The following is a 57671-nucleotide window of genomic DNA, read 5'->3' as shown; positions in this document are numbered from 1 at the left end:
GGGTGCTGCGGTACGGCGGTACGGGTCAGTCGCCGGGGCGGTCGGCCTTGTCGACGCCGTCCCAGACGTTGGAGTACCAGGGGCGGTCGGAGCCGGCGTGGCCGGTCCGGTGCGGTTCGGGGGGCTGGGCCCCGGGGTCGCTCATGATGTAGCTGATCTCTCCCGGGCGCAGGAAGTGCAGGTGCTTGCGCGCCTGCTGCTCCGCATAGGCGTCGTCCTGCCAGCGGGCCTTCTCGTCGCGGAGCCGCTCCAGGCGGTCCCGCGCGGCCGCGGCCGCCCGCTGCTGCTGCGCGATCTCCGAGCGCTGGGAGACGTACTGGCGCATCGGGTACGCGAGGGCGACGACCAGCGTACAGAGGACGAGCACCAGGAGCGCGGCGCGGCCGGTGAGCCGGCTGCGGCGGACCTGACGCCGCGACTGCGACCGGTAGACGTGGGCGGCGGTCCGCTCGCCGAGCTGCTTGAGCCTGGTCGCGGTGGAGAAGGTGGAGAACCGATCCCGGTTCCCGGCCATTGGTCCGCCTCCCCTAGGTACGCACTACGCAATACGTCCCCGCACACGGTACGGGACCGAGTGCGGGGACGTACGGAGGCCAGCCCCTCAGGGGGGTGATTAGCCCTTGAAGCGCGGGAAGGCGCTGCGGCCCGCGTACACGGCGGCGTCGTCGAGGATCTCCTCGATGCGCAGCAGCTGGTTGTACTTGGCGACACGGTCCGAGCGGGCCGGGGCGCCGGTCTTGATCTGACCGCAGTTCACGGCGACGGCGAGGTCGGCGATGGTGACGTCCTCGGTCTCACCGGAGCGGTGGGACATCATGCACTTGAAGCCGTTGCGCTGGGCCATCTCGACGGCGTCCAGGGTCTCGGTCAGCGAACCGATCTGGTTCACCTTCACGAGCAGGGCGTTCGCGGAGCCCTCCTCGATACCGCGGGCCAGACGCTCCGGGTTGGTGACGAACAGGTCGTCACCGACGATCTGGACCTTGGTGCCCAGCTTGTCGGTGAGGGTCTTCCAGCCGGCCCAGTCGTCCTCGTACAGCGGGTCCTCGATGGAGACCATCGGGTACGCGGAGACGAGCTCCTCGTAGTACTCGGTCATCTCGGCGGCCGAGCGGGACTGGCCCTCGAACTCGTACTTGCCGTCCTTGTAGAACTCGGACGCGGCGACGTCGAGCGCGAGCGCGATGTCCTTGCCCGGGGTGTAGCCGGCCTGCTTGATGGCCTCGACGATGAGGTCGAGCGCGGCGCGGTTGGACTCCAGGTTCGGGGCGAAGCCGCCCTCGTCGCCCAGGCCGGTGGAGAGGCCCTTGGTGTGCAGGACCTTCTTGAGGGTGTGGTAGACCTCGGCACCCCAACGCAGCGCCTCGGAGAAGGACTCCGCGCCGATGGGGGCGATCATGAACTCCTGGATGTCCACGTTGGAGTCGGCGTGCGACCCACCGTTGAGGATGTTCATCATCGGAACGGGCAGCAGGTGCGCGTTCGGACCGCCGAGGTAGCGGAAGAGCGGAAGGTCCGAGGCCTCGGACGCGGCGTGCGCGACGGCCAGGGACACGCCGAGGATGGCGTTGGCGCCGAGCGAGCCCTTGTTGTCGGTGGCGTCCAGGTCGAACATGGCCTGGTCGATCAGGCGCTGCTCGGTGGCGTCGTAGCCGACGAGCTCCGGGCCGATCTGCTCGATGACGGCGAGGACGGCCTTCTCGACACCCTTGCCGAAGTAACGGTTGGGGTCACCGTCACGGAGCTCGATGGCCTCGAAGGCACCGGTGGAGGCGCCGGACGGAACTGCAGCACGGCCGGTGCTGCCATCGTCGAGGCCCACCTCGACCTCGACCGTGGGGTTGCCTCGGGAGTCCAGGATTTCCCGGGCTACGACGACGTCGATGGACGGCACGAGCATCTCCTTCTGGGATGTGACGCTGGGTGTGCGGTGGCGTGTCAGGCCGTGGGATGGCCTTGCCGCCTAGAGCCTAACCGGCTCCGGGCACTCGACCGGCCGACCGCCCGGACCCTGGGACGAAAAAGGGCCCGAATACCCTTCTTCCGGGACATAGGTCTCTTGATCATCGGCATTTCGGGGCCGCACACGGCACCGCCCGACGCGTGGGGCACGCGCCGGGCGGTGGACATCCTGCACACAGTCAGCGGACCGCGGGTGCAGGGTTTTGCGGCATTTGCCGCACTGTTCAGCTGAGCTTCAGCTTCTGACCCGGGAAGATCAGGTCGGCGTCCGAGACGATGTCCTTGTTCAGCTCGAAGAGCTTCTCCCAGCCACCCTTGACGCCGTTGGCCTCGGCGATGGTGCCCAGGGTGTCGCCCGGCTTGACCTCGTACGAGCCGTTGCCGGTCTTCGGCGCGGCCGGAGTCTCGGTGCGCTCGGAGCGGGTGACCGGGGCCTCTGCGCGCTTGGTCTTCGGCGCGACCTTGGTCTCGGTCTTCTTCGTCTCGGTCTTCGGCTTCGACTGGGGCTTGTTCTGCGCCGGGGTCTCGGCACCGCCACCGTTGTAGGCGGAGCCCGACAGGCCCTTGCCGCAGGACGGCCAGGCACCCTTGCCCTGGCTCTTGAGGACCTTCTCCGCGACGGCTATCTGCTGCGCCTTGCTGGCCTGGTTGGCCTGCGGGGCGTACGACTTGCCGCCGAAGCCGGCCCACGTGGAGGACGAGAACTGCAGGCCGCCGTAGTAGCCGTTGCCCGTGTTGATGGCCCAGTTGCCGCCGGACTCGCACTGCGCGACCTTGTCCCACTCGGAAGCGGTGGCGGCGCTGGCGGTGCCCGCGGCCATCAGAGGCGCGGCCACGGCCACACCGGCGACACCGGCGAGCGTGACGATCCGGACAGACCGCTCGATTGCAGTACCGCGACGGTGCTTGCCCTTGCCGGAAAGCAGCATGGAGTTCTCCTCACCGACGCCTACGAGGTGAGCTGTCGGGTTCGGGCGAGTGAGTTGCCCGGCCGTGCGACCTAGCGCACGTCTTAACCCCAAGCCGGTGGCGTGACCGTCTCTCAACGGCCGCTCCCGGCACCTACCTTGGTTCCCCCGCTCCTGCCTTCGGCGCTTGACGCGACGACTGTTCCCCCCGTCCGCCGGCAGGATTCGGCGATGCGGTCGAAGGAGCCCGCGGTGGCGAGCGATTCAGAAGGTAGACAGGTCTCTCCCCGATGTTCAACGAGCAACATCGGGGAGAAACGGCCCCTACTTGCGCTCCCCGGAGGGATGTTTGCGCAGGTGAGGACGGGGTTTGCGGAAGCCCCGCGGCGAGACACGCCAGTTGACCGGAAGAGATGCATGTCTCACTTGCAGAAAAGCGACATTCAACTCTTTCCGGATAACTGAACTGCCCTTATTGCGTGGTTAGATCCAGGTTCTGGCCGGGCTTGATCAGATCGGCGTCCCCGCCGATGACCTGCTCATTGGCCTCGTAGAGACCGTTCCAGCCGCCCTTTACGCCCTTGGCGACCGCGATGGTCGCCAGGCTGTCGCCCACCTGGACCGTGTACGTGGGGCCCGACGCGGCGTCAGAGGGGGCCGTCGGCTCGGTCGCCGGGGCACCGCGGTGCTTGCCGCCGCCCCCTGCGGGAGTGGCGCCCAGCGTCTGCGGGGTCGCGGGGGACCCGGGGGTCGCAGGGGCCGACGGGTCGACCGGAGGCAGTCCGGGCGTGGCCGGCGGGGTCGTCGGCGCGGTCGGGTCCACCGGCAGCGTGGGCGCCGTCGGGTCGACGGGGGCCGGCGTGGTGGTCGGGTCGCCCGGCAGGGTCGGGGCCGTCGGGTCCACGGGAGGCGTCGTCGGGACGTCCGGCGCGGGCATGACGGGCAGTCCGACGGACGGGGCGTCGGGAATGAGGAAGGGGGTGCCGGACGGGGTCGGGGCCGGGGTCGGCGCGCCGTAGTCCGTGGACCGCACACCGCCGCCGGTGGACGGGACCACGTCGTCCGGGCGGGACGGGGCGGGGGCGAGAGGGCCCTTACCGCCGGGCAGACCGGGGTCGACCTGGGCGGCGGGGCTCTCCCGGTCCAGGCCGGCCGAGGCCGCGCACAGCGGCCACGCCTGCGGACCGGTGGACTTCAGCACCCGCTCGGCCACCGCGATCTGCTGGGACCGGCTCGCAAGGTCGGGGCGCTCGGCGAATTCGAGACCGCCGGCACCCTGCCACTCCTCCTGGGTGAACTGGAGTCCGCCGTAGGCGCCGCTGCCGGAGTTGGCACTCCAGGAGCCACCGCTCTCGCACTCGGCGACCTTGTCCCATGTGGACGTGTCGGCAGCGGTGGCGCTGGTGGCCGCGAGCAGCGGCATGGCCAGTGCGGAGCCAGTGACTCCGGCTGTGACGACCAGCGCGGGGACCTGGCGGGGGCGTCTGTGACGGCCGTTCCCGGAACGCATGTAGGTGCACCTTTCGCATAACAGCTCGGTAACGGCAGAACCTAGCGGCCTTCGAACGATTGTCACAAGTTCAAGCTGGATCTGACTTTTAATCAGACTCCGCTTAAGTGTTTTGAGCCGTGAAGCGAACGGGAAGAGTGCGCAGTCCCCGCATGATCAACCCCCCACGCCAGCGCAGGTCTTGGGACGGAACAGCAAGTTCCAGATCGGGCAGGCGTGTCAGCAGGGTGGCGAGCGCGGTCTGCCCTTCGAGCCGGGCGAGCGGGGCGCCGAGGCAGTAGTGGATGCCGTGGCCGTACCCGAGGTGCTGATTGTCGGTGCGGGAGAGGTCGAGGGTGTCCGGGTCCGCGAACCGCTCGGGGTCCCGGTCGGCGGCCGCGAGGACGACCAGCACCGGATCGCCGGCGGCGACGGACATGCCGCCGAGAGTCAGCGGCTCGGTGGCGAACCGCCAGGTCGCCAGCTCCACGGGGCCGTCGTAGCGCAGCAGTTCCTCGACCCCGGTGGCCAGCAGCGCGCTCTCGCCGGCCGCGAGGGAGGCCTGCAGGCGCTCGCGCTGGTCGGGGTTCACGAAGAGGGAGTGGACCCCGTTGCCGATGAGGTTCACGGTGGTCTCGAAGCCGGCGAAGAGCAGGATGAAGGCCATCGCAGTGGCCTCGCCCTCCGTCAGATGGTCGCCGTGGTCGCTGGCCCGGATCAGGTCGGAGATCAGATCGTCGCCCAGATCATCCCTTTTGCGGTGAATGAGTTCACCGAGATAGGTCCGCATCTGCTTGACCGACCGGGCGACCCCGCCGCGCGGACCGCCACCGTGGCGGATCATCATGCCGGCCCAGTCCCGGAAGTCGTCCTGGTCCTCGCGCGGCACCCCGAGCATCTCGCAGATGGCGTAGATGGGGAGCGGGAAGGCGAACTCGTGGATGAGGTCCGCCTCCCCCCTGGCCGCGAAGGCGTCGATCAGATGGTCGGTGAGCGCCTGCACCCGCGGGGCGAACTCGGCGACCCTGCGCGGGGTGAACGCCTTCGACACCAGCCGCCGCAGCCGGGTGTGGTCCGGCGGATCGATGTTGAGCAGGTGCGTCATCAGCTCCGCCTTGCGCTCCCCCGGGATCCCGGTCTTGCCCTTGGCGTGCGCGGGCTCCGCGTGGTGCGCCGGATTCTTGCTGAGCCGCTGGTCGGCGAGGGCCTGGCGGGCGTCGGCGTACCGGGTGACGAGCCAGGCCTCGACCCCGCTGGGCAGCTTGGTGCGGTGCACCGGGGAGTGCTCGCGCAACCACGCGTAGGCCGGGTAGGGGTCGGTCGCGAACTCCCAGTCGAAGAGGGTGGGGCCCTCGGCGGGAGGGGTGTCGGCCGGGTTCGCGGAGGTCTGCTCGTGCACCCCAAGACCGTATCCCGGCACCGAGCCCCCATCCGATATGGGCGGTTCGCCGCGGCTGTCCGTAGATCGGCCATCCCTTGACGTGACCTTCTCCGACATTCCTACTTTCGGTTTTGTGGATGTGAAGATCTTGAAAAGCAGTTTCGCGGTGGTGGAGAGACGAGCCGAGCACGCCGTCAAGTTCTTCTACTCCCACCTCTTCTGGCACAACCCCGGCGTTCGTGCCCTCTTCCCGGACTCCCTCCACGACATGGAGCGCCAGCGGGACCGGCTCTTCGCCGCGCTCACCCACGTCATCGCCCACCTCGACGACGGGACGCTCCGCCCCTACCTGCACGACCTGGGACGCGACCACCGCAAGTTCCTGGTCCGCCCCGAGCACTACGCGGCCGTCGGCGCCAGCCTGCTCGCCGCGCTCGCCGAGACCTCCGGCGCGGCCTGGACCCCGCCGGTCGAGAAGGCCTGGGCCGAGGCCTACCAGGTGATCGCCGACGCGATGACGGCCGGTGCCGAAGGGAACGAGGACCCGCCCTGGTGGGACGCGGAGGTCGTGCGCCACCTCCAGTACGGGCCGGACATCGGCGTCCTGACCCTGCGGCCGCACCTGCCCTTCCCCTATCTCCCGGGCCAGTACACGAGCGTGAGCAGCGATCGGGTCCCGACGACCTGGCGCACGTACTCCATCGGCAACGCCCCCCGCCCCGACGGCACCGTAGACCTGCACGTCAGCCGGATCGACCGGGGGCGCCTGAGCACCGCCCTGGTCCGCGAGACCCGGCCGGGGGACGTACTGCGCCTCGGCGCCGCCGGCGGGCAGCTGGTCTTCCGCCGCGAGGACCGCCCGGTCAGCCTCATCGCCGCCGGCACCGGCTGGGCACCGATCCGGGCCATGCTGGAGGACCTCGCGGAGCATCCGCCCGACCAGGACGTACGGCTCTTCGTGGTGGCCCGGGACGGCGCGCACCTCTACGACCGCCCGCTCATCGACGCGTACGCCGCCCGCTGCGGCTGGCTCGCCGTCACCTACATCACGCCCGCCCCCGGCCGGCACCGCAACCAGGCCACCGACCGGCTCGCGACGGCGCTGGGCCACCGGGCCATGTGGCCGGACCAGGACGTCTACCTCAGCGGCCCGCCGCAGTTCGTCGACGAGACCGCCCACCTCCTCCAGGAGCTGGGCGCCCGCCCCGGACGCCTCTTCCACGACGCCGTCCCGGCCCGGGGCCCCGCACCCGGGGACCGCCCGCTGGGCTTCGGCGAGTGGTTCCTGAACCCGCCGACGCCCCACTGGCACAACCCCTCGGCCCGCGCGCCGAGGACGTACTAGGAGGACGTACCAGGGGGCCGCCCGGGGCTACTCGCCCGGCGCCGCGAGGCCCTCGGCCGCCCGGATCGCGTCCCGGTAGGCACGGGCCGCCGCGCGCAGCGCGGTCTCGGGGTCGATCCCCTCCGCCTCGGCGCGGGCCGCGAGTTCCAGCAGCTCGTACCCGATGCCCTCGCCGCGGGGCAGCTCCACGGCCACACCGCCCGTCCGGGCCCGGCCCGCGAGCTTGGCCGCGAGCGCCAGACCGGGCTGGCCCACCGGGATCCCGTCGGTGACCGACTCCCGCCGCTTCTCCACCGCCTTGGTGCGCTGCCAGTGCGCGCTGACGTCCTCCGGGGTCTCGGCCTGCGCGTCGCCGAAGACGTGCGGATGCCGGTGGATCAGCTTCGTCACGAGGGCGCCGGCCACGTCGTCGATGGAGAAGGCCGCCGCCGCGTCATCGCCGCCCTCGCCGCCCTCGCCCTCCTCGCCCTCCTCGCCGTCCTCGCCGTCCTCTCCGTTCCCGCCGGCCTCCTCGGCGATCCGCGCGTGGAAGACCACCTGGAGCAGCACGTCCCCGAGCTCCTCGCGCAGCTCGTCCCGGTCCCCGTCCTCGATGGCCTCGACCAGCTCGTACGCCTCCTCGATCGCGTACTTGGCCAGTCCCCGGTGGGTCTGCCGGGAGGTCCACGGGCACTCGCGCCGGACCCGGTCCATCACCTGGACCAGGTCGAGCAGGCGCGCGCCGGGCAGGTCGTAGGAGCCGGGCAGGAGTTCCAGGTCGGGCATGGAGACCCGGCCCGAGCCGGCCAGCCGGGCCAGGCCGTCGGTGAGCCGCTGATCGCCCTCGCCGCCCGGGAGCACCACGACCGTACGGCCGCCCGCGCAGGCCTCGACCAGCGCGTGCGCGTCCGGGCTCTCGAAGGCGACCTCGATGCCCGCCTCCCGCAGGTACGGCAGCTGCGGGTGGCCCGGGTCGGCGCAGAGCACCCGGTCCGCGGCGTGCAGGATCTGCCACGCCGGCCAGGACAGCACGCCGGGGGCGACCCGGTGGCTGGTGGTCAGCAGGACGATACGGCCCGTGGGCTCGTCGGCGTCGGTGGCGGTGGTGTCGGCAGCGGGTCCGGAGTGGTCGGTCACCCTCCGAACCTACCTCCGATCCACCGGTCCACGGCCCGGGGCCCCCGGGGCCCCCGGGGCTCCGGGCCCTCGGGGTCTCAGGCTCCGGCGGGGGGCTGCTCGGGCCGGGTCCGCTGGGTGATCCAGGGCGTCTCGCCGTTCCCGAGCTTGATCTCCTTGGCGTCCCAGGCGCCGTAGCGCGGGTTCACCTCGATGTGCAGCGCCTTGACGGCGGCCCGTGCGGGCTCCTCCAGCTTCCCGGCCCCGTACTTGGCCGTGAGCTTGGTGAGGAGCACCCGGTCCCGGAGGAAGCGGTCGACCTGGGCGGGGGCCATGGCCCCCTTCTGCAGGAGCAGCGCCTCGAACTGCGCGTTCCCGCCGTTCTCGTCGGCGTAGGTCTTGCGTTCGTCCTCGACGTCCTTCTGGGTGGCCGCGAGCCCGGCGGTGTCGGCCATCTTGTCGATGATCCGGCTCTGGAGGATCGCGTCGAGCCTCTGGCGCTCCAGGTGGGGAGTGCTCGCGATGAGTTCGGCGGCGGCCTGCCCGGAACGGTTCTGCGCCGCGCGGACGTCATTCACCTGGGCCTGGAGCGCGGAGGTGGTGATCCGTTCGCCGCCCACGACGGCCGCGGTGCCGGGACGCGGCTCGCCCGAGCAGGCGGACAGCAGGGGCGCCGCCACGAGCAGGGCGGCGGAGACGGAGAGCGCTGTGCGACGGTGCAAAGGAGCCTCCAGGGCCGGGAGATTGTGCGTCGATGCACAAAGGGCCGTGCGGTGATCGATGTTATGAGGTCACGGTGATCCGGACCACCGGTTCGACCAACGATTCACACGCGGACCGAACACGCACCGTTCATAAGCGAGTCGGCCGGCATCGGCGCACCCGCCGCGCCACCCGTCACCCATCCTGGGGACCCCGGCCCCCGGGCGACGACCGGATCGGCCTCCGGCAACCCTGAGGCCACCCTTCGGTCACCCGGCGCTGCCAAGGTCGGCCCACCATGTCGACAACGCACCCCTCGCCGCGCCGCCGCAGTCTGCTCGGCTCGGCGCTCGCCGCCCTCCTCACGGCGGTGGCCGTGTGTGCCGGGGACGCCGCCGCGCGCGTCTTCCCGTACGGATCGCGCCACCGCAGCATCAATGACCTCGGCAACCAGTTCGTCCCCTTCCACGCGCACCTGTGGGACCTCCTGCACGGCCGCGCGGAGGGCGGACTGCTGTTCAACTGGCGGTCCGGATACGGCATGAGCTTCCTGCCGGACCTGGGCACCTACCTGACCAGCCCCTTCGCGGTCCTGGTCGGGCTCTTCCCGCGCGCGGACATAGACCTCGCCGTGTACGTCGTCACCGTGCTCAAGATGTCGGCCGCGGCGGCGGCGATGTGCTGGCTGCTGCGCACGCAGCGCCGCGGGCGCTGGTGGGCGGCCGGGCTGCTGGGGGCCTCGTACGCGCTGTGCGGCTGGTCGGTGATCGAGGCCTCCTACAACCCGATGTGGCTGGACGGTCTGATCGCCTTCCCCCTGCTGTGCCTGACCGGCGAATGGGCCCTGCGCGGGCGGCGGATCCTGCTCGCGCCCCTGGTCGTCGCGGTCTGCTGGACGGCCAACTTCTACACCGCCTACATGGCGACGCTGGGTGCCGCGCTGGTCCTGCTGGTACGGGTGGTGCTCACCCGGGAGGGCGCCCCGCACCGGCTGCCGGTGATCGGGCGGGCGGCCGGGACGACCGTGCTCGGGATCGCGCTCTCGGCGCCCGTGCTCCTGCCCCTCTTCCTCAGCTCCGGGCAGGCCTACCCGGGGTGGGTCAAGGAGTTCCTGCCGGTGTCCTGGGCGGACCTGTTCGCCCGGCTGCTGCCGGGGACGTACTCCTTCTCCTCCCCCGCCGTCTTCGTGGGCACCGGGACACTGCTGCTGGTGGCCGCGCTGCCGTTCCACCGGGCGGTCCCGCTGCGCACCCGGCTGTGGTGGTCGGGGCTGACCGTGGCCGTGGCGCTCTCCCTCCAGTGGGCGCCCACCCACCTGGCCTGGCACCTGTTCGCCACGCCGAACGGAAGCCCGTACCGGCAGACCTTCGTGCTGGCCGGGATCGCCGTGATCGCCGCCTGGACCGGGCTGGCGGCGGGCCCGCCGCGGCTGCCGGCGCTGGCGGCGGGTGCGGGCGTACTGGCGGCCGCCGTGCTGTGGGCGCACGACAGCACCCTGGTGACGGCGGCGGGCTACGCGCTGTTCGGCGGAGGGCTGGCGCTGGCGGGCGCGGCCTGGTGGGCGCTGCGCCACCGCCGGCTCGCTTGGCCGGCGGCCGGGCTGCTGGCCCTGGTCCTGCTGGCGCAGGCCGCCGCGACCACCGCCTACGGGCACAAGGGCAAGCTGGGCGGCCTGGACGACTACCCGTCCTGGGGGCGGGCGCACACCGCGCGCGCCGAGGCGCTGGCCGGCGCCGAGGGCTGGCCCGCGTACCGCACCGACCCGAGCCGGCCCGCGCTGTCGGGCAACGACCCGCTGCTGCTCGGCGGCGAGGGCGGCGCGTACTACAGCAGCCACACCCCGGACGTGTTCACCCGCACGATGGTCGCGCTCGGCGCCGGCTGGACCTCCCGCGGACGCAACGTCCAGAGCATCGACAACCCGGTGACGGACGCCGTCTTCGCGGTCGGCGCGCGCCTGCGGCCCGACGGCACGGTCCTGCGCGCCCAGGTGCCCCCGCTGGTGACGGTCCGCCCGCCCGGCGCCCCCCTCGCGTACGCGGACGACTCCCCCTTCGCCAACCAGGAGGCGCTGCTGGGCACCCGGGTCTACGAGGACCCGCTCGCGCCCGGTGTCTGCCGCGCGGGCACGGAGGCCTACCTGTGGGCCCCGGAGTACAACGCGACGGCCCGACTCGCGGACGGCCCCGCCTTCCGGCTGAACGGAAACGCCCCCCGCAACCGGGCGGCCCTCCAGCCGATGGGCCTCTCCCGCGGGGACTCCTCGGCCCTGGTCTTCGACGCGGCCCCGCCCGCGCGGTGGACCCTGTCCTGCCTGGACCGGGCGCGGCTCGACGGGGCGGTGGCCCACCTGCGGGCCACGGCGGCCACCTCGGTCCGGGTCGGCTCCTCCGGGGTCCACGCGACGCTCCCGCCGGGCACGACCGGCACGGCGGTCCTCTCGGTGCCCGCGATCGCCGGCTGGACCTGCAACGACCGCCCGGCCGCCGCCCATTTGGGGCTGGTGGCGATTCCGCTCTCCCCCGGCACCACCCGGGTGAGCTGCGCGTTCCGGCCGCCGGGTCTGGTCCCGGGGGCCGCCGTGGCCGGGGCGGCGGCTCTGGTCCTGGTCCTGCTGTTCGTGAGGGGGCGGCGGCGCCGGCCGGGCCTCAGCGGACCTGGCTGAGCCACTGCAGGGTGCGGCGGATCTCGGCCGGGAAGGGGTGGGCCGGGCCGTGCAGCCGTTCCGCGTCGAACAGCAGGCGGGCCAGGTTCTCGTGGGCCGCCTGGCGGTCGCCGAGGGAGAGCAGCAGGTGGGCTATCCGGCGGCGGACCTCCAGCGGCAGACCCGGGTCCGGGTTGGCGTAGTGGTTCTCGAAGAACGGGAGCAGTGAGCGGTACTCGGCCAGGGCGGCGGCCGGCTCGCCCAGTTGCTCCAGGCACTGGGCCCCGTCGTAGCGGAAGCGCAGGGACTGCGGGTCGCCGGCCGGGAACTCGTCGGCGAGGCGGCGCAGTTCCGGCAGGGCGCGGCGGTACTGGCCGTCGTCCATCAGCGTGGCCGCGTACTGCTTGCGCAGGGAGCGGACCACCGGGGAGTGCTCCCCGTGCTCGGCGGCCGCCGCCGGGAGGATCCCGCCGAGGATGTCCACGGCCTGGGTGAGCCGCCCCTGGTCCAGGAGCTTGCGGGCCTCGTCCACGGCGCCGGGGACATCGGCCTTCGGCGGCGCGGGCGGGGTGCTCGGCCGCGGCGGGACGGCCGTGGCCCGGTCCGGCCAGGGTGCCTGCGGGCGCAGGAAGGGCCGGGTCGGGTCGAGCGGGCCGACCGGGGTGCGGCCGTCGCGGGCGGGGAGCAGCGGGGCCAGGGCCTCGTAGACCTCCTGGGCGGAGGCGGGCCGGTCCTGCGGGTCCTTGGCGAGGAGGTGGAGCAGGATCTTCTCCAGCTCCTGCGGGATCTCCGGGCGCAGTTGGCGGACCGGGACCGGGGGCTCGTACAGGTGGCGGTGCAGGACCCCGAGGGCGGTGGAACCGACGAAGGGGACGTTGCCGCTGAGGAGTTCGTAGAGCAGCACACCGAGGGCGTAGAGGTCGGTGTACGGGCCCACGGCGCCGCTTATGGCCTGCTCGGGTGCCATGTACGCGGGGCTGCCGATGGGTGAGCCGGTGCTGGTGAGGCGGGTGGTGTCGGTGTCCATCACCGAGGCCACGCCGAGGTCCAGGACGAGCACGGTGCCGTCCGGCCGGACCATCACATTGCGCGGCTTCAGGTCCCGGTGCACGATCGGCACCGCGTGCACGGCCGACAGGACCGAGCACAACTGCGCGACGACGGAGACCGCCCACTGCCAGGGGTACGGGGTGTGCTCGGCGAGGTGGTCGGCGAGGTCGGCGCCCTCCACGTAGCCCATGACGAGGAAGAGTTCGTCGCCGTCACTGCCCGCGTCGTGCACGGTGACCAGGCCGGGGTGGTCGACCTGCGCGGTGACCCGGCACTCGCGCACGAAGCGGCGGCGCAGCTCCTCGGCGACGGTGCCGGGGCCGGCGACCTTGTCCGGACGCAGCAGTTTGACGGCGACGCGGCGGTCGAGCCGCTGGTCGTACGCCGTCCAGACCTGGCCCATGCCGCCCTGTCCGAGGATGCTCGCGAGCCGGTAGCGGTCGCCGATGAGGCGTTCGGTCACCGGTTCGGGTCCTGGAACGGGGTCTGATGGGGATCGTGACGCGGGCCCCCGGCCGGCGGGGTCTGCTTGCGCAGCAGCTCACTGAGCTCGTCGAGCTCGGCGCGGACCTGCCCGATGCGCGGGGGCGTGGTCGCCTGCGGGGGCACCTGCGGGGGCGCCGGGTTGGGCGTCGACGTCGGGGTGGAGGGCACGGTGGTCGCCGTGGCGGGCGGGTACCCGTAGGCGGGCCCGTGCTGCTGCGGGTGCACGTACGGAGCCTGCTGCGGGTACCACTGGGCGGTCGGCGCGTTCCGCAGGGCCTCGTGGTGCTTGATGTCCGCGACGAGGAAGTACACACAGATCGCGAAACCGGTGAGGATCGAGCCACCGGCGCCCAGGTTGCCCTGCCAGCCGTTGACATTGGGCGTGGGGTCGATCTGGATCAGCGTCATCCACACGACGGCGAGGATGCCGCTGACCACCATCAGCGCCCAGTCACGGGACTTGCGGGTGACCAGGGCGAGCCGCAGCATCGACCCCCAGGCGAGGAAGCCGCAGCTGAGGATGGGCAGCAGCATGAACACCACGCGCAATGCCGTCACACCCCCGGAATTGGACTGGGGGCCGTGCTGCGGCTGAAGGCCGGGGCCGTGCATCGCTGCTCCTGACGGGCCGTGCGGAAGAAGTTTCGGCTCTGAGGGTATACAGCGTTCCCGGCCATGAGTGAGGGGATGCGCGCAACCGTTGCACGCTCGCTGCACGGCGGTTCGCTCCACCGTGACCACACCGCCGCGCCGGTCCCGGCCGGGGACGTACGAGGTCCCCGGCCGCGGCCGCGGCCGTCGTCGGCGCTACGAGCCGAGGATCGTGGTGAGGAACTCGCCGGTCCAGGCGAGGAGCTCGCGGCCGACCACCGGCTTGCCGCCGATCTTCCCCGCCTTCGGGCGCGGGACCAGGACCTGCGAGGTGGCAGGCTTGAGTACGGTCCCCGGGTAGAGCCGCTTGAGGCGCAGTTCCTGCGACTCGCGCAGCTCCACCGGCCCGAACCGGACGTTGTTGCCCTGGAGGGTGATGTCCCCGACCCCGCAGGCCCGGGCCAGCATCCGCAGTCCGGCCACCAGCAGCAGGTTCTCCACCGGCTCCGGCAGCTTGCCGTAGCGGTCGGTGAGTTCCTCCCGGACCGCCTTGATGTCGGCCTCGGAGTTGGCGGAGGCGATGGACCGGTACGCCTGCAGGCGCAGCCGCTCGCCGGGCGCGTAGTCGTGCGGGACGTGCGCGTCGACCGGCAGCTCGATCTTGACCTCCAGCGGCGGCTCCTCCTCCACCTGGCCCTCGACCGCGGCCCGGTAGTCGGCCACCGCCTCGCCGACCATGCGGATGTAGAGGTCGAAGCCGACGCCCGCGATGTGCCCGGACTGCTCGCCGCCGAGCAGGTTGCCCGCGCCGCGGATCTCCAGGTCCTTCATCGCCACGTACATGCCCGCGCCCATCTCGGTGTGCTGGGCGATCGTCGCGAGCCGCTCGTGCGCGGTCTCCGTGAGCGGCTTCTCCGGCGGGTACAGGAAGTACGCGTACCCGCGCTCGCGGCCGCGGCCCACCCGGCCGCGAAGCTGGTGCAGCTGGCTCAGGCCGAAGTTGTCGCCACGCTCCACGATCAGGGTGTTGGCGTTGGAGATGTCGATGCCCGACTCGACGATCGTGGTCGACACCAGCACGTCGAACTTCTTCTCCCAGAAGTCCACGACGACCTGCTCCAGGGCCTGCTCCGACATCTGGCCGTGGGCCGTCGCGATCCGCGCCTCGGGCACGATCTCGCGCAGCTTGGCCGCCGCCCGGTCGATGGACTCGACCCGGTTGTGGATGTAGAAGCACTGGCCCTCGCGCAGCAGTTCGCGCCGGATGGCCGCGCCGATCTGCTTCTCCTCGTAGGGGCCGACGAAGGTGAGCACCGGGTGCCGCTCCTCCGGCGGGGTGGTGATCGTCGACATCTCGCGGATGCCGGTCACCGCCATCTCCAGGGTGCGCGGGATCGGGGTCGCGGACATCGTGAGCACGTCGACGTTGGCACGGAGCTTCTTCAGCTGCTCCTTGTGCTCCACGCCGAACCGCTGCTCCTCGTCGACGATGACCAGGCCCAGGTCCTTGAACTTCGTCTCCTGCGAGAAGAGCCGGTGCGTGCCGATCACGAGGTCGACAGAGCCCTCCTTCAGCCCCTCCAGGGTGGCCTTCGACTCCGTCTCGCTCTGGAAGCGCGACAGGGCCTTCACGTTGACCGGGAACTGCGCGTACCGCTCGGAGAAGGTGCCGAAGTGCTGCTGCACGAGGAGGGTCGTGGGCACGAGGACGGCGACCTGCTTGCCGTCCTGGACCGCCTTGAAGGCGGCGCGCACCGCGATCTCGGTCTTGCCGTAGCCGACGTCGCCGCAGATCAGCCGGTCCATCGGAACCGACTTCTCCATGTCCTCCTTGACCTCGGCGATGGTGGTGAGCTGGTCGGGCGTCTCCGCGTACGGGAAGGCGTCCTCCAGTTCGCGCTGCCAGGGGGTGTCCGGCCCGAAGGTGTGGCCGGGGGCCGCCATGCGCGCGCTGTAGAGCTTGATGAGGTCGGCGGCGATCTCCTTGACCGCCTTCTTCGCGCGCGCCTTGGTCTTGGTCCAGTCGGCGCCGCCGAGCCGGTGCAGGGTCGGGGCCTCGCCGCCCACGTACTTGGTGACCTGCTCCAGCTGGTCGGTGGGGATGTAGAGACGGTCGCCGGGCTGCCCGCGCTTGGCCGGCGCGTACTCCACGAGCAGGTACTCGCGGGTGGCGCCCTGGACCGTCCGCTGCACCATCTCGACGTAGCGGCCCACGCCGTGCTGCTCGTGGACGATGTAGTCGCCGGCCTCCAGGGTCAGCGGGTCGATGGTCTTGCGGCGCCGGGTCGGCATCCGGCCGAGGTCCTTGGTGGCGGTGCGCTGGCCGGTCAGGTCGGTCTCGGTCAGCACGGCCAGGCGCAGCACCGGGTCGACGAAGCCGTTGTCGATCGAGCCGCAGGCGACGTGGACCAGGCTCGGCTCCAGGGCGCGCAGTTCCGGCTCCAGGCGGGCCGCGATGCCCTCGCCGCCGAGCACCTCGACGGTACGGGCGGCCGGGCCGTGGCCCTCGGTGAGGTAGACGGTGTGCCAGCCGTCGGCGATCCAGCCCTTGGTGTCGGCCAGCGCCCGGGCGGTGTCGCCGCGGTAGGCCTCCGGGGCGTGCATCCCGAGCTTCAGGGTGTCGCTGCCGCCCGCGGTCTCGTCGGCGGCGAAGGGGGACACGGACCACCACATCATGCCGAGCTCGCGGGCCCGGTCGCGGACGTCGGCGATCCCGCGGAGCGAGGCCGCGCCCACGTCGATGGGTGCCTCGCCGCCGCCCGCGGTGGCCGCCCAGGAGGCCATCAGGAACTCCTGGCTGGTGGCCACGAGGTCGGCGGCCCGGGTCCGGACCCGCTCGGGGTCGCAGACCACGGCCATCGACCCGGCGGGCAGCACGTCGATCAGCAGTTCCATCTCGTCCACGAGGACCGGGGCGAGGGACTCCATGCCCTCCACGGCGATCCCCTCGGCGATCTTGTGCAGCAGCTCGCCGAGCTCGGGATGGGCCTCGGCGAGGGCCGCGGCCCGCTCCCGTACCGCGTCGGTCAGCAGCAGCTCGCGGCAGGGCGGGGCCCACAGTCCGTGCTCGGCGATCTCCAGGGAGCGCTGGTCGGCGACCTTGAAGTAGCGGATCTCCTCGACCTCGTCGCCCCAGAACTCGATGCGCAGCGGGTGTTCCTCGGTGGGCGGGAACACGTCGAGGATGCCGCCGCGCACGGCGAACTCCCCGCGCTTCTCGACGAGCTCGACCCGCGCGTACGCGGCGGCGGCCAGCGCCTCGGTGATCTCCCCGAGGTCGGCGCCGCCGCCCTGCCGCAGGCTGACCGGGACCAGCTCCCCGAGTCCCTTGACCTGCGGCTGGAGCACGGACCGGATGGGCGCGACGAGCACGCTCACCGGCCCCGCGGCCGGGTCGTCCTTGCTCGGGTGCACCAGGCGGCGCAGTACGGCGAGCCGGCGGCCCATGGTGTCGCTGCGCGGGCTGAGGCGCTCGTGCGGGAGGGTCTCCCAGGACGGGTAGTCCACCACTTCGTCCGGCGGCAGCAGGGAGCGCAGCGCGGCGGCCAGGTCCTCGGCCTCGCGCCCGGTGGCGGTGACCGCCAGCACGGTCCGTCCGGTCTGCCGGGCCAGCGCGGCGATCGCGAAGGGACGTGCGGCGGCGGGGCCGACCAGGTCCACGTGCATGCGCTTGCCGTCCCCGGCCGCGGATACCGCCTCGGTGAGGGCGGCATCACGGGTGACGGCGTCGAGCAGTCCGTGCAGGCTCATGAAGAGGCTTTCCGTCCGGTGAAGGTCTGGGGGTGTGAAGGTGCGGGGTGCGGGGCGGGCAACGCGAAGGACCCGACACGTCGCACGGGCCGGGGGTTCCCACCCTACGACGACGCCCCTCGCGCCGCTTTACGATGTTCGTGTTGTGACTGTCCGAGCTCGCCGCGTCGTCTTCCGCCGGGGAGACGACTTCCCCGGAGGAGCACGAGTCCGTGACGAGCGATGCGATAGCCCGCCCGGCGCCGGTGGTACCGGCATCCGAGAAGCCGGACCGGTACGCGTGGGCACCGCCCTGGCTGGTGGCAGCCGGCCTGTTCGTCGTCTACCTCGCCCTGTCCGTCGGGCGGTTCCGGCGGATGGACTGGGCCTCCTGGGACCTGGGGATCTTCGAGCAGGCGATCCGCGCCTACGCGCACCTCCAGGAGCCCGTCGTCGACCTGAAGGGGCCGGGGGCCAACATCCTCGGGGACCACTTCAGCCCGATCATCGCGCTCGTCGCCCCCGTCTACCGGGTCTTCCCGGGGCCCCTGACCCTGCTGGTCGTACAGGCCGCGCTGTTCGCGCTGTCCGCCGTGCCCGTGACCCGGGCGGCCGTGCGGTTCCTCGGCCGGCCCCGCGGGCTCGCCGTCGGCATCGCGTACGGGCTGTCCTGGGGCATCCAGCGGGCCGTGGAGTTCGACTTCCACGAGATCGCCTTCGCCGTGCCCCTGCTGGCCTTCGCCCTGGAGGCGGTGCTCGCCCGGCGCTGGCGGGCCGCGCTGCTGTGGGGGGTGCCCCTGATCCTCGTCAAGGAGGACCTCGGCTTCACCCTCGCCGCACTGGCCGTCGTGGTGGCCTGGCGGGCCAGGGCCACCGACCGGCGGATCACCGTGATCGCGCTCGGCGCCGCCGCCGCGGCCTGCGTCTTCGCCGTCCTTGTGTTCACCGTCGTCATACCGGCCTTCGCCACCGCGGGCTACGGCTACTGGGACAAGATCGACGGCGCGGGTCCGCTCGGCGGCATCGGCACCAAGCTGACCACCCTGGCCTGGGTGCTGATCCCCACCTCCGGGCTGCTCGCCCTGCGCTCGCCGCTGCTCCTGGTCGCCGCGCCCACCCTCGGCTGGCGGTTCCTGTCGGGGGACGACCACTACTGGTCCACCGACTGGCACTACAGCGCCGTGCTGATGCCGGTCGTGACGCTCGCCCTCGTCGATGCCATCGACACCGTCCGGCGCAGCGAGCGGCCCTGGCTGCGCTCGTACGCCCTCCAGCTGCCGACCGCCGTGCTCGCCGCCGCCCTCGCCCTGAGCGCGACCGCCATGCCGACGGCCAAGCTCGCGGAGGCCCGTACGTACGAGAAGCCCGAGCGGGTCACGGCCATCGAGGAGCTCCTGGACCGGATCCCCGACGGGGCGACCGTGGAGGCGGACACCACCCCGCTGACCCGGCTGACCTCCCGCTGCCGTGTCCTGTGGATCGGCGGCAGCAAGGGCGTGGTCCCCGACTGGATCACCATCGACAACTCCTCCAAGTGGGCCGGCGAGGACCCGACCGGGTACGCCCGCCAGCTCCACCCCGGTGAGCAGTTCACCCTGGTGGGTGAGGCGGCCGGCATCGTCCTGATGCAGCGGGGGTGAACCGCCCTCCGGAGCGCGCCCGGAGCGCCTCCGGAACGCCCTCGGAAACGACGCCGGAAACGACGCCGGTCCGGAACCCGAAGGTCCCGGACCGGCGTTCCCCCGAACGATCGTGAGCGGTTACTCGCTCGCGATCGCGTTCAGAACGTTCATCCGCCCTGCCCGGAAGGCCGGGACCAGTGCGGCGAACAGGCCCACGAAGGCCGAGGCGGCGAACACCCCGAGGATCGTCGGCCACGGGATCTCCAGCACCTTCAGGCCCTGGAGCGCCAGCAGCTGCTGTGCGCCGATCCCCCAGCCCATGCCCAGCCCGAGGCCGAGCAGGGCGCCGAAGAGGGCGATGACCACCGACTCCAGGCGGATCATGCGGCGCAGCTGGCGGCGGGAGAGGCCGATGGCGCGCATCAGGCCGATCTCGCGGGTCCGCTCGACCACCGACAGGGCCAGGGTGTTCACGACGCCCAGGACCGCGACGATGATCGCGAGGCCGAGGAGCCCGTAGACCATGTTCAGCAGCTGGCCGACCTGGTCCTTGAGGGACTGCTTGTAGTCGGCCTGGTTGAGCACCTTGTACTGCGGGGATTCGGCCAGGGCCGCCTTGACCGCCTGGTACGCGGCGGCGTCGGACTGCCCGTCCTGCGCGCTGGCCAGCAGCATGAAGGGGAGCGGCAGCTTGTCGGCCGGGACGTTCGCCCGGGCGACCTCGGTGCTGATGTACTTCGCGCCCTTGTCGAGGTTGCCGTCGTCGTTGGTGATGGCGGCGACCTTCAGGCTGACGGTGTTGCCGCCGACGAAGGCGACCTTCATCGTGTCGCCGACCTTCACACCGTGCTCGGTGGCGTAGAGCGAGCCGACCGACATGGCCCCGGAGGCGTAGGCCTCCTTGTGCTCGCCGGCGATCATCTTGCGCCGCACGTCGTCGGCGTACGTCGGGTCGGTGACGCTCAGTGCGAAGGTGTCCGCCGAGCCGTCCGGGGCGGTGACCGCGGCCTCGACCTGCCGGTAGGCGGTGACGTGGTCCAGGCCCCCGGTGGAGCGCAGCGCCTGCTCGGCCTGCGGCATCACCGGCTGGCCGGTCTGCGACTGGACGATGAAGTCCGCGCCGACCGACTTGTCGAGCTCCTCGGTCGCGGAGGCCACCATCGAGGAGCCGACCACCGACAGGCAGGCGACCAGCGCGAGGCCGATCATCAGCGCGGCGGCGGTGGCACCGGTGCGGCGCGGGTTGCGCAGGGCGTTGCGCTCGGCGAGCCGGCCGACGGACCCGAAGGGCCGCAGCACCACGCCGGAGAGCACCCGGACCACGCCCGCGGCGAGCAGCGGGCCGATCACGATGAAGCCGATGAGGGTGAGGACGACGCCCAGGCCCAGCCAGAGCGATCCGGGTCCGGCCTTCTCGGCGGCCGTGGCGAGGTAGAGCGCGGCGCCGCCGATGCCGGTGAGGACCAGGCCGAGGACGGCGCGGACGACGCCGGCCTTCTTGTCGCCCGGGGTACCGGACTCGCGCAGCGCGGCCATCGGGGAGACCTTGCCGGCCCGGCGGGCCGGGACGAAGGCGGAGATGACGGTCACGATGACGCCGAGGACGATGCCGATGACCGGGGTGGTCCAGGCGATGGTCAGGTCGTCGGTGGACAGGTGCATGCCCATGGAGCCCATGAGCTTCATCAGGCCGATCGCCAGGCCCACGCCGGCGCCGACACCCAGGACCGAGCCGACGATCCCGAGAAGGAAGGCCTCCAGGACCACGGACTTCAGGACCTGCCCGCTGTCGGCGCCGATGGCGCGCATCAGGCCGATCTCGCGGGTGCGCTGGGCGACCAGCATCGAGAAGGTGTTGAAGATCAGGAAGATGCCGACGAGGAAGGCGATCCCGGCGAAGCCGAGCATCACGTACTTCATGACGTCGAGGAAGGAGCCGACGTCCTTGCGGTTGGCGTCCGCGGCTTCCTTGGCGGTCTGCAGCTTGTACGTGTCCGCGCCGACGGCCGTGGCGATGTTCTGCTTGAGCTGCTCGTCGCTCACCCCGTCCTTGGCGGTGACGTTGACGTGCGTGAAGGAGCCGGGGGCGCCGAGCAGCGCCTGCTGCGAGGTGGCGGTGTCGAAGTAGACGATCGCCGCACCCGGGTTGGTCACGGTGAAGGTGGCGATACCGCTGATCCTGGCGCGGATGTCGCCGGTGATGGCGATGGTGCGCAGTTCGTCACCGAGCTTCAGGTGGTGCTTCTCGGCGGTGTCGGCGTCGACCATCACCTCGGTCGGACCGCGCGGTGCGTTGCCCGAGGTGATCTTCATGGACTTGAGCTCGTTGTCGCTCCAGTTGCCCGCGATGGTCGGGGCGCCGGTGGTCGAGCCCATGTTCTCGTTCTTGGAGTTGACCACCGTGACGGACATCGACACGACGCCGCCCTCGGCGCTCTTGACGCCCTCGGCCTTGCGGACCTGCTCGACGGCCGAGCCGGACAGGATCTCGGGGCGGCCGCGTTCGGGGGTCTCGTCCCCTTCCGCGGCCTCCTTCGGGCTGACGGTCACGTCGGAGCTGGTGACGGCGAACAGCTTGTCGAAGGTGGTGTTCATGGTGTCGGTGAACACCAGGGTGCCGCAGACGAAGGCGACGGAGAGCAGGACGGCGACGGCGGAGAGCGCCATCCGCCCCTTGTGGGCGACGAAGTTGCGCCGCGAGGTCTTCAGGACGGTGCTCATGAGGTCCGCCCGCGCGCGTCGAAGTCCTTCATGCGGTCCAGGACCTGGTCGGCGGTGGGCCCGTACATCTCGTCGACGATCCGGCCGTCGGCGAGGAAGATGACGCGGTCCGCGTAGGAGGCGGCCACCGGGTCGTGCGTGACCATGACAATCGTCTGGCCGAGCTCGTCCACCGAGCGGCGCAGGAAGCCGAGGACCTCGGCGCCCGCCCTGGAGTCCAGGTTTCCGGTCGGCTCGTCGCCGAAGATGATCTGCGGGCGGGCGGCGAGGGCGCGGGCGACCGCCACGCGCTGCTGCTGGCCGCCGGACAGCTCGGTCGGGCGGTGCTTGAGGCGGCCGGCGAGACCGACCGTCTCCACGACCCGGTTCAGCCACTCCGCGTCGGGCTTGCGGCCCGCGATGTCCATGGGGAGCGTGATGTTCTCCAGGGCGTTGAGCGTGGGCAGCAGGTTGAAGGCCTGGAAGATGAAGCCGATCCGGTCGCGGCGCAGCTGCGTGAGCTTCTTGTCCTTCAGCCCGGTGATCTCGGTGTCGTCCAGGTGGATCTGGCCGCTGGTCACCGTGTCGAGACCGGCGAGGCAGTGCATCAGCGTGGACTTGCCGGAGCCGGAGGGTCCCATGATCGCGGTGAACTGGCCGCTCATGATGTCGACGTCCACGTCGTCGAGGGCGACGACACGCGTCTCCCCGGAGCCGTAGGCCTTGACGACCTTGCGTGCCCGGGCCGCGACGGCTGCATGCCCTCCAGTGCCCCCGTGCCTGGTTTCGGTCATAGCCGTTGTCACGGTCTTTCTCCTTCTTCGAATGCGTGCGTCCGATGTGCGCGTCGCCGTCATGAAGTCTCCGCCGGACGGAGTCGCGGCGCGCTGGTGCCCATCGCCGTATCCGCCCGGGGGTTAACCCCACCCCTCGGCTCCTGCTGCGTGGGTTCCAGTCAAGGGGACATCGGGCCACCCCACCTCCTCCGCCGGGAGGAACGGCCCCTGGCCCGTTGTGCGGAGGGACCCCTAGGGGATCTGCATCCTTCGGCCTACGCGACCCCGGGGGATACCGCCGGGCACGCGGCGGTGAGATGGTGTTCCCCGCAGTTACGTGCAGGGGGAAGGAATCTCGGTGGCATCGGCGGAGGGCACCGGCGCGAGTCCGGACGGCATACCCGCGGGGCGTCCGGACCACACGTCCGGAGCAGGGGTTTCGGCCCAGGACGGAACCGGCGGCGCACCCCCGGAGAAGCCCGCCGCGCGTCCCGCGGCCCCGGTCGTCGCCTCGCTGATGCTCGGCATGGCCCTCGTCGCCCTCGACAGCACCGTCGTCGCCACCGCCGTCCCGCAGATCGTGGGAGACCTCGGCGGGTTCTCCGTCTTCTCCTGGCTCTTCTCCGGCTACCTGCTCGCGGTGACCGTCACCCTGCCCGTCTACGGAAAGCTCTCCGACACCTTCGGCCGCAAGCCCGTCCTGCTCTTCGGCATCGGCCTCTTCCTCGTCGGCTCGCTGTTGTGCGCGTCCGCCTGGAACATGGCCGCCCTGATCGCCTTCCGCCTGGTCCAGGGCCTGGGCGGCGGCGCCCTCCAGGGCACCATCCAGACCCTGGCCGCCGACCTGTACCCGCTGGCCGAACGGCCGCGGATCCAGGCCCGGATGTCCAGCGTCTGGGCCACCTCGGCCGTGGCCGGCCCGGCGCTCGGCGGACTGCTCGCCTCGTACGCGCACTGGCGCTGGATCTTCCTGATCAACCTGCCGCTGGCCGGCCTCGCCCTGTGGATGATCGCCCGTCACCTGAAGGAGCCGGTACGGTCGCCCGGGCGCCGGGGGCCCGTCGACTGGGCGGGGGCACTGGGCGTCTTCGCCTGCGGCGGGCTGCTGCTCTTCGCGCTCGTCCAGGGCGGGGTCGCCTGGCCCTGGCTGTCCGCGCCCTCGCTGGGCCTGCTGGGCGCGAGCGCGGTGCTGGCCGCCGTCGTGGTCCGGGTGGAACGCCGGGCCGAGGAACCGATCCTGCCCGGCTGGGTGTGGCGCCGGCGCACCATCGCCGCCGTCAACCTGGCCCTGGGTGCGCTCGGCCTGCTGATGGTCGCGCCCATGGTGTTCATGCCGACCTACGCGCAGTCCGTGCTCGGCCTCGGCCCCGTCGGCGCCGGGCTGGTCATGTCGGTGATGACCCTGAGCTGGCCCGTCTCCGCCGCCTGCAGCCAGCACGTCTACCGGCGCATCGGCTTCCGGAACACCGCGGCCGTCGGGATCGGCCTGGCCGCGCTGATCCTCTACTCCTTCACCCTGCTCCCCTACCCCGCCCGGCCCTGGCAGCCCGCACTGATCATGCTGCTGCTGGGCGGCGCCCTCGGCCTCTTCCAGCTCCCGCTGATCGTCGGGGTCCAGTCCACCGTGGGCTGGGCCGAGCGCGGGACCACCACGGCCTCGGTGCTGTTCTGCCGGCAGGTCGGCCAGAGCGTGGGCGCCGCGCTGCTCGCCGCCGTCGCCAACGCCACCATCGCCGCCCGCCTCGCGGAGGCACCCGTGCCCGGCCTCCCGGAGCACCTGGACGACGTGGCCGAGGCACTGGAACGGCCCGAGCTGCTCCCCGGCGCCGCCGCCGACTACCTGCGCGAGGCCGTTGCCCTCGCCGTGGAGCACATCTTCCTCGGCGCGACGGCGGCCGCCGTCGCCGCGCTGCTGGTCCTGCTGCTGGTGGCCCCGCGCCGGTTCCCCGTACTGCCCGACCCGGGCCGTGAGTAGCGGGAGCGGGCGGAGAACGGAGGGTCGGCTTGTCATGGCCGGGCCAGTAAGTGACCCTCGTGGCAGGACCGTATCCGGGGGGACCACACCATGGCATCCGCACTCTGCGCACTCGCATTACTGGCCGCGCTGGCCGGCCCGCTCTGCCTGCGGCTCCGCCGCCGTCCGGGCTTCGTCACCGGCCGCGACGGGCGCCTGTCCACCTCGACGGCGCTCGCCCTCGCCTGGACGGTGATCCTGCTCTGGCTGCTGCTGGCGATCCTCGGCCACGGGCTCACCGCGGGCGGCGGGGTCGCGTACTTCCGGGGCGCCGACGGCCCGCTGTCCACCCTGACCACGGTGTACCTGCCGCTGCTCGGCGGCCCGTACGTGGCCCTGATCGCGGCGAAGGCCGTCGTCGGCCTGCGCGTGGAACACGGCACCCTGGCCAAGCCGGCCGCCAGGCCGACCGCATCCGGCCGCCGGCCCCTGCGGGAGCTGATCGCGAACGACAGCGGGCGCACCGACCTGGTGGACCTCCAGTACGTCGCGCTCAGCGCGGTCACGATGCTGTACGTGGTGCTGTTCTTCCTCTCGGACGTGGGCGGCGGACTCCCGCGCCTGCCCGCCGAGATGTGGGCCCTGACGGGCGCCCCGGCGGGCGCGTACCTGGTCAACAAGCTGGCCGTGCGCGCGAACCCGGTGATCACGCACGTCTCGCTGGAGGACGGCCGGCTGACGGTCGAGGGCGGCGGCTTCGCCCCGGGCCCGGCCGGCCCCCCGACCCTCCTCACCGTCGACGACATCCCCCTCCCGGCCGGGACCGACCCCCTCACGGGCGCCCTGACCGCCACCCTCGATCCCCCGAGGACACCTCCGTTCACGGTGGTCGTCACGGCCCGGGGCCTGCGCAGCGACCCGTACCGCTACGAGTCCCCCTCGAAGCCGGCCGTCCCGGCCCAGCAGCAGCCGGCGGGCTGACCTCCCGCCAGGCCGTCTCTTTCGGATCCTGCCGGGCCCGCGACGCCCGGCACCGCACCTCGCCGCGTTGTCGGGCCCGCCCCGGTACGTCCAGTACAAGGACGACCCTCCGCCTTGCGAGGCTTCCCCTCGGCCCTGCGGGCCTGGGGAGACCCCATGGCGCCGGACGCCGCGGGCTCGGCCGACAAGATTCGAAAGAGACCGCCTAAGCCGGGGTGTCGCCCTTGTGGCGGGCGTAGTACCGGGCCACCCGGGCGCGGTTGCCGCAGACCGACGCCACGCACCAGCGGCGCCGGGGGTGCGCCGGCAGGAAGAGCAGGACGCAGTCGTGCGCCTCGCACTCACGCACCTGCCCCACCCGCGGGTCCGTCAGGAGCTCCGCGACCGCCTCGGCCAGCTCCGCGGCGAGCCGACGGGCCGGCTCGCCGCCGCGGTGCGCGGCGGCGACCGTCCCGCCCTCCTCGGTCCAGGCCAGCACGCGGTACGAGGGCGCCGCGGCCAGGGCCTCGTTCAGGACGCGCAGCACCCCGGCCGGGGGCCCCTCACCGCGCCGCACGGCGTCGAGCGCCGGGCGCGCGGCCTCCCGTACGGCCCGCACGGCGGCCACCTCCGCCGTGCCCACCGCGGCGACCGGGGTCAGCCGCCCCGCCTGCGCGGCCAGCCAGGCCGCGAGCCCGGCCGGGTCGGCGACGAGGTCGCCCGTGGCGGCCTCCGTGTTGAGGAGGTCCAGCGCGAGGGGCTCACCGGTGAGCGGAAAGGTCACTGTCACCAGCCTAATGCTACTCCAAGGCCTTGACCCATTAGCGATCACCGGCAAGACTAATGGAAACAAGGACGCAGGAGGCATGTGATGACCACGGCTCGCCGCACCATTCCCACCATCCGGCACCGCACCGTCGACGTGGACGGAGTCGGCGTCGCCTACCGCGAGAGCGGCCCCGCCGACGGACCCGTACTCCTGCTCCTGCACGGCTTCCCCACCGCCTCCCACCAGTTCGCCCGCCTGATGGACGCGCTCGGCGGCACCCCGTACCGACTGATCGCCCCCGACTACCCCGGCTTCGGCCGCACCGAGACCCCGGCCGGGTTCACGTACACCTTCGACCGGCTCGCCGACATCGTGGAGGGCTTCACCGAGGCCCTCGGCCTGGACCGCTTCGCCCTGTACGTCTTCGACTTCGGCGCCCCGGTCGGGCTGCGGCTCGCCACGCGCCGCCCGGAGCGGGTGACCGGCCTGATCGTCCAGAACGGCAACGCCTACGAGGAGGGCCTCTCGGACGCGGCCCGCGAGTTCGCCAGCCTCCGGCGCGAGGTCCCCGGCAACGAGGAGCGCGTCCGCGGCCTCTTCACCCTGGAGGGCACCCGCTTCCAGTACGAGACCGGGGTCGCCGACCCCGACCTGCTCTCCCCCGACAGCTGGACCCTCGACCTGCACCACCTGGGCCTGCCGGGCCGCGCGGACGCCCAGGCCGACCTGGCCTTCGACTACGCCTCGAACTTCGCCCACTACCCCGTCTGGCAGGGGTGGCTGCGCTCCGCCCGGATCCCGGTGCTGGTGGTGTGGGGAGCGGGCGACCCCTTCTTCACCCCGGCGGGCGCGAAGGCCTACCTCCGCGACGCCCCGGACGCCGAGGTCCACATCTTCGAGGGCGCGGGCCACTTCGCCCTGGAGACCCACCTGCCGCAGATCGCCCCGCTGATCGAGGACTTCCTCAGCGGTCAGGGCGAGCAGGGATCGGGCGTGCGGTCACGTACTGAGTCCGTAACGGTCCCTCGGAATCGACTCGCCGATGCTCCCTCCAGGGAATGAACGGAGCGATCGACCAGTCCACTCGCACACGGGGGCCACCTTGCGCACCAGTTGGAGAACCTACGCACTCGGAGCCGCGACCCTCGCCGCGCTCCTCTCGTCCACGGCCTGCAACCCGGGCATCGCGGACACCAAGAACCCCACAACCTCCAGCCCTTCAGCGGCCGGCACGAACAGCCCCACGCAAGGCTCGACCACGGGCACGGCCACGGCCACGGCCACGGCCACGGTGGCGTGCAACGACAACGACCTCAGCATCGCCACATCGGTCTGGCGTCAGGACTCGGGCCAGCACCTGCTCATCACGGCCACCAACTTCACCGACAAGACCTGCACCCTCTACCACTACCCGTACATCGGTTTCGGCGCCGTCATCGACGGCCCCATCGATGCGATGGGGCCCGCGCCGCAGGCAGTCGCCACGATCGGGCCGAAGGAGAAGGCGTACGCGGGCCTGTTCCTCTTCCGGGGGAGCGAGCCGACGGTCTCCGTCGACGCGGTGTCCATCGGCTACCAGGACCGCGCCCTCAACAGCAACAGGGAGTCCTCGATGCTGGACGTCGCCCTGTCCAAGGAGATCGGCTCCCTCAACGTCGGAACCAACGCCCGGGTCACCTACTGGAACCGCGACGTCCGCGCGATCGAGGACTTCCTCTTCAGGTCGGGCACCCCCTAGGACGGGGACGGGGTGAGGTGTCGGCCGGGACGTAGAACGTGATGTGCCGGCGCGGCATGAGCCCGTACGGACCGCTCCGCCCAGGGCGCCATGAATCATGCAGTCCCGGACGACACCCCACCCCGGCCCCGGCCCCGGCAGAACCCCCGCCGCGCCACGGCAGCAGGGAACCCGCACAGCACCGGCACCGGCCCCGGGCCCGGGCCCGGGCCCGGGCCCGCAAGATCCGAAAGAGACGGCCTAGCCCTCCGCAGGAGCCCGCCCCGTCAAGGCCGCCAGACTGGACCGGACATGGTTCATGTGCGCCCGCAACTCCTCCGCCGCCTCCCCGTGCTCCCGCAGGAGCCTCCGCGTCTCGCGCCCGATCCGCTCCTCCGCCACCCGCGCCCCCGCGACCAGCTCCGCGGCCCGCGCCTCCGCGTCCTCCTGCCCGTGCCGCGCCGACTCCTCGGCCTCCGCGAAGCCCCGCCGCGCCTCCGCCGACCGCGCCTCGGCGTACCGCTCCAGCTCCGCATGGCGCGCGTCCACTTCGGCCTCGCGCGCCACCAGCTCCCGCTCGGCCGCCTCCCAGCGCTCCGCCTGCTCCTGCTCGCGCTCCGCCAGCTCCGCGTCCGCCCGCCGCCGCGTCTCCGCCAGCGCGGCCACCGCCTGAGCCCGCCACTGCTCCGCGTCCTCCCGCGCCGACGCCCGTACGTCGTCCGCCTCGCGCTGCGCCCGCAACAGCCCCTGCCGGGCCCGTACCTCCGTCTGCTCGCGCACCGCCTCCGCGTCGCCCCGGGCGAGCTCCGCGACCCGGTCGGCATGCGCCTCGGCCGCGCCGAGCGTCGCCGAGGCGTCCACCCGCGCGTCCGTCCGTACGGCGTCCCCCTCCTCCTCCGCGAGCAGCAGGATCCGGCGGGCGCGCTCGCTCAGTTCGTCGTACGTCTGCGGAGCGAGCGCGGAGACCGCCTCCCGCAGCCGCGCCGCCTCCGCCTCCATCTGCTTGGCCAGGACCGTCAGCCGTGCCACCCGCTCCCAGGCCTCGTCCCGGCTCCCGGAGAGCCGGGCGAGATACCGGTCGACCTCTTCCATGCGGTAGCCGCGACCGCGCACGGTCGCAATGGGTGCACTCATCCTGGATGCGCCTCTCTCGCGGGGATTCCCGTCAAGGATGCGTCATTTGCTCCCGGAAGCCCGAATGGCCGGGCCGAGACCCTGTTCGAAGGTCCCGACCCGGCCATCCAATCGATCATCCGATCAACCGATCAGAGCAATCCGTCCCACATCTGCTCCAGCAGCACCGACCACCAGCTCTCCGGCGAGGACAGCGCCGCGCTGTCGAGCCCCGCCAGGTTCGCCTGGAAATCGACCGTCCAGCGGCCCGCCTGCTCCGGCGTCAGATGCTGGCGCAGCCGCCACATGTGACCCAGCATCGCGAGGGACCGTACGAACTGCGGCAGGCTCGAATTCACGAACTGCGGCGGCACCGGAGCACCCCCGGGACCGCCCTCCACCGGCACCGCGACGATGTGCGCCGTGCCGTACTGGACGCACAGCGCCTTGCCGAAGTCGCTGCCGATGACCAGGTACGAGCCCGCGTCCGAGGCGGGCTGCACCTGCCGCTGCTGAGCCAGCTCGGCCAGCGTCGGCACCGGCTGGCCCGGCACGGCCTGCGCCCAGAAGAACGGCCCGAAATCGACCGGCAGACCCGACCACATCAGTGTCTGCGCCACGATCTCCGGCACACCCTGACGGGACACGGCCCGCTGGTCGAAGCGGAACACGCCCTGCGGTCCGAAAGCGGCCGTCAGCTCCTGCCCGATCGCCTCCAGCGGGATCGCCGGCTGGAGCGGAACCTGCGGCAGCGGCGCCCGTACCGGCGCGGGGCGCGCCGGACCGTCCGCCACCTGGTGCAGCTCGCCCTGGTGCGTGAGCAGGTGCCGCATGCCCTGCTGACGGCCCGCGTGGTCCTTGCCGTACGGGGCCACGCTCGTGATCCGCACCTGCGGCCAGGTCTCCCGGATCATCCGGGCGCAGTAACCGCCGGGCAGTTCGCAGGACTCCAGCTCGGTGTGCAGTTCCAGCACCTGCTGCGGCGGCACGTTCATGGCGCGCAGCTCGTAGAGGATCTGCCACTCCGGGTGCGGGGTGCCGGGCGCCGAGCGGCGGATGAGCTGCTGCTCGGAGCCGTCGGGCGCGCGGTAGCGGAGCACGGCCTGGTAGCCGGGGCCGACGGTGGGCGCCCCGGTCGGGGCCGGGGGCTGCGCACCGGGTCCGACGGGCGCACCCGGCGGCGGGCCGGGCGGACCGGGCGGCTGCGGAACACCGGGGCCGGCCAGCATCGTCGCGGCGTGGTCGAGCCCACCACCGGGCGCCCCCGGCGCACCGGGAGCACCGGGCGGCTGCGGTACGCCGGGACCCGCGAGCATGGTGGCGGCGTGATGGGCCCCGCCCCCGGGAACACCGGGCGGACCGGGCGGCGTCGGCGGCTGACCCGCACCCGGAGCACCGGGCGGGCCGGGCGGCGCCGGCGGCTGGCCGGTGACGGCCGGACCGGCAAGCATCGTCGCGGCATGGTCGATCCCCCGGCCCTGCGACCCCGGAGCCCCCGGCGGACCGGGCGGCGCCGGCGGCTGACCCGCACCCGGAGCACCGGGCGGGCCGGGCGGCGCCGGCGGCTGGCCGGTGACGGCCGGACCGGCAAGCATGGTCGCGGCATGGTCGATGCCCCGGCCCTGCGACCCCGGAGCGCCCGGCGGACCGGGCGGCTGCGGAACGCCCGGGCCGGCCAGCATCGTCGCGGCATGGTCGAGCCCACCACCGGGCGCACCCGGCGCACCGGGAGCCGCGGGCGGACCCGGCGGCGTCGACGGCCGGGAGACCTGGGCCTTGCTGGTCGGCGCGTCCGCGATGTCGCTCGCCGCGGAACGGTTCGCCGAACCGCCCGCCGAGCCGCCCGCGGAAGCACCGTCCGGCGCCCCCAGTGCGGGCACGATCGCGGTCCTCGGCAGCTGGCTGCCGCCCGCCATCAGCGTGGTCTTCGCCTCAGGGGCCACCCCGGACGACGGCGCGTCCTCCAGGTCCGACCCGGACAGCGGCGGCGCGAACACGGTCGCGGGCAGCGGCACGGACGCGTCGTCCGCACCGGAGTTCACATCGGTACCCGCCCAGGGCGTGGCACCGGTCGGCACCGCGGCCGGCACCCCGTCGTTGGCCGTGGGCTCGTACGGGATCTCGCCCCCGCGCCGCAGCGGCACGGCCTCGACGGGCGCCGGTACGGGCGCGGGCCCGGCCGGGGCCGCGGCGTCGGCGGGCGCCGCCGGGCCGGAAGCCGCGGCGGCCGGGGCCTGGGCCACCGGCTCGGGAGCCGGCGTCGGAGCCGACCTCGGCGCGATCCCCGCCCGGTCCGCGGCCTCCTGCAGCCACTCCGGCGGGCTGAGCATGAACGAGGTCTGCTCGGAGTCGATCCGCGGTTGCGGGACCGAAGCCTCCGAAGCAGCCGCGGGCACGGCCCCGTACTCCTCCTCGTACCGGCGGATCACCTCACCCACCGGCAGTCCCGGCCACAGCGTCACCTCCCCGCTGTCCCGCGCGATGACCAGCCGCTGCCGCCCACCACCGGACACGGGACCGGCCGCGCGATCCTCCGCCCACACCACGAACCCGAGCCCGAACTCCCGTACGCGCACCTCTCGGTGCTGGTACGCGGGCACGTCGCCGTTGATCCACTCCTCGGCGCGCTCCTGCGCCTGCGCAAACGTCACCATCGCGCGCTCACCCCTCCACCGGTGCCGAACCCGACACCGGAACCGAACGTGCGAATCCGCCGTCCACCATCAGACCGGCCACCGTCTCCAGCTCCGGAGGGTTACCCGCCAGCCGCTCCAGAAAGGCGTCGAAATCAGCACCGCACGGCAGCAACAACCGCTCCACGCGCTCCTGGACCGACCAGCCGTCCCGGTCGCGGGCATCGTCGTACGGGGAGAACCACACCGAGCCGATGCCCTCGCCCTTGACCTTCAGCGCGATCAGCCCGCCCTGGGCGAAGGCCACGCACAGGTAGTCCTTCGTGAGGTGGTCGCGCAGACACTTGTTGACGTACACGAGGTCGTTGATCGCCGCCTCCTCGCGCACCGTGAAGAACGGCTGGTCCACCAGCAGACCGAGGTCCACGTCCAGGCCCGCCCCGGCCGGTGCGCAGCCGCCCGCGGCCTTCAGGAACGAGCGGTACGCCTCCGGCAGCCGGTAGCCGAGGTCCTCCTCGACGCCCTGGACCTGCTCCTCTGCGACCGACACCACGGACTTCGGCAGTCCCAGGTGCACCGGGCGCACCTCCTGCAACGGCCGCGTACCGCGCTTGTCGTGGTCCACCGGAGCCGTCGTCAGGCCCGCGTGATGCCGCAGCAGGGCCTTCACCTCGACCGGGACCAGCTCCATGCGCCGCGAACCGGACACGTGGTGCCAGGTCCAGCCGTGCGGGGTCGCCACCGGCCCGACCGTGTCCCACAGCTCGTGCCCGGCGGCCTTCATCGCCGCGTTCGCGGACACGTAGTCCGTCAGCCGCAGCTCGTCCACGCCGAAGCCCTCCGGCGGTTCGGCGATCTCCACGGCCGCGCGCGCGTAGGCGGAGAAGTCCGGATGCCCATTGCCGTCCATCCGCACCCCGTGGGGATGCCGAGCGGCCCGGACCGGGTCCGGGAAGTGCACGACCTGCCCCGAGTAAGCGGCGTTGGGTGGCGCGGCCTGCTGCCCGAGCCGACCTGTCGTCATGGCGGTAGCCCCCTGCTGGATCTGGCTGGTTCACCACAGCCTATGCGCTGGGGCAAGAGCCTCACCCTCGGCCGACCGGCGCACCCGCCCGAGGGCCAGGAACATCCGAATTGATACGAATATTCGACCCCACTTCCGCATGACAGGTGACGTTTGACAGGCTGTCCCCGCAGCACGGGGGCGTGCGCGACAGCGGTCACCACCGCCGCCACGGGAGGGAAAAGCGCGACCATGCACAACACGGCAACACGCACAGATTCCGGCGACACCGCGCCGGGTGCACCCGGCGCACCCGGCGTGCCCGGCCCGGCCGGCGAGGCCGCCGGTCCCGCCGGCGACCCCCGCCTGCGCTGGAGCAGTACGGACGGCCGCCCCGCCGTGCCCGTCCTGCGGTTCCGCCGGGACGGCATCCTCCCCACCGTCGCCGCCGCCCTCTCCGTACGCGGCGAGACCCTCACCGGCACCGCCGGCAAGGCCGATCAGCCGCCCGTGCTCCACCCGCTCGTCCAGGACTTCCTGGACACCCTCACCAGCGGCCAGCGCGAACGCTTCACCGGCCGGTGTCCGGAGGCGATCCTGCTCTCCCGCCACCTCACGGCCGTCGAGGGCGCCCGCTCCCGGCGCGCCTCCCGCAAACCCCTCTCGCCGAGCGAGGCCCGCCGCTCCCTCAAGCACGCGAAGATCACCGCACGCCGCATCCGCGAGGACGGCGACCCCCTCCACGGCAGCTACGCCCCTCCCTGCCGCTCCTGCGACGCCCTCCTCGCCCACTTCGGCGTACGCTCCGTCGACCTCACCCCAGCCGAGTAGCCATGACCACCGCATCCGCCTCGTACGACCGCTCCTCGGCCACCCGCTTCCCGGCCGCTGTGGACTCCGCCCTGCGCACCGCCGGCTGGGAGCCGGGCCGCTGGGACATCAAGCAGGCCGAGTACTGGGCCGACGCCCTCCGGGACCACACCACGCCCGCCGGACACCGGCACGCCGTCTTCCCCGCCGCCGTCGAGGCGTGGGCCGAATTCGGCGGCCTGACGGTCACCGCGCCGGGCGCGGGCCGCCAGATCGCCCCGACGCCGGTCCGGATCGACCCGCTCACCGGACTCCACCTCGCGCGCACCTTCGCCGACCTCGGCCGGGCCCTCTCGACCCAGCTCTGCCCCCTGGGCGTCGAGGCCGACGGCGGCTCCCACCTCGCGCTCGACCGCGAGGGCCGCGTCTACGGCATCGACCACACCGGCGACTGGTACCTCGGCCCCACGGTCGACGAAGCCCTCACCCTCCTCCTGACGGGCCTCCAGCCGACCCGCCTGACCACCTAGCTCCCGCCGGGGTTGCCGACTCCGAGGCTCTGCCCCAGACCCCGCGCCTCAACCGCCGGCGGGGCCGGGCGCTGTGGGGCGGTGCCCCGCCGGAGTGTCTCCTCGGCTCGCGCGGTGCGGCATGTCGCGGTTGTGCCCGGTGGTGCGCGCTCGTCCTGCGGGGACACTCCGCCGTGTCCCCGCCCCATGGCGTGCTCCGACAGTGCCCCGAAGCCGCCCCGACGCGTGGGGAGCGGGGACGGGGAGGGGTGTCCCCGCAGGACGAGCGCGCGACCGCCGGGTACTGCCGAGATGGCCCGCACGCGCCGAGCCGAGGAGACACCCCTCCACGGCCCCGCGCACCGGCCCGCACCGGCCCGCACCGCGCCCGGATCCCGGCCCGCAGGACGACTCGGACCCGCCCGCCCCGCCGAGGGAAGGACGCCGACGGCCCGGCTAGGCCGTCGGGAGTACCGCCGACACCCGGAAGCCCCCCGCGTCCGTCGGCCCGGACACGAACACCCCGCCCAGCGCCAGCACCCGCTCCCGCATCCCGACCAGCCCGTTCCCCCCGCTGGGAAGCCCCGGCTCGGTGGCCTTCCCGTCGCACGGGCCGTTCTCCACCTGCATGGCGATCTCCCCCGACCGGTGCGCGAGGCGCACCACGACCCGCGCGCCCGGGGCGTGCTTGTGGCAGTTGGTGAGCGCCTCCTGCACCACGCGGTACGCGGTCTGCTCGATCTCCGCCGCGTACCCCGCCCCCTCGCCGTGCACCAGCATCTCCACCGTCATCCCGGCCGCCCGCGACTGCCCGACCAGCACCTCCAGCGCGTCGAGCGAGGGCCCGTCCTCCGCACCCCCCACGAACGCCACCGCCGCGACGGCCACGGCCGGCACGGGATCCACCACCGCCGGCTTGGGCGCCGCCCGGAGCACGCCGAGCATCTCCCGCAGCTCCGTCAAAGCCTGCCGCCCCATGTCCCCCACCAGCGCCGCGTTCTTCGCGGCCCGCGCCGGGTCCTTGACCGCCACCGCCTCCAGCGCGGCCGCGTGCACCACCATCAGCGACACCCGGTGGGCCACCACGTCGTGCATCTCCCGCGCGATCCGGGTGCGCTCCTCCGTACGGGCCCACTCGGCCCGCTCCTCCGCCCGGTCCGCCAGCAGCGACAGCTCCCGCTCCAGCGAGTCCGCGCGCTCCTGCAGGCTTTCCATCAGCCGGCGCCGGGCCCCGATGTAGAGCCCGAACAGCACCGGCGGCACGGTCAGCGCCACCGCGACGAACGCGGACAGCACGACCACGAGCGTGGTGTCGGCCTCCACGTCCCCCCGGGTGCGCAGGTACATCACGACGAAGGTCGCCGCCAGCGACATCGAGGCCAGCGTGGCCGTGATCCGGCGGGGCACCTCGGAGGAGGCCAGCGTGTACATCCCGACCACCGCGAGCAGGAACCCCATCGCGGCCGGCGACACGGCGATCCCCACGAGCACCACGGCGATCGGCCACCGCCGCCGCAGTACGAGCGTGGCCCCCACCACGAACCCGAACAGCACCCCGACCGGGGTCGGCAGCCCCGCCTCTCCGGCGAAGGCCACGCCCTCCCACGCACACTCCACGGCGGACAGGCCGCCGAGCACCACGTCCTCCACGGCATCCCGCCGCCGCGCCCACCACAAAGGCGGCCCAGCGCGGCCTTCCACTTCCCCCGTACTGGTCATGCCGTCCAGCGTACGGGCGGCTTCCGCGACGCCCGGGGCAAATAACCGCCACCGAAACGGCGGGGACGGGTACCGTCGCGGTGAGGGCAGGTGGTACGGCATAGTAGGGACGGCCAGCTTGATCGGTACGCCGAAATGTCCGATTGAGCCACCTTAACTATCCCCTGTGGTGTAATTGGCAGCACTGAGGCTTTTGGTGCCTTATGTCCGGGTTCGAGTCCTGGCGGGGGAGCTGATCTGCTCCGGGTCCGGACCGTCAAGGTCGGGACCCGCGTTCGTTCCGGCGGACCGGCACCCCGGTATCCTTCACGGGTCCACCCCCGAAGCCGAAGGGCACACCCGTGAGCGCCAACCGCCCGGCAGCCGTCGTCGTACTCGCAGCGGGTGAAGGCACCCGCATGAAGTCGGCGACTCCCAAGGTTCTGCACGAGATCTGCGGGCGCTCGCTCGTCGGTCACGTCGTCGCCGCCTCCCGCGAGCTGGACCCCGAGCACCTCGTCGTGGTCGTCGGGCACGCCCGGGAGCAGGTCACCGCGCACCTGGCCGGCATCGACGCCGATGTCCGCACCGCCGTCCAGTACGAGCAGAACGGCACCGGGCACGCCGTCCGCATGGCCCTCGAAGAGCTCGGCGGCGGCCTCACCGGCACCGTGATCGTCGTCTGCGGCGACACCCCGCTGCTGACCGGGGAGACCCTGGCCCGCCTCGCGCAGACGCACGACGCCGACGGCAACGCCGTCACCGTGCTGACCGCCGAGGTTCCCGACTCCACCGGCTACGGGCGGATCGTCCGGGACGCCGGCGGCGCCGTGACGGCCATCGTCGAGCACAAGGACGCCTCCGACGCCCAGCGCGCGATCCGCGAGATCAACTCGGGCGTCTTCGCCTTCGACGGCGCCCTGCTCGCCGACGCGCTCGGCAAGGTCCGCACGGACAACAGCCAGGGCGAGGAGTACCTCACCGACGTCCTCGGCATCCTGCGCGAGGCCGGGCACCGCGTCGGCGCCGCCGTCGGCAGCGACCACCGGCAGATCCTCGGGATCAACAACCGCGTCCAGCTCGCCGAGGCCCGTGCCCTGCTGAACGCACGCCTGCTGGAGCAGGCCATGCTCGCGGGCGTCACGATCGTCGACCCGGCCGGCACCTTCGTCGACGTGACCGTCACCTTCGGGCAGGACGCGATCGTGCACCCCGGCACCCAGCTGCTGGGCACCACGCACATCGCCGAGGGCGCCGAGGTCGGCCCCAACACCCGGCTCAAGGACACCCACGTGGGCGCGGGCGCCCGGGTGGACAACACGGTCGCCGAGAGTGCGGTCGTGGGCCCGCAGGCGAGCGTGGGCCCCTTCGCGTACCTGCGCCCCGGCACGAACCTCGGCGCGAAGGCCAAGGCCGGCACGTACGTCGAGATGAAGAACGCGACGATCGGCGAGGGCACCAAGGTCCCCCACCTGTCGTACGTGGGCGACGCGACGATCGGCGAGTACACCAACATCGGCGCCGCGAGCGTCTTCGTGAACTACGACGGTGAGCACAAGCACCACACCACCGTCGGCTCACACTGCAAGACGGGCTCGGACAACATGTTTGTGGCTCCCGTCACGATCGGGGACGGCGCCTACACGGCCGCCGGATCCGTGATCACCAAGGATGTGCCGCCCGGCGCCCTGGCCGTGGCCCGTGGCCAGCAGCGGAATATCGAGGGCTGGGTGGCCCGCAAGCGTCCGGGCAGTGCCGCTGCCACGGCGGCGCAGTCGGCGGCCGCGGAGGACGCCGAGCGCCCCTGAGGTGAACTGACCGGAAACAGGTACGCCGGTGACGGCGTACCGTGATAGGTGCACGCAATTCGGCTGGCTCACCGTGTGCGGGACGGACGCACATGGGGGCGAGCAGCTTCAACACGTCTGAGGAGACTGTGCTGTGACCGGGATCAAGACGACCGGCGAGAAGAAGCTGATGCTCTTCTCCGGCCGCGCCCACCCCGAGCTGGCCGAGGAGGTTGCGCATCAGCTGGGCGTCGCCCTCGTGCCGACCAAGGCTTTCGACTTCGCGAACGGCGAGATCTACGTCCGCTTCCAGGAGTCGGCACGTGGCGCGGACTGCTTCCTGATCCAGAGCCACACGGCTCCGATCAACAAGTGGATCATGGAGCAGCTGATCATGATCGACGCGCTCAAGCGCGCGTCGGCACGCTCCATCACCGTGATCGTCCCGTCCTACGGGTACGCCCGCCAGGACAAGAAGCACAAGGGCCGCGAGCCGATCTCGGCCCGCCTGGTCGCCGATCTGCTGAAGACCGCGGGTGCGGACCGCATCCTCACGGTCGACCTGCACACGGACCAGATCCAGGGCTTCTTCGACGGCCCGGTGGACCACCTCTCGGCCCTCAACGTCCTCGCGGACTACGTCGGCGCCAAGGTGGACCGCACGAAGCTCACGATCGTGTCCCCGGACGCCGGCCGTGTGCGCGTGGCCGACCGCTGGTGCGACCGCCTGGACGCGCCGCTGGCGATCGTGCACAAGCGCCGCGACAAGGACGTCGCCAACCAGGTGACCGTCCACGAGGTCGTCGGTGAGGTCCGGGGCCGCGTCTGCGTCCTGGTCGACGACATGATCGACACCGGTGGCACCATCTGCGCCGCCGCCGACGCCCTGTTCGCGCACGGCGCGGAGGACGTCATCGTCACGGCCACGCACGGCATCCTGTCGGGCCCGGCCGCCGACCGCCTGAAGAACTCCAAGGTCAGCGAGTTCGTCTTCACGAACACCCTGCCGGACCCGTCCGACCTGGAGCTCGACAAGATCACGGTGCTGTCGATCGCCCCGATGATCGCGCGCGCGGTGCGCGAGGTCTTCGAGGACGGCTCGGTGACCAGCCTCTTCGAGGAGCAGCAGTAACCGCAGCGGTGACGGGAGCGGCATCCGCTCCTCGGTAGATCTTTTTGGTGCGGCCTCCCCCGCCGGGTACACTCCATGAGTTGCTCGGCGAGGGAGGCCGTACCTGTTTCCGGTACGGATGCTCCGTTATCGACGCGCTCTTCGTAGCAGGCCGTTCCGGCCGGGTGACTGTCGTCCGCTTTCCGTCACCCCACGAGGAGTGAGCATGTCCGAGATCAAGCTTGCCGCCCAGACCCGCACCGACTTCGGCAAGGGCTCTGCCCGCCAGGCCCGTCGTGACGCCCTGACCCCTGCGGTCATCTACGGCCACGGCACCGACCCGAAGCACGTCAACGTCGACGCCCACGCCCTGCAGCTGGCGCTCCGCACCCCGAACGTCCTGATCTCCCTGGACATCAAGGACGGCGGCACCGAGCTGGTCATCCCGAAGGCCGTGCAGAAGCACCCGCTGAAGCGTTCCATCTCCCACGTCGACTTCCTGATCGTCAAGAAGGGCGAGAAGGTCACCGTCGACGTCGCGATCGTCACCGAGGGCGAGCTGGCCGCCGGCGGCAACATGCTGGAGACCCTGCAGAACACCATCTCCGTCGAGGCCGAGGCCACGCACATCCCGACCGAGGTCACCGTCTCCATCGCGGGCCTCGAGGCCGGTGCCACCATCCACGCCTCGGACCTGGTCCTCCCGGCGGGCACCACCCTGGCCGTCGACGGCGACATCGCCGTCCTGCAGGTCGTCGCCCCGCAGGCCGAGGAGCCGGCCGCCGAGGGCGCCGAGGGCACCGAGGCCTGAGCCTCACCCCACCCCCTCAGCAGTTGCTGACCGACCGCCGTCCGGCTCCACTGGAGCGGGACGGCGGTCGTCTTCATAGAGGAACCGAGGAGCTTTTGATGTCGGACGACGCGGCGCCCTGGCTGATCGTGGGCCTGGGGAACCCGGGACCGGAGTACGCGGGCAACCGCCACAACATCGGGTTCATGGTGGCCGACCTGCTGGCGGAGCGGATCGGCGGGAAGTTCAAGGCGCACAAGGCCCGGGCCCAGGTGGTCGAGGGCCGCATGGGCCCGCCGGGACCGGCGAACCGCCGGGTGGTGCTGGCCAAGCCCATGACGTACATGAACCTGTCCGGCGGCCCGGTGACGGCGCTGCGCGACTTCTACAAGGTGCCGCTGGAGCGGATCGTCGCGGTCCACGACGAGCTGGACATCGACTACCCGACGCTGCGCCTGAAGCTGGGCGGCGGGGACAACGGGCACAACGGCCTGAAGTCGATGACCAAGTCCATGGGCCCCGACTACCACCGGGTGCGGTGCGGCATCGGGCGCCCGCCGGGCCGGATGCAGGTCGCGGACTTCGTGCTGAAGGACTTCTCCTCCACGGAGCGCAAGGAGCTGGAGTGGTTCGTGGACCGGGCCGCGGACTCCGTGGAGTGCCTGATCGCCGAGGGCCTGGAGCGCGCCCAGTCGGCGTACAACTCCTGACGGACACGAACGGACACGACACGGGGAAGCCCCCGCACCGGCCGGTGCGGGGGCTTCCTCGTGTTCCGTTCCGGGCCGGTACGGGGCCCTGCGTGCGCTCAGCCGGTGTTGCGCAGGCCCGCGGCGACGCCGTTGACCGTGAGCAGCAGGGCGCGGGCGAGCAGCGGGTCCGCCTCCTCGCCCCGGGCGGCCGCCGCGCGCTGGCGGGCCAGCAGGGAGACCTGGAGGTAGGAGATCGGGTCCAGGTAGGCGTCGCGCACGGCGAAGGTCTGCTGGAGCACCGGGTTGGAGCCGAGGAGCTCCTCGGCTCCGGTGATGCGCAGGACCTCGCGGACGGTCAGCTCGTGCTCGGCCTCGATCCGGGCGAAGACGTGCTTGAGGTTCTCGGGCACGAGGGTGTCGACGTAGTGGCGGGCGATCCGCAGGTCGGTCTTGGCCAGCGTCATCTCGACGTTGGACAGGAAGTTGCGGAAGAAGTGCCAGCGTCCGCCCATCTCGGCGAGGACGTCCTCCTGGCCGGCCTCGCGCAGGGCCTTGAGGCCGGAGCCGACCCCGTACCAGCCGGGGACGATCTGGCGGGACTGGGTCCAGCCGAAGACCCACGGGATGGCGCGCAGGCCGTCGAGGCCGGCGCCGGAGTCGGGGCGGCGGGAGGGCCGGGAGCCCAGGTGGAGGTCGGCGAGCTGGTCGACCGGGGTCGCGGCGAAGAAGTACGAGGGCAGGTCGGGGTCCTCGACGAGTTCGCGGTACGCGGCGTGCGCGGCGTCGGAGACGACGTCCATGGCCGCGTCCCAGCGGGAGAGGGCTTCGTCGGACTGGCGGGGCGCGGTGTGCAGGGCGGAGGCCTGCAGGGTGGCCGCGACGGTCAGTTCGAGGTTCTCCCGGGCCAGCGAGGGGACCAGGTACTTGTCGGAGATGACCTCGCCCTGCTCGGTGACCTTGATCTCGCCCTCGAGGGTGCCCCAGGGCTGGGCGAGGATCGCGTCGTGGGAGGGGCCGCCGCCGCGGCCGACGGTGCCGCCGCGGCCGTGGAAGAGGCGCAGGCGCACGCCGTAGCGGTGGGCGACGTCGCGCAGCCGGCGCTGGGCGCGGTGGATCTCCCACTGGGAGGTGGTGATGCCGCCGAACTTGGAGGAGTCGGAGTAGCCGAGCATGACCTCCTGGACGTCACCGCGCAGGGAGACCAGGCGCCGGTAGGAGGGGTCGGCGAGCATCTCGTCGAGGATGACGTCGGCGGCGCGCAGCTCGTCGGTGGTCTCCAGGAGCGGGACGATGCCGATCTTGGCCCAGCCGCTGTGGAGGTCGATGAGGCCGGCCTCGCGGGCGAGGACGGCGGCGGCGAACACGTCGTCGGCGCCCTGGCACATCGAGATGATGTAGGACTCGATGACCTCGGGGCCGAACTTCTCGAAGGCGTCCTTGATGGCGCCGAAGACACCGAGGGTCTTGGCGCCGGCGGCGTCGAGGGGGGCCGGGGTGGGGGCCAGCGGACGGCGGGAGCGCAGTTCCTTGGCGAGGAGCCTCTGCCGGTAGTCGCGCGGCATGTCCGCGTAGCGCCAGGACTCCTCGCCGAGCCGGTCGAAGAGCTGGCCGAGCGCGTGGTGGTGCGCGTCGGCGTGCTCGCGCACGTCCATGGTGGCGAGCTGGAGGCCGAAGGCGGCCAGGGTGCGGATGGTGCGGTCCATGCGGCCGTCGGCGAAGAGCGCGCCGCGGTGTTCGCGCAGGGACGTCTGGACGAGGGTGAGGTCGGTGAGCAGCTCGGCGGTGCCGAGGTAGTCGCGGCCCTCCTCGTGCGGGGTGCCCTTGGCGAGGCGCTCGCGGGTGTTGAGGAGCTTCTGCCGGACGCAGGTGGCCTTGAGGCGGTACGGCTCCTCGGCGTTCAGCCGCTTGTAGCGCGGGCTGATCTCGGGGAGGCGCTCCAGGTCGGCCTGGAGGGAGGCGAGGAGTTCCTCGGTGGCTCCGGTGTAGCGGATGGAGTTGGAGAGGAGTCCGCGCAGGTAGTCGATCAGTTCCAGGGCGTCGGTGATGCCGTGCTCGTGCTGGAGGATCAGCACGTCCCGGGTGACCTCGGGGGTGACGTTGGGGTTGCCGTCGCGGTCACCGCCGATCCAGGTGCCGAAGGTCAGCGGGCGGGTGCCCGCGGGGATCTCGACGCCGACGCGCTGGAGCTCGGCGGCGAGGTCCTCCAGTACGTCGCCGACGGCGCCCGCGTGCAGCTCGTCGAGGTAGTAGATGGCGTTGCGGGCCTCGTCGGCGGGCTCGGGGCGCACGACGCGCAGTTCGTCGGTCTGCCAGACGAGGTCGATGTTCTCGGCGAGGCGCAGGTCGTGGCGGCGGCGGTCGCCGGCACCGGTGACGGGCTCCTCCAGCAGGGTGGCGATGCGGCGCAGCTTGTTCAGGACGCTGCGGCGGGCCGCCTCGGTGGGGTGCGCGGTGAAGACCGGGCGGACGTTGAGGTTCTTGACCGTCTCGCGCAGGTGTTCGGGGTCGGCGTCCTTCAGCATGTCGGCGGTGCGGGCGAGGAGCCCGCCCTCGGCGGCACGGTGGGCGCGCAGTTCCTTGCCGCGGTGCACCTGCTCGGTGACGTTGGCGAGGTGGAAGTAGGTGGAGAAGGCGCGTACGAGCTTGGCGGCGGTCTCCAGGTCGGTGTCGCCGAGCAGGGCGGCGGCGGCCTCGCCGTCGGTGCGGGTGAGGGCGCGGACGCGCTCGACGAGGTCGAGGAGGTCCTGGCCCTCCTGGCGTACGAGGGTCTCCCCGAGGAGGTCGCCGAGGCGGCGGATGTCCGCGCGCAGTTCCGCGTTGGCGGTGGCGGCCGGGGTGACGGGGGCCTGGCCCTGGGGGGCCTGGTCAGCACTGCTCACAGGTGCGGCTCCTTGCAGTGTTCGAGCGCTACTGGGCGGTGGGCTCCCGGCGACGTACGGCGATGCCTTCCCCGGACTCGGTCCGGGGCGGATCACCGCTCCTGATGCGCAGCTCGGGCTGCCCGTGCGGACCGCGCTGTCCGACGGGACCAGGATAGGTGTCCGATGCGTGTGCCTGGGCAAACGTCTCACCAGGCGGCGCGTGAACAGCTCGCGCGCGCGCCGTCTCCCGGTGCTGCCCCTCTTGCCTCGGGATCCGGCTGCGCCATACTTACGATGCCGTAGGTTACGGAGCCGTAGGGTTCGTAACCAGGGAGCCTGCCGACTTCTCTCACCCCCCAGGGGACACCCATGACCACCAGTCCCGATCTGATCGAGGGTGCGTCCGCGCCCTCCGAGACAACTGCGCCGTCCGCGACCCTCGGCGGCGAGAACAAGCGGTCCATCGAACAGATCGCCCTGTTGCTGTTCATCACCGTCCCCTTCGTGGCCCTCCTGGCGGCGGTCCCGCTGGCCTGGGGCTGGGGTGTGAGCTGGCTGGACCTGGGCCTGATGGTCTTCATGTACTTCCTGGCCTGCCACGGGATCACCATCGGTTTCCACCGCTACTTCACGCACGGCTCCTTCAAGGCGAAGCGGCCGTTGCGGATCGTCCTCGCCGTGATGGGGTCGATGGCGGTGGAGGGGCCGCTGGTGCGCTGGGTGGCGGACCACCGCAAGCACCACAAATTCTCGGACCACGAGGGTGACCCGCATTCGCCGTGGCGGTTCGGGGAGACGCTGCCGGCCCTGATGAAGGGGCTGTGGTGGGCGCACATCGGCTGGCTCTTCGACGAGGAGCAGACCGATCAGCAGAAGTACGCCCCCGACCTGATCAAGGACCCGGCGATCCGCCGGATCTCGCGGGACTTCGTCTTCTGGACGATGTTCTCGCTGGCGATCCCCCCGCTGGTGGGCGGCCTGGTGACGATGTCCTGGTGGGGCGCGTTCACGGCGTTCTTCTGGGGCTCCCTGGTGCGGGTCGCGCTGCTGCACCACGTGACCTGGTCGATCAACTCGATCTGCCACGCCGTGGGCAAGCGGCCGTTCAAGTCCCGGGACCGCAGCGGAAACGTCTGGTGGCTGGCGGTGCTCTCGTGCGGCGAGTCCTGGCACAACCTGCACCACGCCGACCCGACCTCGGCGCGGCACGGTGTGCTGCGCGGCCAGATCGACTCCAGCGCGCGGCTGATCCGCTGGTTCGAGCAGCTGGGCTGGGCGACGGACGTGCGCTGGCCGTCGGCTGCCCGCATCGACGCCCGGCGCAGGGAAAACGAGTCGAACGCGGCATGATGGGGGGCGTGGCGATCGACGGCGGTAATTCCAGCAGCGACAAGCCCAGGCGCGGCCGCCGGGTACGGATGACGGGCGCGGAGCGGCGCCAGCAACTGCTGGACATCGGCCGGACCCTCTTCGCGGAGAAGGGCTTCGAAGGCACCTCGGTGGAGGAGATCGCGGCGAAGGCCGGGGTGTCCAAGCCGGTGGTGTACGAGCACTTCGGCGGCAAGGAGGGCCTGTACGCGGTCGTCGTGGACCGGGAGATGCGCCAGCTGCTGGACGGGGTGACGGGTGCGCTGACGGCCGGGCACCCGCGGGAGCTGCTGGAGCAGGCGGCCTTCGCACTGCTCGACTACATCGAGTCGTACACGGACGGTTTCCGGATCCTCGTGCGGGACTCCCCGGTCGCACAGTCGACCGGCACGTTCGCGTCGCTGATCAGCGACATCGCCACGCAGGTCGAGGACATCCTGGGTCTGGAGTTCAAGGCGCGCGGCTTTGATCCCAAGCTGGCCCCGCTGTACGCGCAGGCGCTGGTCGGGATGGTGGCGCTGACCGGGCAGTGGTGGCTGGACGTGCGCAAGCCCAAGAAGGCCGAGGTGGCGGCGCACCTGGTGAATCTGGCCTGGCACGGGCTGGACGGACTGGAGTCGAAGCCGCAGCTGGTGGGCCGGCGCAAGAACTGAGCCCCCTGCGCGGGACGGCACGACGGCGCCCCGTCACCGGAGATCCGGTGGCGGGGCGCCGTCGTGTGGTGCCGCTACGCGCAGGGTTCCACCGCCGCCGGTTCCGGACGGTGCCGTTCCAGGAATTCGAGCCGGTTGCCGACGGGGTCCTCCGAGTAGAAGCGGCGGTGGCCCGGCAGGTTCTCGTCCCAGACGACCTTGGCCCCCCGCTCCCGCAGTCTGCTCGCGTACGCCTCGATGTCGGTCACCCGCAGCCCCGGGTGGGCCTTCCTGGCGGGCCGGAAGTCCTCCTCCACACCCAGGTGCAGCTGGACCGGCCCGGCGGCGAACCAGCAGCCCCCGCGGGCGGCCAGGACGGGCGGCTTGGGGATCTCGGTCATGCCGAGGACGTCCGTGTAGTACGCGCGGAGCCGGTCCTCCGAGTCCGGCGGCGCGGCCAGTTGTACGTGGTCGACTGCGGTCAGCACGGTCATGCCTCCTTGCGGGCTACGGCGAAGATGCGGCGGAACGGGAAGACGGTGCCGCGCGGGCCGGTCGGGTAGGCCGCGCGCAGCCGGTCACGGTATTCGGTGAGGAAGGCGTCCACGGCGTCGCGGTCGTCGCCGAGGGCGGTGAGGACCGGGCGCAGGGCGGTGCCCTTGACCCAGTCGAGCACGGGGTCGGGACCCTGGAGCAGCTGGTGGTAGGTGGTCTCCCACACGTCGGCGGTGCAGCCGAGGGCGGTGAACCGGGCGAGGTATTCGGCAGGTTCGAGGAGATGGATGTAGCGGGCGCCGTGACCGGCGAGCCGGGGCCGCCAGCGCGGGGTGTCGCACTGTTCGGCGAGCAGGGCGTGGCTGGGGGCGGTGAAGTTGCCGGGGATCTGGAAGGCGAAGGTGCCGCCGGGGCGCAGGCCGTTGATCCAGGCGCCGAAGGAGCCGGGGTGACCGGGGACCCACTGGAGGGCGGCGTTGGAAACGATCAGGTCGTAGGGCTCCTCGGGCAGCCAGGTGGCGAGGTCGCCGTGGCGGAAGTCGAGGCTGCCGCCGCCGGGGGTGGGCCCGGCGTACTCCTGGTCCGCGCGGTGGAGCATCTCCCGGGAGAGGTCGAAGCCGGTGATGCGGGCATTGGGCCACCGGTCGGCGAGGAGGGTGGTGACATTGCCGGGGCCGCAGCCGAGGTCGGCGATGCGGGCGGGGCTGTGGGGCAGTTCGGGTATGCGGGTGAGCAGGTCGAGGAAGGGCCGTGTGCGGTGGCCCGAGTGCCGGAGGTACTGCTGGGGATCCCAGGTCGGGGCGGAGGGCGCGGTAGACGTGGGGGTCCCGGCGCGCGCGGTATCGGAATACATGTTCGAGCCTCCCTGCTGGCGGGGCGATCGGAAGCGGAATCCGTTCCGGCCCCCTCCATGCCCCATGCTCGCTTCATTTATATCTCGATGTCAAGATACTTGTGATCAAGATACTCGGTATGAAGAGACTTCACATCGACAGACCCCTTACACTGATCGGCATGGAGGACGAGGTCGACCGACTGGTGGCGGCATGGCGGCGGGAGCGCCCTGACCTCGACGTGGAACCGCTCGAGGTACTGAGCCGCGTCAGCAGGCTCGCGCGCCATCTCGACCGCGCCCGCAGGCTGGCCTTCTCCGAGCACGGCCTGGAGCCGTGGGAGTTCGACGTCCTGACATCATTGCGGCGCGCCGGCGCGCCCTACCAGCTCTCTCCCGGCCAGTTGTTGACCCAGACCCTGGTCACCTCGGGCACCATGACCAACCGCATCGACCGGCTCGCCAAGAAGGGCCTCGTCGAACGGCTCCCGGACCCCAGCGACCGCCGCGGGGTCCTGGTGCGGCTCACCCCCGAGGGCCGGGACCGCGCCGACCAGGCCCTCGCCGGGCTGCTGGCCCAGGAGCGGGCGATCCTGGCCCAGCTCTCCCAGAACCAGCGCGGCGATCTCGCCGGGCTGCTACGCCAGTTGACCGCTCCGTTCGACAACATCCCCGGCTAGGTCCGCCGGTCGTACGCCGGCCCGCCGGGCCAGGGCCACCGCCGCCAGCGTGGAGTGCACCCCGAGCTTGCCCAGCACGTTCTGCATGTGCGTGCGGACCGTGTGCGGGGACAGGAACAGTCGCGCCGCCACGTCCTTGCGGCCCAGACCCGCCACCATGCAGCGCAGCACCTCGTGCTCGCGCGGGGTCAGCGACTCCACCAGCCGCTCGCTGTCCGTACGGTGCTTGCGCGCCGCGGTCAGCTCCCGGAGCACCCCGGTGAGCAGGGCGGGCGGCAGGTGCGTCTCCTCGCGCAGCACCCCGCGGATGACCGCCAGCAGCCGGGAGAGCGAGCAGTCCTTCGCCACCCATCCCGAGGCTCCCGCCTGGAGCGCGAGGGCGGCCCGACGGGGGTCGTCCCGCTCGGCCAGCACGACGGTGCGGACGCCGGCGTGGGACACCCGCACCCCTGCGACCAGCGCGATGCCGTCCGAGCCGGGCGGCGGCGCCCCGGAGCCGGGCTCCCGCTGGGCGGGTACGGCCCCCGGGGCGGCGCCGAGATCGGCGTCGACCAGCAGGACGTCGAAGCGGCGGCCCTCGGCCGCCGCGCGTTCGAGGCAGCGCAGCGCGGCGGGGCCGCTGCCGGCCGCGGACACGTCCACGTCCGGCTCGGCCGCGAGCGCGGCTGCGAGCGATTCGGCGAAGATGCGGTGATCGTCGACGACGAGAACCCGGATACGAACCACAAAACCCCCAAGGGTAGGGGAACGGACGACGGCGGGTACGGCGCCCGGACCGGGTGATCCGCAGCTGACCCGGCCGCCGCCGTGACATATCTGCATTACCCCGGACCGGACGACGTACCCGACTTGTCTCGACCCCTGAATCAACACCGGCCCCCACCGGTGTCACGCATCAGCGTAGGCCCGGGGGCGTCCGGCGGTTGGCCGAATAGCAGAAGTTTTCCCAGGGATTTTCCGGCGCGGGCGCTGCGAACCGGCTTTGTGGTGGCTTGAAATCGACTGCGCCGAAGGTCCTGATGGCGGCTTCGGTACCGGCGTGTGCCGCGGGCAGTTGCACGGGGGGCATTTCACCCGGCGTGTGCACGCCGGGCGCCCGCGCGCGGCGCCCACCCGCAGCGCACGGCTTTCACGCACACGCCCCCCGCACCGATTCGGGTGCGGGGGGCGCGAAGGACGGCCGAGGTCCGAAGGACCCGCGGGCTCAGGAGGCGTGCGTGCGCGCGAAGTTCCACGCGTCCGTGATGATGCCGGTGAGGTCCGAGCGGCTCGGCGTCCAGCCGAGGCGCTCGTGGGCCGTGCGCGCGGATGCGACGAGCATCGCGGGGTCGCCGGCCCGGCGCGGGGCGACGACCTCGGGGATCTCCCGGCCGGTGACCTTGCGGACGGTCTCGACGACCTCGCGGACCGAGAACCCGCTGCCGTTGCCCAGGTTGCAGATCAGGTGCTCTCCCTCGGCGGCGACCCGCAGGGCGGCCAGGTGGGCCTCCGCCAGGTCGGCGACGTGGATGTAGTCGCGTACGCAGGTGCCGTCCGGGGTCGGGTAGTCCTCGCCGAACACCGAGATCGACTCCCGCTCGCCCAGCGCGACCTGGAGGACCAGCGGGATCAGGTGCGTCTCGGGGGTGTGCCGCTCACCGAACTCCCCGTAGGCACCGGCCACGTTGAAGTAGCGCAGGGACACCGCCGCCAGGCCGTGCGCGACGCACTCCCCCGCGATCATGTGGTCGACGGCGAGCTTCGAGGCGCCGTACGGGTTGGTCGGCGCGGTCACCGAGGCCTCGGTCAGCAGGCCTTCCGTGGGCTCACCGTAGGTGGCGGCGGTGGAGGAGAACACCAGCTTGCGCACCCCCGCCCCGCGCATGGCCGCCAGCAGGGCCAGCGTCCCGCCGACGTTGTTCTCCCAGTACTTGCCCGGGTTCACCACGGACTCGCCGACCTGCGAGGAGGCCGCGAAGTGCAGCACCGCCTCGTAGGAGGAGTCGATGTGGCGGGCGGCGTCCTGGATCCGGCCCTCGACGAACGTGGCGCCCGCCGGGACACCGACGCGGAAGCCCGTGCTCAGGTCGTCGAGGACGGTCACCTCGTGGCCGGCCTCCAGAAGGTGGGCCGCGACCACGCTGCCGACGTATCCGGCGCCACCGGTTACCAGGTACTTGCTCACTCGCCTACTGCCTCTCGCGGGGGAGCACGCGCGGGTGCGTGCACGTGCTTGAGGACTGGCTTACCCGATTCCGCGCCCATGGGGAAATCGGCGGCCCGTCCGCCCCCGCGCCCGGCCGTGCGCGTCAGCCGGGCGCGGGGGCGGACGGCGCCGTGGGCAGCGCCCGGTCCAGCAGGCCGGTACGGGCGGCCAGCGCGGCCGCCTCCAGCCGTGACCCCACGCCCAGCTTCATCAGGACCCGCTGCACGTGCGTACGGGCGGTGCTCGGGGCGATCTCCATGCCCGCGGCGATCAGCCGGGTGTCCTCGCCCTCGGCGACCCGGACAAGCACCTCCACCTCGCGCGGGGTGAGCAGCCGCAGCAGCCGGCTGCCCTCGTCGTCGGGCTGGGCGGCGGGGTTCAGGAGCTCGGCGAAGGCCCCCTGCAACAGCTGCGGGGCGATCGCCACCTCCCCCGCCCTGGCCTTGGCCAGGGCCCGCTCCACGCCCTCGATGCGCTCGTCCTGGCGCACGTACCCCGAGGCCCCGGCGGCGAAGGCGGCCGCGATCCCGCGCGGGCTGGGCACCGGGCCCAGGACGACCACGGCGATCTGCGGACGCTCCCGCTTGATGCGGACGACGGGCTCGAAGACCCCGGGCTCGGCGGGGGTGGCGGTGCCGAGGAGACAGACCTCCGGGGCGCGGCTGATGACCAGCTCGGCGGCGCCCGCGGCCGGGGCGGCAGCGGCCAGTACCCGGTGGCCGCGCAGCTTCAGGGCAGAGGCGAGCGCCTCGGCCAGCAGCCGGTGCTCGTCGACCACCACGACCCGTACGCCCATTGAGGAACCACCCCCCACCCTTCTGACCCGGCAAGCTACACGCTTGTTCGACGGCGCGCGGGGGATACCGCGCAGAAGCCCCCGATCGGTACGGACCGTTCGGGGGCTTTCGGCGGTGCTGTGCGCCTCGGGTGGAGGGCGGACCGGCGCGGTGTGCGTCAGCTCGCGGTGAAGGACGCGAAGAGGTACTCCGGGTCGGACTTGTCCGTGAACGGCTTGCTGACCGTCGTCCGCGAGATGAAGAACTTGCCGTTGTGGTAGAGGTACTCGGAGTACTCCGGCGAGAACTGGGTCTCGGCGCGCTGGCTCACCTTGTCCGCCGGGTTCTCCATGAGCAGGGTTTCCTTCATCGTCCTGCTGTCGATGCTGACGATCTGGCCGCCCTTGTCGTACGGGGGGTTCTTGTACGCGATGATGTTCGACCCGTCCATGCGCAGCGGGAACATCGTGTACCGCTCGCCCGCGTCGGCGCGGTCGGTGGTCTGCTTGCCGGTCTCCAGGTCGAAGGAGAGCAGCTCGTTGGTGCGGCCGCTGGAGGACTGGCCCTGGTGCTCGTAGGACGGCAGGTAGAGCTTGCCGTTGCCGACCACCATGTTGACGCACTTCTCGACGTCCAGTCCGCACTTGCCGGCGAAGTCCCCGGAGGCGAGCGGGATACGGGCCTTCAGCTCGCCCTTGGGGTCGATGACGAAGAGGTCGCTGACTCCCGTGGCGTTCTTCGCCGTCTTGCCGACGTCGGCGGCCACGATCAGCGGCTTGGTGGAGACGATGGACGCGTCCTCGATGCCCTGCGACAGCTTGTACGAGGCGGTGGGCGCTCCGCTGGTCGGGTCGAGGAGCTGCCCGTACAGGGTGTAGTTGGGGCTCTGGCCGCACTTGCGGATGGCGCCGAGCGCCTCGCCTCCGGCGTAACCGACGTCGCGGCAGCCCTCGCCGTCGACCTTGGGCAGCCACAGGGACTTGCCGTCGGCGAGGTTCCAGGCGGCGCCGCCCCCGGAGATGCCGGCCGCCGCGACGGTCTTGCCGCTGAGGGTGACCGTGTTCAGGGAGACGGGCTTGTCGCCGCCGGTGGCGCTCTTGGCGCTGCCGGACCAGACGAGCTTGCCGCTCTCCAGGTCGATGACACCGACCTCGGTGCACGGCGGGTACTTGTTCTCGGGCGTCGACGGGGTGGGCCTGAAGAGGACCGCCGTCTTGTTCTCGCTGACGTGCTTGGTCGCCGCGCAGAGCTCGCCCGCGAGGGGCAGCTCCCACTTCTTGCCGCCGTCGACGACGTTGTAGCCGACGATCTTCGAGAGGTCGGACTTGATGTAGGTGGAGTCGGTCAGCCAGGAACCGGCGACCGTGGCGATGTCCGCCGGAACCGGGTTCGGCAGGTGCAGGAGCGTCTTCGACTTCGGGTTGCCGGGCACCTTCTCGGTACCGGGCACCACGTCCTGGGGCTTGTCGCTGCCCGGGGAGGCGCTCGGGCCGCTGTCCGCCCGGTCGTCCGTGCCGCCGTCGCCGGAGGTGTACCAGAGGCCGCCGCCGACGATGAGGACGATGGCCAGGAGGGCCGCGCCGACGATCATCAGCTGGTTGCGCTTGTCGTTGGCGGTGCCCGCGGCCGGGGCCTGGAGCGGGGCCGCGGGCGCCGGCGGCGTGCCGAACGGCGGCGGGGTGCCGGGCTGCTGCGGGTAGCCGTAGCCGGGGCCCGTCTGCGGGTACCCGTACGCGGGCTGCGCGCTCGGCGGCTGCTGCGGCGGACCGGGCTGGGGCGCGGCCGGGCCGGGCGGCGGTACGGGCGCGCCGAACCCGCCCGGCGGGGGATCCTGCGGCGCGCCGAAGCCGCCGGACGGCGGCTGGCTGGGGGGCGGCGGGGTACTCATCGGTTGCTCATGCCTCTCGGTGGGCGGCTGCTTGGACGCGTTCTCACTTGCCGAAGACCATCAGGAGCTTCTCCTCCACGTTCTGGGCCCGCAGGTGGTTGACGGAGATGAAGAACCGTCCGTCCACGTAGTCCATCTTCGGGCGGTAGAAGGCGCTCTCGATCGGGGCGGCGGGGCCCGAGGGGTGGCGCAGCAGCGCGGTGGGCGTGCCGCCCGCGGCCGGGATCGAGATGACCTCGCCGCCCTGATCGGACTCGGCCTTGCGGTAGGCGATCAGCTGCCCGTCCAAGGCCTTGAGCGGGGTGAGGGTGCGCTTGTCCCCGGCCGGGGTGCGCCACTTGGCCTTGCCGGTGGTCAGGTCGAAGGCGACGATCTCGTTGGCCGCGCCGGTGTCCGCCGCGGTGGGCAGGTACAGGGTGTTGTTGTCGACGACGGCCGAGGGGCAGGTCGACAGGGCCCGGATGATGCCGGCGTCACCGCAGCCGACGGCGAAGCTGCCCTCGCCGGTGACGGTGGCGGTCTGCTTTCCGTCGGGTCCCAGGACCACGATGGCGCGCTTCTTCTCCTGCTCGTTGCCGATGTCGATGACGGTCGGGTGCACCGAGTAGATGCTGGTGACCTTGAACTTCGCGGGGAGCCGGAACGCCCAGGCCTTCGCGCCGGTGACGGGGTCGACGCCGTGGACCTCGGTGTTGGCCGCCTCGTCCGTGCAGGTGACCAGGGCGATCATCTTGCCGTTGCCGGCCTCGTAGGAGTCCGGGAGGCAGCCCTCGCCCCGGGGGTTCGCGAAGAGCTTGTCACCGTTGCTGATCCTGAAGGCGCTGGCGGTGCCGCCGCGGCTGACGGCGAGCGTGTCGCCGGTCATGGCCAGGGTGGGGCTGGTGAAGATGTCGAAGAGCCCTTCCTTGGGCACCTCCTTCGACCAGACCTCCTTGCCCGTCTTGAGGTCGACCACGCGCAGCTGGTTGCAGGTGGTGTCGTCCCCCTCGCCGTCGCGGTACATGACGGCCGTGCGGCCCTCGGGCGTGGCCTGTGCGGCGACGGAGCAGATCAGGGCGGGGAAGGGGAGGGTCCACTTCTCCTTGCCGTCGGTGACCGAGTAGCCGGTGAGGTTCTTCCAGACGCTCTTGACGACGGTGTCGCCCACCACCCACTGGCCGGCGGAGTCGACGCCCATGCCCGGGCCGTCGACCTTGAGGGTCTTGAGCCAGAGGACCTTGTCCTCGCCCTGCTTGCGGCCGACGTTGAGGTCCGCCTGCTGGGGGCCGGCGTCGCCGTTGCCGTCGCCCTTCTCCACGGACGGGGCGACGGAGGGCTTGGCGTCGGTGGGCTCCTGCGCGGTCGGCTTCGCGTCCTTGTCGTCCCCGGAGAACGCGACGTAGCCGACGCCGCCCAGGACGAGCGCGGCAGCCACCGCGGCGGCGATCAGAACGGCCCGCTTCTTCTTCGGCGTCGCGCCGGGACCGCCGCCGGGCGGGGGCGGCGGGTAGCCGTGGCCCGCGTGCTGCTGCACGGTGGGCGGCTGCGGCGGGTGGCCGGGCTGCTGGGCGTACGGGTTGTCGCTCGGCGGCGGGAACCCGTAGCCCTGCTGCGGCGGGCCGGGCAGGTGTCCGTAACCGGAAGGTGTCGGTGGCTGGTTCGGCGGCTGGGGCGGCTCGGTCATCAGCGCACACTTTCGGCATCGGGCGGTCGGGGAGGATGACCTTTCTATCACTGACGGCGCTCATACATCGGGCCGGTCCACCCCCTGTTCCCAAGGGAGGACCGGCCCGTGACGCCGCCGTTATCCGGCCAGTTGGCCCGCGGACGGGGCCGGTGCGGGGCTGATCGCCCCGGCCGCGGTCAGGCCTCCTCGGCCAGCTCCAGCCAGCGCATCTCCAAATCGTCGCGGTCCGCGAGGAGTTCGCGGAGCTCCGCGTCGAGCTTGGCCACCTTGTCGTAGTCGGTGGAGTTCTCGGCGATCTGGGCGTGCAGGTTGCCCTCGCGGTCGGACAGCTTGTTCAGCTGCCGCTCGATCTTCTGCAGCTCCTTCTTCGCCGCGCGCGAATCCCCCGAGGCGGTGGACTTCGCCGTGGTGGCGGCCTGGACGGGCGCCGGGGCGGCCGCCTCGATCATCCGCTGCCGGCGCTCCAGGTACTCGTCCAGGCCCCGCGGCAGCATCCGCAGGCTGGCGTCCCCGAGCAGCGCCATCACCGTGTCGGTGGTGCGCTCGATGAAGAAGCGGTCGTGGGAGATCACGATCATCGAGCCGGGCCAGCCGTCGAGGAGGTCCTCCAGCTGGGTCAGGGTCTCGATGTCGAGGTCGTTGGTGGGCTCGTCGAGGAACAGGACGTTGGGCTCGTCCATCAGCAGGCGCAGGATCTGCAGGCGGCGCCGCTCACCGCCGGAGAGGTCGCCGACCGGCGTCCACTGCTTCTCCTTGGTGAAGCCGAACTGCTCACAGAGCTGGCCCGCCGTCATCTCGCGGCCCTTGCCGAGGTCGACGCGGTCACGGACGCGCTGGACGGCCTCCAGGACGCGCAGGGACGGGTCGAGTTCGCCGACCTCCTGCGAGAGGTAGGCCAGCTTGACGGTCCTGCCGACGATGATCTTGCCGGCGGCGGGCTGGACGTCGCCCTGGGTGCGGGCGGCCTCGGCGAGCGCGCGCAGCAGGGAGGTCTTGCCGGCGCCGTTGACGCCGACGAGGCCGACGCGGTCGCCGGGGCCCAGGTGCCAGGTGAGGTGCTTGAGCAGCTCCTTCGGCCCGGCGTGCACGCTGACGTCCTCGAGGTCGAAGACCGTCTTGCCGAGGCGGGCGTTGGCGAACCTCATCAGCTCGCTGGTGTCGCGCGGCGGCGGCACATCGGCGATCAGCTCGTTGGCCGCCTCGATGCGGTAGCGGGGCTTGGAGGTCCGGGCGGGGGCGCCGCGGCGCAGCCAGGCCAGCTCCTTGCGCATCAGGTTCTGGCGCTTGGACTCCTCGGTGGCGGCGATCCGGTCGCGCTCGGCGCGGGCGAAGACGTAGTCGCTGTAGCCACCCTCGTACTCGTGCACGTCCCCGCGCTGCACGTCCCACATGCGGGTGCAGACCTGGTCGAGGAACCAGCGGTCGTGGGTGACGCAGACGAGCGCGGAGCGGCGCTCCTGGAGGTGCTTGGCCAGCCAGGAGATGCCCTCGACGTCGAGGTGGTTGGTGGGCTCGTCGAGGATCAGGAGGTCCTGGTCGGCGATGAGCAGCTGGGCCAGGGCGATCCGGCGGCGCTCGCCACCGGAGAGCGGGCCGATGACGGTGTCGAGGCCCTGGCCGAAGCCGGGCAGGTCGAGGCCGCCGAAGAGTCCGGTCAGGACGTCACGGATCTTGGAGTTGCCGGCCCATTCGTGGTCCGCCATGTCCCGGATGATCTCGTGGCGGATGGTCGCCCGGGGGTCGAGGGAATCGTGCTGGGTGAGCACGCCCATGCGCAGGCCGCCGGACTGGGTGACCCGTCCGGTGTCGGGCTCCTCCAGCTTGGCGAGCATCCGGATGAGGGTGGTCTTGCCGTCTCCGTTGCGGCCGACCACGCCGATCCGGTCCCCCTCGGACACGCCGAGGGAGATGCCGTCCAGCAGGGTACGTGTGCCGTACACCTTGCTGACTGCCTCGACATTGACCAGATTGACGGCCATCAGACGCGCTCCAGGGAAAGGGTGTGGATCAGCCCCTCAGCCTAACCCTCCGGGCCGGGGCAGACCGTTCCACGAGGTACCAGCCGCCCAGTGCCATCGCGATCGCGGCCGGAGCGGTGACGGGCAGGGCGATCAGCGTGGCGCTGTGCCCGTCGAGCAGACCGCCGAGCCCGGTCATGGACAGGCCGAGGATGCCGAGCAGGCACAGGGTGATCCCGAGGGCGGCGAGCGGACCGCCGGTACGCCGAGGGGCCGGGGCGGGTGCGGGGGCGCTCGGCCGGGGCGCCTCGAAGCGGCGGAACAGCGCGACGAGTCCGCCCGTGACCCCGGCCGCGGCCAGGATCCGTAGCGGCACCTGCGCCCACCAGGCGGCGGTGGCCGGGGCCGGCAGGCCGAGGCCGAGGGCGAGCTGGGCCCCGTACACGCCGAGCATGGCGGTGAGGTGCCACAGGAAGGCCGTCATGGCGAGGCCGTTGGCCGCGACGACCCCGCGCCAGACGCGCGGGCGGCGCAGCCAGGCGGTGGCGGGCCGGGCCGGCAGCTGGACGGCGCCGACGAGCCACAGGCCGTGGCAGAGCAGGGCCAGGGTGGGCGGGGCCATGTTGGACACCTTCTCGCCGGGCATCCCCACCATGGACAGCGGGTACGGGCCGTACGCCACCAGCAGCACGGCCGCGGCGAGACCCGCGGCGGCGAGGAGGGCGGGCCGGCGGATCCGGCCGTCGGCCCGCAGGAAGCCGAGCTGGTGGACGGCGAGCCAGACGAAGGCGAAGTTCAGGAACTCCACGTACGGGACCCCGAGCGCGAAGCGCAGTACGTCGACCAGCGCGGCCGCCCCGGCCAGTGCGGCGAAGGCGCCCCAGCCGTGGCGCTCGTGCAGCTTCAGCAGCGGCGGGGTGAAGGCGACCATGGCCAGGTAGATCCCGATGAACCACAGCGGCTGGGTGACCAGCCGCAGCGCGGCCCCGGTCAGCGCGCCGCCGTCCCGGCCGGTGAGCTGCACGGCGAGCGCGAGCGCGGCCCACACCAGGACGAAGACGAGGGTGGGGCGCAACAGCCGCTGGAGCCGGGCCCGCAGGAAGACGGCGTAGACGGGGCCGTCGGTGCGGCGGGCGAGGGAGCGGTAGGACAGGGCGTGCGAGAACCCGCCGACGAAGAAGAAGACGGGCATGATCTGCAGCCCCCAGGTGAGCACCTGGAGGGCGGGCACGAGGGCGAGCAGATTCCCTATCCCGTCCGCACTGACGGCTGCCATCAGCCAGTGCCCGGCGACGACGGTGCCGAGCGAGGCGACACGCAGCAGGTCGACGTACCGGTCGCGGTCGGCGGGGGTGGCCTCGGCCATGTCCCTGACGGTCTGTCCCATGGCGCTACGGTCGCCGCCCGGGGGCGTCTCCCGACAGGGCGCGGGTACTCAACTTCCGCCTGAGTACGAGTGCGGCGCCGCTGCCGGGGCTCCGCCCCGAGCCCCGCGCCTCGAACGCCCGCGAGGCTGAATCACCGGGCGCGGGGGTCCGGGGGCGGCGCCCCCGGCAACGGCCCGCAGAGTCAGGACGGCAGGACCGTGGCGCCGGGGGCCGGGCTGGAGGCGATCCGAGTGGCCCGGCAGGTGCCGGAGGCCTCGAGCGCGGCCGCGACCTTGGCGGCGGTTTCCTCGTCCGCGACGAGGAACGCCGTCGTCGGCCCGGAGCCGGAGACCAGCGCGGCGAGCGCACCACCGTCCACGCCCGCGGCCAGCGTCCGCGCCAACTGCGGCCGGAGCGAGAGCGCCGCCGCCTGGAGGTCGTTGGCCAGCGCGGCGCCCAGCGCGTCCGCGTCGCCCGAGGCCAGGGCCGCCAGGAGCTCCGGGGAGGCCTCGGGCTCGGGGATCCGCCTGCCCTCGGCGAGGCGGTCGAACTCGCGGAAGACCGCCGGGGTGGACAGGCCCCCGTCGGCCACCGCGAACACCCAGTGGAACGTCCCGGCCTCCACCGGGGTCAGCAGCTCACCGCGGCCGGTGCCGAGCGCGGCCCCGCCGACCAGGCTGAAGGGGACGTCGCTGCCGAGCTCGGCGCAGATGTCGAGGAGTTCGGCGCGCGGGGTGTTCAGGCCCCACAGGGCGTCGCAGGCCAGCAGGGCCGCCGCGCCGTCCGCGCTGCCGCCCGCCATGCCGCCCGCCACCGGGATGTTCTTCGCGATGTGGAGGTGGACGGCGGGTTCGATGCCGGCCCGGGCCGCGAGGATCTCGGCGGCGCGCGCCGCGAGGTTGGTGCGGTCCAGCGGGACCTGGTCGGCGTCGGGGCC

The 57671-nt window shown here is 72.3% G+C and carries 44 protein-coding genes, 1 tRNA gene and 1 riboswitch (1 of these 46 only partly in view); of the genes, 17 read left to right on the top strand and 28 right to left on the bottom strand.

The window, feature by feature from the left end; genetic code table 11:
- Window positions 1-25: 25 nt before the first annotated feature.
- The 5 genes from OG373_RS23775 to OG373_RS23755 form a co-directional block, all read right to left on the bottom strand.
- Window positions 26-514: a septum formation initiator family protein gene (locus tag OG373_RS23775; protein ID WP_030387096.1), complete on the bottom strand. Its 489-nt coding sequence runs from the start codon at window positions 512-514 to the stop codon at window positions 26-28.
- 99 nt (window positions 515-613) lie between these two features.
- A complete protein-coding gene (eno, locus tag OG373_RS23770; protein WP_266936331.1) occupies window positions 614-1900 on the bottom strand; it encodes a phosphopyruvate hydratase in 1287 nt (428 codons plus the stop codon).
- A gap of 286 nt (window positions 1901-2186) precedes the next feature.
- Window positions 2187-2891: a transglycosylase family protein gene (locus OG373_RS23765; protein ID WP_397730525.1), complete on the bottom strand. Its 705-nt coding sequence runs from the start codon at window positions 2889-2891 to the stop codon at window positions 2187-2189.
- A gap of 2 nt (window positions 2892-2893) precedes the next feature.
- Window positions 2894-3066: riboswitch (cyclic di-AMP (ydaO/yuaA leader) on the bottom strand.
- A 276-nt stretch (window positions 3067-3342) separates the two neighbouring features.
- Window positions 3343-4380: a transglycosylase family protein gene (locus OG373_RS23760; RefSeq protein ID WP_405440176.1), complete on the bottom strand. Its 1038-nt coding sequence runs from the start codon at window positions 4378-4380 to the stop codon at window positions 3343-3345.
- Between the two features lie 103 nt (window positions 4381-4483).
- On the bottom strand, window positions 4484-5758 hold the full coding sequence (locus tag OG373_RS23755; protein WP_405440174.1) for a cytochrome P450: 1275 nt from the start codon (window positions 5756-5758) through the stop codon (window positions 4484-4486).
- Between the two features lie 148 nt (window positions 5759-5906).
- On the opposite strand from OG373_RS23755, the gene OG373_RS23750 reads away from it, so the two are divergent.
- Window positions 5907-7085 (top strand): globin domain-containing protein, encoded by a 1179-nt coding sequence (locus tag OG373_RS23750; RefSeq protein ID WP_405440172.1) that lies wholly within the window; start codon window positions 5907-5909, stop codon window positions 7083-7085.
- Window positions 7086-7112: 27 nt separating this feature from the next.
- Here the strand turns inward: OG373_RS23750 and OG373_RS23745 are convergent, their stop codons facing one another.
- The gene (locus tag OG373_RS23745) at window positions 7113-8201 is read right to left on the bottom strand and encodes a MazG family protein (protein ID WP_405440170.1); all 1089 of its coding nucleotides are present in this window, start codon (window positions 8199-8201) and stop codon (window positions 7113-7115) included.
- 77 nt (window positions 8202-8278) lie between these two features.
- Window positions 8279-8902 carry a SurA N-terminal domain-containing protein gene (locus tag OG373_RS23740; protein ID WP_397730534.1) on the bottom strand — a complete coding sequence of 208 codons (624 nt, stop codon included), beginning with the start codon at window positions 8900-8902 and terminating at the stop codon, window positions 8279-8281.
- A gap of 278 nt (window positions 8903-9180) precedes the next feature.
- Between OG373_RS23740 and OG373_RS23735 the strand changes: the two genes are divergently transcribed.
- The gene (locus OG373_RS23735; protein ID WP_405440168.1) at window positions 9181-11547 is read left to right on the top strand and encodes a YfhO family protein; all 2367 of its coding nucleotides are present in this window, start codon (window positions 9181-9183) and stop codon (window positions 11545-11547) included.
- On the opposite strand, the gene OG373_RS23730 is transcribed toward OG373_RS23735, so the two are convergent.
- From OG373_RS23730 to mfd, 3 genes are all read right to left on the bottom strand, one after another.
- Window positions 11531-13039 carry a protein kinase domain-containing protein gene (locus tag OG373_RS23730; protein WP_405440166.1) on the bottom strand — a complete coding sequence of 503 codons (1509 nt, stop codon included), beginning with the start codon at window positions 13037-13039 and terminating at the stop codon, window positions 11531-11533. The two genes, OG373_RS23735 and OG373_RS23730, sit on opposite strands and share 17 nt — an antisense overlap.
- Window positions 13036-13620, bottom strand: coding sequence for a hypothetical protein (locus OG373_RS23725; RefSeq protein ID WP_405440164.1), 585 nt, complete (start codon window positions 13618-13620; stop codon window positions 13036-13038). Before OG373_RS23725 ends, OG373_RS23730 begins: the two co-directional genes overlap by 4 nt.
- A 249-nt stretch (window positions 13621-13869) precedes the next feature.
- Window positions 13870-17403, bottom strand: a complete 3534-nt coding sequence (gene mfd, locus OG373_RS23720; protein ID WP_405440162.1) for a transcription-repair coupling factor — start codon at window positions 17401-17403, stop codon at window positions 13870-13872.
- Window positions 17404-17615: 212 nt separating this feature from the next.
- On the opposite strand from mfd, the gene OG373_RS23715 reads away from it, so the two are divergent.
- Window positions 17616-19022 carry a DUF2079 domain-containing protein gene (locus tag OG373_RS23715; protein ID WP_405440161.1) on the top strand — a complete coding sequence of 469 codons (1407 nt, stop codon included), beginning with the start codon at window positions 17616-17618 and terminating at the stop codon, window positions 19020-19022.
- Between the two features lie 120 nt (window positions 19023-19142).
- On the opposite strand, the gene OG373_RS23710 is transcribed toward OG373_RS23715, so the two are convergent.
- Window positions 19143-21725: an ABC transporter permease gene (locus OG373_RS23710; protein ID WP_405440160.1), complete on the bottom strand. Its 2583-nt coding sequence runs from the start codon at window positions 21723-21725 to the stop codon at window positions 19143-19145.
- Window positions 21722-22498, bottom strand: a complete 777-nt coding sequence (locus OG373_RS23705; RefSeq protein ID WP_245385273.1) for an ABC transporter ATP-binding protein — start codon at window positions 22496-22498, stop codon at window positions 21722-21724. The genes OG373_RS23710 and OG373_RS23705 overlap by 4 nt, the downstream gene beginning before the upstream one ends.
- A gap of 340 nt (window positions 22499-22838) precedes the next feature.
- On the opposite strand from OG373_RS23705, the gene OG373_RS23700 reads away from it, so the two are divergent.
- The gene (locus OG373_RS23700; RefSeq protein ID WP_405440158.1) at window positions 22839-24455 is read left to right on the top strand and encodes an MFS transporter; all 1617 of its coding nucleotides are present in this window, start codon (window positions 22839-22841) and stop codon (window positions 24453-24455) included.
- A gap of 90 nt (window positions 24456-24545) precedes the next feature.
- Complete coding sequence (locus tag OG373_RS23695; protein ID WP_405440157.1) at window positions 24546-25415, top strand: hypothetical protein; 870 nt, start codon at window positions 24546-24548, stop codon at window positions 25413-25415.
- 205 nt (window positions 25416-25620) lie between these two features.
- Here the strand turns inward: OG373_RS23695 and OG373_RS23690 are convergent, their stop codons facing one another.
- The gene (locus OG373_RS23690; protein ID WP_405440156.1) at window positions 25621-26184 is read right to left on the bottom strand and encodes a CGNR zinc finger domain-containing protein; all 564 of its coding nucleotides are present in this window, start codon (window positions 26182-26184) and stop codon (window positions 25621-25623) included.
- An 81-nt stretch (window positions 26185-26265) separates the two neighbouring features.
- On the opposite strand from OG373_RS23690, the gene OG373_RS23685 reads away from it, so the two are divergent.
- On the top strand, window positions 26266-27225 hold the full coding sequence (locus tag OG373_RS23685; RefSeq protein WP_405440155.1) for an alpha/beta fold hydrolase: 960 nt from the start codon (window positions 26266-26268) through the stop codon (window positions 27223-27225).
- A gap of 40 nt (window positions 27226-27265) precedes the next feature.
- Window positions 27266-27901, top strand: coding sequence for a DUF4232 domain-containing protein (locus OG373_RS23680; protein ID WP_405440154.1), 636 nt, complete (start codon window positions 27266-27268; stop codon window positions 27899-27901).
- Between the two features lie 240 nt (window positions 27902-28141).
- Here OG373_RS23680 and OG373_RS23675 read toward each other — a convergent pair whose 3' ends face one another.
- From OG373_RS23675 to OG373_RS23665, 3 genes are all read right to left on the bottom strand, one after another.
- The gene (locus OG373_RS23675; RefSeq protein WP_405440153.1) at window positions 28142-29014 is read right to left on the bottom strand and encodes a cellulose-binding protein; all 873 of its coding nucleotides are present in this window, start codon (window positions 29012-29014) and stop codon (window positions 28142-28144) included.
- A gap of 131 nt (window positions 29015-29145) precedes the next feature.
- Window positions 29146-31647: an SUKH-4 family immunity protein gene (locus OG373_RS23670; protein WP_405440152.1), complete on the bottom strand. Its 2502-nt coding sequence runs from the start codon at window positions 31645-31647 to the stop codon at window positions 29146-29148.
- Between the two features lie 7 nt (window positions 31648-31654).
- Window positions 31655-32650, bottom strand: coding sequence for an SMI1/KNR4 family protein (locus tag OG373_RS23665; protein ID WP_405440151.1), 996 nt, complete (start codon window positions 32648-32650; stop codon window positions 31655-31657).
- Window positions 32651-32881: 231 nt separating this feature from the next.
- On the opposite strand from OG373_RS23665, the gene OG373_RS23660 reads away from it, so the two are divergent.
- A complete protein-coding gene (locus OG373_RS23660; RefSeq protein WP_397730563.1) occupies window positions 32882-33460 on the top strand; it encodes a YwqJ-related putative deaminase in 579 nt (192 codons plus the stop codon).
- Between the two features lie 2 nt (window positions 33461-33462).
- Complete coding sequence (locus OG373_RS23655) at window positions 33463-33969, top strand: SUKH-3 domain-containing protein (protein ID WP_405440150.1); 507 nt, start codon at window positions 33463-33465, stop codon at window positions 33967-33969.
- A 435-nt stretch (window positions 33970-34404) separates the two neighbouring features.
- Here the strand turns inward: OG373_RS23655 and OG373_RS23650 are convergent, their stop codons facing one another.
- Complete coding sequence (locus OG373_RS23650; protein ID WP_405440148.1) at window positions 34405-35667, bottom strand: sensor histidine kinase; 1263 nt, start codon at window positions 35665-35667, stop codon at window positions 34405-34407.
- A gap of 160 nt (window positions 35668-35827) precedes the next feature.
- On the opposite strand from OG373_RS23650, the gene OG373_RS23645 reads away from it, so the two are divergent.
- From OG373_RS23645 to pth, 5 genes are all read left to right on the top strand, one after another.
- Window positions 35828-35899, top strand: a tRNA-Gln gene (locus OG373_RS23645).
- A 109-nt stretch (window positions 35900-36008) separates the two neighbouring features.
- Window positions 36009-37454 carry a bifunctional UDP-N-acetylglucosamine diphosphorylase/glucosamine-1-phosphate N-acetyltransferase GlmU gene (gene glmU, locus OG373_RS23640; RefSeq protein WP_397730568.1) on the top strand — a complete coding sequence of 482 codons (1446 nt, stop codon included), beginning with the start codon at window positions 36009-36011 and terminating at the stop codon, window positions 37452-37454.
- A gap of 133 nt (window positions 37455-37587) precedes the next feature.
- Window positions 37588-38565 (top strand): ribose-phosphate diphosphokinase, encoded by a 978-nt coding sequence (locus OG373_RS23635; RefSeq protein WP_030386186.1) that lies wholly within the window; start codon window positions 37588-37590, stop codon window positions 38563-38565.
- 205 nt (window positions 38566-38770) lie between these two features.
- Window positions 38771-39355, top strand: a complete 585-nt coding sequence (locus OG373_RS23630; RefSeq protein WP_397730570.1) for a 50S ribosomal protein L25/general stress protein Ctc — start codon at window positions 38771-38773, stop codon at window positions 39353-39355.
- A gap of 98 nt (window positions 39356-39453) precedes the next feature.
- Window positions 39454-40044 carry an aminoacyl-tRNA hydrolase gene (gene pth, locus OG373_RS23625; protein ID WP_030386188.1) on the top strand — a complete coding sequence of 197 codons (591 nt, stop codon included), beginning with the start codon at window positions 39454-39456 and terminating at the stop codon, window positions 40042-40044.
- Window positions 40045-40142: 98 nt separating this feature from the next.
- On the opposite strand, the gene ppc is transcribed toward pth, so the two are convergent.
- Window positions 40143-42905, bottom strand: coding sequence for a phosphoenolpyruvate carboxylase (gene ppc / locus OG373_RS23620; protein ID WP_397730574.1), 2763 nt, complete (start codon window positions 42903-42905; stop codon window positions 40143-40145).
- Window positions 42906-43256: 351 nt separating this feature from the next.
- Between ppc and OG373_RS23615 the strand changes: the two genes are divergently transcribed.
- Together OG373_RS23615 and OG373_RS23610 are read left to right on the top strand one after the other, a co-directional pair.
- Complete coding sequence (locus OG373_RS23615; protein WP_397730576.1) at window positions 43257-44237, top strand: acyl-CoA desaturase; 981 nt, start codon at window positions 43257-43259, stop codon at window positions 44235-44237.
- Complete coding sequence (locus OG373_RS23610; RefSeq protein ID WP_030716992.1) at window positions 44234-44908, top strand: helix-turn-helix domain-containing protein; 675 nt, start codon at window positions 44234-44236, stop codon at window positions 44906-44908. Before OG373_RS23615 ends, OG373_RS23610 begins: the two co-directional genes overlap by 4 nt.
- Window positions 44909-44982: 74 nt before the next feature.
- On the opposite strand, the gene OG373_RS23605 is transcribed toward OG373_RS23610, so the two are convergent.
- Window positions 44983-45375, bottom strand: coding sequence for a VOC family protein (locus OG373_RS23605; protein WP_189971553.1), 393 nt, complete (start codon window positions 45373-45375; stop codon window positions 44983-44985).
- Between the two features lie 2 nt (window positions 45376-45377).
- On the bottom strand, window positions 45378-46235 hold the full coding sequence (locus OG373_RS23600; RefSeq protein WP_405440144.1) for a trans-aconitate 2-methyltransferase: 858 nt from the start codon (window positions 46233-46235) through the stop codon (window positions 45378-45380).
- 161 nt (window positions 46236-46396) lie between these two features.
- On the opposite strand from OG373_RS23600, the gene OG373_RS23595 reads away from it, so the two are divergent.
- Window positions 46397-46894 (top strand): MarR family winged helix-turn-helix transcriptional regulator, encoded by a 498-nt coding sequence (locus tag OG373_RS23595; protein WP_030386194.1) that lies wholly within the window; start codon window positions 46397-46399, stop codon window positions 46892-46894.
- On the opposite strand, the gene OG373_RS23590 is transcribed toward OG373_RS23595, so the two are convergent.
- The 8 genes from OG373_RS23590 to OG373_RS23555 form a co-directional block, all read right to left on the bottom strand.
- A complete protein-coding gene (locus OG373_RS23590; RefSeq protein WP_189971207.1) occupies window positions 46853-47620 on the bottom strand; it encodes a response regulator transcription factor in 768 nt (255 codons plus the stop codon). The genes OG373_RS23595 and OG373_RS23590 overlap by 42 nt on opposite strands.
- A gap of 478 nt (window positions 47621-48098) precedes the next feature.
- Window positions 48099-49058 (bottom strand): UDP-glucose 4-epimerase GalE, encoded by a 960-nt coding sequence (gene galE, locus OG373_RS23585; protein WP_397730582.1) that lies wholly within the window; start codon window positions 49056-49058, stop codon window positions 48099-48101.
- 124 nt (window positions 49059-49182) lie between these two features.
- Window positions 49183-49875 carry a response regulator transcription factor gene (locus OG373_RS23580; protein WP_405440142.1) on the bottom strand — a complete coding sequence of 231 codons (693 nt, stop codon included), beginning with the start codon at window positions 49873-49875 and terminating at the stop codon, window positions 49183-49185.
- A 158-nt stretch (window positions 49876-50033) separates the two neighbouring features.
- Window positions 50034-51743: a PQQ-binding-like beta-propeller repeat protein gene (locus OG373_RS23575; protein WP_405440140.1), complete on the bottom strand. Its 1710-nt coding sequence runs from the start codon at window positions 51741-51743 to the stop codon at window positions 50034-50036.
- A 43-nt stretch (window positions 51744-51786) separates the two neighbouring features.
- Window positions 51787-53406: a PQQ-binding-like beta-propeller repeat protein gene (locus tag OG373_RS23570; RefSeq protein WP_405440139.1), complete on the bottom strand. Its 1620-nt coding sequence runs from the start codon at window positions 53404-53406 to the stop codon at window positions 51787-51789.
- A gap of 179 nt (window positions 53407-53585) precedes the next feature.
- Complete coding sequence (locus OG373_RS23565) at window positions 53586-55388, bottom strand: ABC-F family ATP-binding cassette domain-containing protein (RefSeq protein WP_397730590.1); 1803 nt, start codon at window positions 55386-55388, stop codon at window positions 53586-53588.
- 28 nt (window positions 55389-55416) lie between these two features.
- The gene (locus OG373_RS23560; RefSeq protein WP_405440137.1) at window positions 55417-56754 is read right to left on the bottom strand and encodes an acyltransferase; all 1338 of its coding nucleotides are present in this window, start codon (window positions 56752-56754) and stop codon (window positions 55417-55419) included.
- A 182-nt stretch (window positions 56755-56936) separates the two neighbouring features.
- Window positions 56937-57671 carry the 3' portion of a 4-(cytidine 5'-diphospho)-2-C-methyl-D-erythritol kinase gene (locus OG373_RS23555; protein WP_405440136.1) on the bottom strand. The gene runs 177 nt beyond the window's last position, so only the last 735 of its 912 coding nucleotides appear in the window; its start codon lies beyond the right edge, outside the window — the gene reads right to left on this strand; it ends in the stop codon at window positions 56937-56939.

Origin of the sequence: Streptomyces avidinii (genome assembly GCF_045161815.1) — a bacterium.
GTDB lineage: Bacteria > Actinomycetota > Actinomycetes > Streptomycetales > Streptomycetaceae > Streptomyces > Streptomyces avidinii.
The sequence above is the reverse complement of the archived record's forward strand: the minus strand, read 5'-3'. Positions and strand labels throughout refer to the sequence as shown.

What these genes read in the sequence shown, in the direction of transcription:
- OG373_RS23630 (WP_397730570.1), top strand. Translation starts at nt 38,771, where the DNA reads ATGTCCGAGATCAAGCTTGCCGCCCAGACCCGCACCGACTTCGGCAAG.
- OG373_RS23560 (WP_405440137.1), bottom strand. Translation starts at nt 56,754, where the DNA reads ATGGGACAGACCGTCAGGGACATGGCCGAGGCCACCCCCGCCGACCGC.
- OG373_RS23675 (WP_405440153.1), bottom strand. Translation starts at nt 29,014, where the DNA reads ATGAGTGCACCCATTGCGACCGTGCGCGGTCGCGGCTACCGCATGGAA.
- OG373_RS23665 (WP_405440151.1), bottom strand. Translation starts at nt 32,650, where the DNA reads ATGACGACAGGTCGGCTCGGGCAGCAGGCCGCGCCACCCAACGCCGCT.
- OG373_RS23660 (WP_397730563.1), top strand. Translation starts at nt 32,882, where the DNA reads ATGCACAACACGGCAACACGCACAGATTCCGGCGACACCGCGCCGGGT.
- OG373_RS23655 (WP_405440150.1), top strand. Translation starts at nt 33,463, where the DNA reads ATGACCACCGCATCCGCCTCGTACGACCGCTCCTCGGCCACCCGCTTC.
- OG373_RS23705 (WP_245385273.1), bottom strand. Translation starts at nt 22,498, where the DNA reads ATGACCGAAACCAGGCACGGGGGCACTGGAGGGCATGCAGCCGTCGCG.
- OG373_RS23575 (WP_405440140.1), bottom strand. Translation starts at nt 51,743, where the DNA reads ATGAGTACCCCGCCGCCCCCCAGCCAGCCGCCGTCCGGCGGCTTCGGC.
- OG373_RS23600 (WP_405440144.1), bottom strand. Translation starts at nt 46,235, where the DNA reads ATGTATTCCGATACCGCGCGCGCCGGGACCCCCACGTCTACCGCGCCC.
- OG373_RS23760 (WP_405440176.1), bottom strand. Translation starts at nt 4,380, where the DNA reads ATGCGTTCCGGGAACGGCCGTCACAGACGCCCCCGCCAGGTCCCCGCG.
- OG373_RS23775 (WP_030387096.1), bottom strand. Translation starts at nt 514, where the DNA reads ATGGCCGGGAACCGGGATCGGTTCTCCACCTTCTCCACCGCGACCAGG.
- OG373_RS23610 (WP_030716992.1), top strand. Translation starts at nt 44,234, where the DNA reads ATGATGGGGGGCGTGGCGATCGACGGCGGTAATTCCAGCAGCGACAAG.
- mfd (WP_405440162.1), bottom strand. Translation starts at nt 17,403, where the DNA reads ATGAGCCTGCACGGACTGCTCGACGCCGTCACCCGTGATGCCGCCCTC.
- OG373_RS23565 (WP_397730590.1), bottom strand. Translation starts at nt 55,388, where the DNA reads ATGGCCGTCAATCTGGTCAATGTCGAGGCAGTCAGCAAGGTGTACGGC.
- OG373_RS23580 (WP_405440142.1), bottom strand. Translation starts at nt 49,875, where the DNA reads ATGGGCGTACGGGTCGTGGTGGTCGACGAGCACCGGCTGCTGGCCGAG.
- eno (WP_266936331.1), bottom strand. Translation starts at nt 1,900, where the DNA reads ATGCTCGTGCCGTCCATCGACGTCGTCGTAGCCCGGGAAATCCTGGAC.
- OG373_RS23595 (WP_030386194.1), top strand. Translation starts at nt 46,397, where the DNA reads ATGGAGGACGAGGTCGACCGACTGGTGGCGGCATGGCGGCGGGAGCGC.
- OG373_RS23735 (WP_405440168.1), top strand. Translation starts at nt 9,181, where the DNA reads ATGTCGACAACGCACCCCTCGCCGCGCCGCCGCAGTCTGCTCGGCTCG.
- OG373_RS23650 (WP_405440148.1), bottom strand. Translation starts at nt 35,667, where the DNA reads ATGACCAGTACGGGGGAAGTGGAAGGCCGCGCTGGGCCGCCTTTGTGG.
- pth (WP_030386188.1), top strand. Translation starts at nt 39,454, where the DNA reads ATGTCGGACGACGCGGCGCCCTGGCTGATCGTGGGCCTGGGGAACCCG.
- OG373_RS23710 (WP_405440160.1), bottom strand. Translation starts at nt 21,725, where the DNA reads ATGAGCACCGTCCTGAAGACCTCGCGGCGCAACTTCGTCGCCCACAAG.
- OG373_RS23670 (WP_405440152.1), bottom strand. Translation starts at nt 31,647, where the DNA reads ATGGTGACGTTTGCGCAGGCGCAGGAGCGCGCCGAGGAGTGGATCAAC.
- OG373_RS23615 (WP_397730576.1), top strand. Translation starts at nt 43,257, where the DNA reads ATGACCACCAGTCCCGATCTGATCGAGGGTGCGTCCGCGCCCTCCGAG.
- OG373_RS23685 (WP_405440155.1), top strand. Translation starts at nt 26,266, where the DNA reads ATGACCACGGCTCGCCGCACCATTCCCACCATCCGGCACCGCACCGTC.
- OG373_RS23765 (WP_397730525.1), bottom strand. Translation starts at nt 2,891, where the DNA reads ATGCTGCTTTCCGGCAAGGGCAAGCACCGTCGCGGTACTGCAATCGAG.
- OG373_RS23570 (WP_405440139.1), bottom strand. Translation starts at nt 53,406, where the DNA reads ATGACCGAGCCGCCCCAGCCGCCGAACCAGCCACCGACACCTTCCGGT.
- OG373_RS23695 (WP_405440157.1), top strand. Translation starts at nt 24,546, where the DNA reads ATGGCATCCGCACTCTGCGCACTCGCATTACTGGCCGCGCTGGCCGGC.